This is a genomic window from Companilactobacillus kimchiensis, assembly GCF_001438805.1.
Lineage (GTDB): Bacteria > Bacillota > Bacilli > Lactobacillales > Lactobacillaceae > Companilactobacillus > Companilactobacillus kimchiensis.
The window spans coordinates 1-57,671 of record NZ_JQCF01000008.1; the positions used below are offsets into that span (position 1 = coordinate 1).

At 36.1% G+C, this 57,671-nt stretch carries 56 protein-coding genes and 1 pseudogene (1 of these 57 running past the window's edge); 48 read left to right on the plus strand and 9 right to left on the minus strand.

The annotated features are described in order from the left end of the window. Positions 1 to 430: 430 nt before the first annotated feature. The 3 genes from IV57_RS13145 to IV57_RS05615 are packed head-to-tail and all read left to right on the plus strand — an operon-like array spanning position 431 to position 3,141. The gene (locus IV57_RS13145) at positions 431 to 574 is read left to right on the plus strand and encodes a hypothetical protein (protein WP_157051913.1); all 144 of its coding nucleotides are present in this window, start codon (positions 431 to 433) and stop codon (positions 572 to 574) included. A gap of 1 nt (position 575) precedes the next feature. Next, entirely contained in the window at positions 576 to 926 is a 351-nt protein-coding gene (locus tag IV57_RS05610) for a hypothetical protein (RefSeq protein WP_057880527.1), read from the plus strand. Positions 927 to 954: 28 nt separating this feature from the next. Next, entirely contained in the window at positions 955 to 3,141 is a 2,187-nt protein-coding gene (locus IV57_RS05615) for a hypothetical protein (RefSeq protein ID WP_057880528.1), read from the plus strand. Between the two features lie 159 nt (positions 3,142 to 3,300). On the opposite strand, the pseudogene IV57_RS12970 reads toward IV57_RS05615, so the two are convergent. After that, positions 3,301 to 4,562: pseudogene (locus IV57_RS12970) on the minus strand (IS4 family transposase). Positions 4,563 to 4,931: 369 nt separating this feature from the next. Between IV57_RS12970 and IV57_RS13365 the strand changes: the two are divergent. Beyond that, positions 4,932 to 5,150, plus strand: coding sequence for a group II intron maturase-specific domain-containing protein (locus IV57_RS13365; protein ID WP_420806319.1), 219 nt, complete (start codon positions 4,932 to 4,934; stop codon positions 5,148 to 5,150). A 38-nt stretch (positions 5,151 to 5,188) separates the two neighbouring features. On the opposite strand, the gene IV57_RS05630 is transcribed toward IV57_RS13365, so the two are convergent. Beyond that, positions 5,189 to 6,181: a sensor histidine kinase gene (locus IV57_RS05630; protein ID WP_057880529.1), complete on the minus strand. Its 993-nt coding sequence runs from the start codon at positions 6,179 to 6,181 to the stop codon at positions 5,189 to 5,191. Positions 6,182 to 6,192: 11 nt separating this feature from the next. Then, positions 6,193 to 6,867 (minus strand): response regulator transcription factor, encoded by a 675-nt coding sequence (locus tag IV57_RS05635; RefSeq protein WP_057880530.1) that lies wholly within the window; start codon positions 6,865 to 6,867, stop codon positions 6,193 to 6,195. Positions 6,868 to 6,945: 78 nt separating this feature from the next. Between IV57_RS05635 and IV57_RS05640 the strand changes: the two genes are divergently transcribed. Beyond that, entirely contained in the window at positions 6,946 to 7,716 is a 771-nt protein-coding gene (locus IV57_RS05640) for an ABC transporter ATP-binding protein (RefSeq protein ID WP_083488906.1), read from the plus strand. Next, positions 7,697 to 9,697 (plus strand): ABC transporter permease, encoded by a 2,001-nt coding sequence (locus tag IV57_RS05645; protein WP_057880532.1) that lies wholly within the window; start codon positions 7,697 to 7,699, stop codon positions 9,695 to 9,697. The genes IV57_RS05640 and IV57_RS05645 overlap by 20 nt, the downstream gene beginning before the upstream one ends. Here IV57_RS05645 and IV57_RS05650 read toward each other — a convergent pair. After that, positions 9,687 to 10,139: a hypothetical protein gene (locus IV57_RS05650; RefSeq protein WP_057880533.1), complete on the minus strand. Its 453-nt coding sequence runs from the start codon at positions 10,137 to 10,139 to the stop codon at positions 9,687 to 9,689. The two genes, IV57_RS05645 and IV57_RS05650, sit on opposite strands and share 11 nt — an antisense overlap. 44 nt (positions 10,140 to 10,183) lie before the next feature. Between IV57_RS05650 and IV57_RS05655 the strand changes: the two genes are divergently transcribed. From IV57_RS05655 to IV57_RS05675, 5 genes are all read left to right on the plus strand, one after another. Continuing rightward, positions 10,184 to 10,909, plus strand: coding sequence for an MBL fold metallo-hydrolase (locus IV57_RS05655; protein WP_057880534.1), 726 nt, complete (start codon positions 10,184 to 10,186; stop codon positions 10,907 to 10,909). Positions 10,910 to 11,166: 257 nt separating this feature from the next. Next, positions 11,167 to 11,565, plus strand: coding sequence for a transcriptional regulator SpxA (spxA, locus tag IV57_RS05660; protein WP_057880535.1), 399 nt, complete (start codon positions 11,167 to 11,169; stop codon positions 11,563 to 11,565). Between the two features lie 188 nt (positions 11,566 to 11,753). Then, on the plus strand, positions 11,754 to 14,390 hold the full coding sequence (locus IV57_RS05665) for a BspA family leucine-rich repeat surface protein (protein ID WP_057880536.1): 2,637 nt from the start codon (positions 11,754 to 11,756) through the stop codon (positions 14,388 to 14,390). Positions 14,391 to 14,522: 132 nt separating this feature from the next. Further along, the gene (locus tag IV57_RS05670) at positions 14,523 to 15,203 is read left to right on the plus strand and encodes an adaptor protein MecA (RefSeq protein ID WP_057880537.1); all 681 of its coding nucleotides are present in this window, start codon (positions 14,523 to 14,525) and stop codon (positions 15,201 to 15,203) included. A gap of 311 nt (positions 15,204 to 15,514) precedes the next feature. Continuing rightward, positions 15,515 to 16,393 (plus strand): competence protein CoiA, encoded by an 879-nt coding sequence (locus IV57_RS05675; protein WP_057880538.1) that lies wholly within the window; start codon positions 15,515 to 15,517, stop codon positions 16,391 to 16,393. A gap of 42 nt (positions 16,394 to 16,435) precedes the next feature. On the opposite strand, the gene IV57_RS05680 is transcribed toward IV57_RS05675, so the two are convergent. Continuing rightward, positions 16,436 to 17,083 carry a DsbA family protein gene (locus tag IV57_RS05680; RefSeq protein WP_057880539.1) on the minus strand — a complete coding sequence of 216 codons (648 nt, stop codon included), beginning with the start codon at positions 17,081 to 17,083 and terminating at the stop codon, positions 16,436 to 16,438. Between the two features lie 146 nt (positions 17,084 to 17,229). On the opposite strand from IV57_RS05680, the gene yjbM reads away from it, so the two are divergent. From yjbM to mgtE, 4 genes are read left to right on the plus strand one after another with little or no spacing between them, the layout of a single operon-like run. Continuing rightward, a complete protein-coding gene (gene yjbM / locus IV57_RS05685; protein ID WP_057880540.1) occupies positions 17,230 to 17,883 on the plus strand; it encodes a GTP diphosphokinase in 654 nt (217 codons plus the stop codon). Next, the gene (locus IV57_RS05690) at positions 17,883 to 18,695 is read left to right on the plus strand and encodes an NAD kinase (protein ID WP_057880541.1); all 813 of its coding nucleotides are present in this window, start codon (positions 17,883 to 17,885) and stop codon (positions 18,693 to 18,695) included. Before yjbM ends, IV57_RS05690 begins: the two co-directional genes overlap by 1 nt. After that, a complete protein-coding gene (locus IV57_RS05695) occupies positions 18,682 to 19,608 on the plus strand; it encodes an RluA family pseudouridine synthase (RefSeq protein ID WP_057880542.1) in 927 nt (308 codons plus the stop codon). Before IV57_RS05690 ends, IV57_RS05695 begins: the two co-directional genes overlap by 14 nt. Then, a complete protein-coding gene (gene mgtE / locus IV57_RS05700) occupies positions 19,595 to 20,968 on the plus strand; it encodes a magnesium transporter (protein WP_057880543.1) in 1,374 nt (457 codons plus the stop codon). Before IV57_RS05695 ends, mgtE begins: the two co-directional genes overlap by 14 nt. A 284-nt stretch (positions 20,969 to 21,252) precedes the next feature. Here mgtE and IV57_RS05705 read toward each other — a convergent pair whose 3' ends face one another. The 3 genes from IV57_RS05705 to IV57_RS05715 all read right to left on the minus strand — a co-directional run bounded on the left by IV57_RS05705 (position 21,253) and on the right by IV57_RS05715 (position 23,862). Further along, on the minus strand, positions 21,253 to 21,897 hold the full coding sequence (locus IV57_RS05705; RefSeq protein WP_057880605.1) for a copper homeostasis protein CutC: 645 nt from the start codon (positions 21,895 to 21,897) through the stop codon (positions 21,253 to 21,255). Positions 21,898 to 21,969: 72 nt separating this feature from the next. Next, complete coding sequence (locus tag IV57_RS05710; RefSeq protein WP_057880544.1) at positions 21,970 to 22,809, minus strand: undecaprenyl-diphosphate phosphatase; 840 nt, start codon at positions 22,807 to 22,809, stop codon at positions 21,970 to 21,972. 33 nt (positions 22,810 to 22,842) lie between these two features. After that, entirely contained in the window at positions 22,843 to 23,862 is a 1,020-nt protein-coding gene (locus tag IV57_RS05715) for a lactonase family protein (protein ID WP_057880545.1), read from the minus strand. A gap of 76 nt (positions 23,863 to 23,938) precedes the next feature. Between IV57_RS05715 and IV57_RS05720 the strand changes: the two genes are divergently transcribed. The 14 genes from IV57_RS05720 to IV57_RS05785 all read left to right on the plus strand — a co-directional run bounded on the left by IV57_RS05720 (position 23,939) and on the right by IV57_RS05785 (position 39,242). Further along, on the plus strand, positions 23,939 to 25,150 hold the full coding sequence (locus tag IV57_RS05720; RefSeq protein ID WP_057880546.1) for an AI-2E family transporter: 1,212 nt from the start codon (positions 23,939 to 23,941) through the stop codon (positions 25,148 to 25,150). Between the two features lie 188 nt (positions 25,151 to 25,338). Then, positions 25,339 to 25,848: a tRNA (uridine(34)/cytosine(34)/5-carboxymethylaminomethyluridine(34)-2'-O)-methyltransferase TrmL gene (trmL, locus tag IV57_RS05725; RefSeq protein WP_057880547.1), complete on the plus strand. Its 510-nt coding sequence runs from the start codon at positions 25,339 to 25,341 to the stop codon at positions 25,846 to 25,848. 11 nt (positions 25,849 to 25,859) lie between these two features. Beyond that, positions 25,860 to 26,303 carry a DUF1149 family protein gene (locus IV57_RS05730; protein WP_057880548.1) on the plus strand — a complete coding sequence of 148 codons (444 nt, stop codon included), beginning with the start codon at positions 25,860 to 25,862 and terminating at the stop codon, positions 26,301 to 26,303. 135 nt (positions 26,304 to 26,438) lie between these two features. After that, positions 26,439 to 28,829: a DNA translocase FtsK gene (locus IV57_RS05735; protein ID WP_057880549.1), complete on the plus strand. Its 2,391-nt coding sequence runs from the start codon at positions 26,439 to 26,441 to the stop codon at positions 28,827 to 28,829. Further along, positions 28,826 to 30,100, plus strand: coding sequence for an EF-P 5-aminopentanol modification-associated protein YfmF (gene yfmF, locus IV57_RS05740; RefSeq protein WP_057880550.1), 1,275 nt, complete (start codon positions 28,826 to 28,828; stop codon positions 30,098 to 30,100). The genes IV57_RS05735 and yfmF overlap by 4 nt, the downstream gene beginning before the upstream one ends. 1 nt (position 30,101) lies before the next feature. After that, the gene (gene yfmH, locus IV57_RS05745) at positions 30,102 to 31,340 is read left to right on the plus strand and encodes an EF-P 5-aminopentanol modification-associated protein YfmH (RefSeq protein WP_057880551.1); all 1,239 of its coding nucleotides are present in this window, start codon (positions 30,102 to 30,104) and stop codon (positions 31,338 to 31,340) included. A 3-nt stretch (positions 31,341 to 31,343) separates the two neighbouring features. After that, the gene (gene ymfI / locus IV57_RS05750; RefSeq protein WP_057880552.1) at positions 31,344 to 32,066 is read left to right on the plus strand and encodes an elongation factor P 5-aminopentanone reductase; all 723 of its coding nucleotides are present in this window, start codon (positions 31,344 to 31,346) and stop codon (positions 32,064 to 32,066) included. A gap of 65 nt (positions 32,067 to 32,131) precedes the next feature. Then, positions 32,132 to 32,980 (plus strand): helix-turn-helix domain-containing protein, encoded by an 849-nt coding sequence (locus IV57_RS05755; protein ID WP_057880553.1) that lies wholly within the window; start codon positions 32,132 to 32,134, stop codon positions 32,978 to 32,980. 79 nt (positions 32,981 to 33,059) lie between these two features. After that, on the plus strand, positions 33,060 to 33,644 hold the full coding sequence (gene pgsA, locus IV57_RS05760; RefSeq protein ID WP_057880554.1) for a CDP-diacylglycerol--glycerol-3-phosphate 3-phosphatidyltransferase: 585 nt from the start codon (positions 33,060 to 33,062) through the stop codon (positions 33,642 to 33,644). Positions 33,645 to 33,668: 24 nt separating this feature from the next. Next, positions 33,669 to 34,211, plus strand: coding sequence for a nicotinamide-nucleotide amidohydrolase family protein (locus tag IV57_RS05765; RefSeq protein ID WP_057880555.1), 543 nt, complete (start codon positions 33,669 to 33,671; stop codon positions 34,209 to 34,211). A gap of 88 nt (positions 34,212 to 34,299) precedes the next feature. Continuing rightward, complete coding sequence (gene recA / locus IV57_RS05770) at positions 34,300 to 35,430, plus strand: recombinase RecA (RefSeq protein ID WP_057880556.1); 1,131 nt, start codon at positions 34,300 to 34,302, stop codon at positions 35,428 to 35,430. Positions 35,431 to 35,558: 128 nt separating this feature from the next. Continuing rightward, positions 35,559 to 37,124 (plus strand): ribonuclease Y, encoded by a 1,566-nt coding sequence (gene rny / locus IV57_RS05775; protein ID WP_057880557.1) that lies wholly within the window; start codon positions 35,559 to 35,561, stop codon positions 37,122 to 37,124. 118 nt (positions 37,125 to 37,242) lie between these two features. Then, the gene (locus IV57_RS05780) at positions 37,243 to 38,328 is read left to right on the plus strand and encodes a glycosyltransferase family 4 protein (protein ID WP_057880606.1); all 1,086 of its coding nucleotides are present in this window, start codon (positions 37,243 to 37,245) and stop codon (positions 38,326 to 38,328) included. Positions 38,329 to 38,468: 140 nt separating this feature from the next. Then, positions 38,469 to 39,242 (plus strand): helix-turn-helix domain-containing protein, encoded by a 774-nt coding sequence (locus IV57_RS05785; protein WP_083488908.1) that lies wholly within the window; start codon positions 38,469 to 38,471, stop codon positions 39,240 to 39,242. A gap of 45 nt (positions 39,243 to 39,287) precedes the next feature. Here the strand turns inward: IV57_RS05785 and IV57_RS05790 are convergent, their stop codons facing one another. Beyond that, positions 39,288 to 39,926, minus strand: coding sequence for a YigZ family protein (locus IV57_RS05790; protein ID WP_057880558.1), 639 nt, complete (start codon positions 39,924 to 39,926; stop codon positions 39,288 to 39,290). Positions 39,927 to 39,955: 29 nt separating this feature from the next. On the opposite strand from IV57_RS05790, the gene IV57_RS05795 reads away from it, so the two are divergent. The 19 genes from IV57_RS05795 to IV57_RS05880 form a co-directional block, all read left to right on the plus strand. After that, a complete protein-coding gene (locus tag IV57_RS05795) occupies positions 39,956 to 41,266 on the plus strand; it encodes a DEAD/DEAH box helicase family protein (RefSeq protein ID WP_162261214.1) in 1,311 nt (436 codons plus the stop codon). A 293-nt stretch (positions 41,267 to 41,559) separates the two neighbouring features. Then, positions 41,560 to 41,943 carry a ComF family protein gene (locus tag IV57_RS13370; RefSeq protein ID WP_236704323.1) on the plus strand — a complete coding sequence of 128 codons (384 nt, stop codon included), beginning with the start codon at positions 41,560 to 41,562 and terminating at the stop codon, positions 41,941 to 41,943. Between the two features lie 96 nt (positions 41,944 to 42,039). Beyond that, positions 42,040 to 42,588 (plus strand): ribosome hibernation-promoting factor, HPF/YfiA family, encoded by a 549-nt coding sequence (gene hpf / locus IV57_RS05805; protein ID WP_057880561.1) that lies wholly within the window; start codon positions 42,040 to 42,042, stop codon positions 42,586 to 42,588. 207 nt (positions 42,589 to 42,795) lie between these two features. After that, positions 42,796 to 45,156, plus strand: a complete 2,361-nt coding sequence (gene secA / locus IV57_RS05810; protein ID WP_057880562.1) for a preprotein translocase subunit SecA — start codon at positions 42,796 to 42,798, stop codon at positions 45,154 to 45,156. A 41-nt stretch (positions 45,157 to 45,197) separates the two neighbouring features. Beyond that, a protein-coding gene (prfB, locus tag IV57_RS05815; protein ID WP_157051914.1) for a peptide chain release factor 2 occupies positions 45,198 to 46,311 on the plus strand; the annotation gives its coding sequence in 2 pieces (ribosomal slippage) (positions 45,198 to 45,269 and positions 45,271 to 46,311; 1,113 coding nt in all). After that, entirely contained in the window at positions 46,308 to 46,973 is a 666-nt protein-coding gene (locus tag IV57_RS05820; protein WP_057880564.1) for a response regulator transcription factor, read from the plus strand. Before prfB ends, IV57_RS05820 begins: the two co-directional genes overlap by 4 nt. A 2-nt stretch (positions 46,974 to 46,975) precedes the next feature. Next, positions 46,976 to 48,625 carry a sensor histidine kinase gene (locus IV57_RS05825; protein WP_057880565.1) on the plus strand — a complete coding sequence of 550 codons (1,650 nt, stop codon included), beginning with the start codon at positions 46,976 to 46,978 and terminating at the stop codon, positions 48,623 to 48,625. A 131-nt stretch (positions 48,626 to 48,756) separates the two neighbouring features. Beyond that, the gene (locus IV57_RS05830) at positions 48,757 to 49,599 is read left to right on the plus strand and encodes a phosphate ABC transporter substrate-binding protein (RefSeq protein ID WP_057880607.1); all 843 of its coding nucleotides are present in this window, start codon (positions 48,757 to 48,759) and stop codon (positions 49,597 to 49,599) included. 1 nt (position 49,600) lies between these two features. After that, a complete protein-coding gene (gene pstC, locus IV57_RS05835) occupies positions 49,601 to 50,521 on the plus strand; it encodes a phosphate ABC transporter permease subunit PstC (protein ID WP_057880566.1) in 921 nt (306 codons plus the stop codon). Continuing rightward, positions 50,521 to 51,408 (plus strand): phosphate ABC transporter permease PstA, encoded by an 888-nt coding sequence (gene pstA / locus IV57_RS05840; RefSeq protein WP_157051916.1) that lies wholly within the window; start codon positions 50,521 to 50,523, stop codon positions 51,406 to 51,408. The genes pstC and pstA overlap by 1 nt, the downstream gene beginning before the upstream one ends. 3 nt (positions 51,409 to 51,411) lie before the next feature. After that, on the plus strand, positions 51,412 to 52,218 hold the full coding sequence (gene pstB, locus IV57_RS05845) for a phosphate ABC transporter ATP-binding protein PstB (RefSeq protein WP_057880567.1): 807 nt from the start codon (positions 51,412 to 51,414) through the stop codon (positions 52,216 to 52,218). Positions 52,219 to 52,229: 11 nt separating this feature from the next. Next, a complete protein-coding gene (pstB, locus tag IV57_RS05850; protein ID WP_057880568.1) occupies positions 52,230 to 52,988 on the plus strand; it encodes a phosphate ABC transporter ATP-binding protein PstB in 759 nt (252 codons plus the stop codon). Between the two features lie 10 nt (positions 52,989 to 52,998). Beyond that, the gene (gene phoU / locus IV57_RS05855) at positions 52,999 to 53,691 is read left to right on the plus strand and encodes a phosphate signaling complex protein PhoU (protein WP_057880569.1); all 693 of its coding nucleotides are present in this window, start codon (positions 52,999 to 53,001) and stop codon (positions 53,689 to 53,691) included. Positions 53,692 to 53,742: 51 nt separating this feature from the next. Beyond that, the gene (locus IV57_RS12975; RefSeq protein ID WP_083488911.1) at positions 53,743 to 53,991 is read left to right on the plus strand and encodes a PspC domain-containing protein; all 249 of its coding nucleotides are present in this window, start codon (positions 53,743 to 53,745) and stop codon (positions 53,989 to 53,991) included. A gap of 29 nt (positions 53,992 to 54,020) precedes the next feature. Then, a complete protein-coding gene (locus IV57_RS05860; RefSeq protein WP_057880570.1) occupies positions 54,021 to 54,389 on the plus strand; it encodes a phage holin family protein in 369 nt (122 codons plus the stop codon). Between the two features lie 65 nt (positions 54,390 to 54,454). Beyond that, on the plus strand, positions 54,455 to 55,414 hold the full coding sequence (gene hprK / locus IV57_RS05865) for an HPr(Ser) kinase/phosphatase (RefSeq protein WP_057880571.1): 960 nt from the start codon (positions 54,455 to 54,457) through the stop codon (positions 55,412 to 55,414). Next, positions 55,414 to 56,229: a prolipoprotein diacylglyceryl transferase gene (gene lgt, locus IV57_RS05870; protein WP_057880572.1), complete on the plus strand. Its 816-nt coding sequence runs from the start codon at positions 55,414 to 55,416 to the stop codon at positions 56,227 to 56,229. The genes hprK and lgt overlap by 1 nt, the downstream gene beginning before the upstream one ends. 64 nt (positions 56,230 to 56,293) lie before the next feature. Continuing rightward, entirely contained in the window at positions 56,294 to 57,235 is a 942-nt protein-coding gene (trxB, locus tag IV57_RS05875; RefSeq protein ID WP_057880573.1) for a thioredoxin-disulfide reductase, read from the plus strand. A 185-nt stretch (positions 57,236 to 57,420) separates the two neighbouring features. Next, positions 57,421 to 57,671: the 5' portion of a helix-turn-helix domain-containing protein gene (locus IV57_RS05880; protein ID WP_057880574.1), read on the plus strand. It continues 1 nt past the right edge of the window; only the first 251 of its 252 coding nucleotides appear in the window; its start codon is at positions 57,421 to 57,423; its stop codon straddles the right edge of the window (only 2 of its three bases are visible, at positions 57,670 to 57,671).

Here is a 57,671-nt window from a genome sequence, read left to right on the forward strand (position 1 = left end):
TCGGTAATTAAAAATTACCTCCTACTCGATTTTTTCCATAATAATAACTGATCCGTGAATGCTCAATTTATATCAAAGATGATCATTATCACAGATAAAATAAAGCACCATGAGAATTAAAACGGTGATACGTTGTTGATATAGAAAAAGTCGTTTTTCTTATATTTTTTCTGTATTAATAACAAAAAAGCCAATAAATTATAACTTATGTCTGATTTCAGACTAAAACCAACAAATATATTCCTAAACAATTATCAAAAAAAAAATTTCCTTAACCATTGATATGGCAACTAATAATCACAATATGCAAAATTTATTTATATAACTTGAAATTGATAATGTTTAAAAAAATTGCATAATATTTGTGAAAGATATCGCTTACATAACATCTTTTTTAAAATAATATAATTTATAAGGGGCGTATATAGTTATGAAAAAGAATAAAGCCATTAAATTAGGGTTTGTAACTCTGTTCTCATCGATGGCGCTTGGTACTGCAATCGTCTACAGTCCTTCTATTGCTGATGCGGCTGATTTAGGAACACCTTTGCAGGCGACCCGGAACATTCCATAACATGGATACTTCCTTTATAGTTGGTACAACCTATATTGAAGTCGGCGGTGGAATATCCGATCAGACCGTTCAACCTGGACAAGCGGCTACTTTCGATTTAAAAGGTGACACAAGCACATTAACAGGGCTTATTAATCAAGGGCAAGCCAAAGTTCAATGGTATAAGAAGGCTCCCGGTACAACAAAAGAACAATACTTGGGACAATACTATACTGATTCTTACACAACAGATGCTACTGACGTAGCAGATAATGGCACACAATATCGTGCAAAAATAACTTTGAAAGATGGGTCTAACAGTAAAATGGTTTATACTAATTGGTCTACTTTATATGTTACTTATAGTAACTAAATAGGATTAACAAGGGAGGAGAAATAAAATGAAAGCGAGGAAAAATTTATCTAAAATAATTTGTATAATTATATTAATGATGAGTTTGATTGTTTCCCTTTCTCCGACCACCATTCAGGCTGCTGTTGATTCCAATTCAAAAGTGGAATCATCGAATAATGCGGTAAATCAAATAGTTCAAGCCTCTGCTCAAGCAAGTTACGAACGTGCTACCGATGTTTCGGACTTGACCTCGGTCTTCAATAAAACTGATGTCAGTCAGCCAGACAAGACTTCATTATTAAATGCTTTAACATCTCCTATAGTGATTATTACCAAATCAGATCCATCTGCTAGTGGAGTTACGAATGGACCCCCGTCATCTACCGGTGACGTTTATCTACAAGCTAATGTCTCTTATTTGGTCAGATCCTTTACGCAGGATACTAATGCTAATGCAGCTACCACGACAACAATTACATTACGTCGTACAAGTGACAATGGGGTAGCTAACGCAACAATCAATTCCTTTACAATTTATGATGGCGCAGATCATACTGGACCGACCGTTGCCAACATTGGTAAATCGAAAACTAATAAATGGGGCGATAAGGTCACGGTTCCAAACGATGATTCTAGAACTGCCATCGTAACTTCTAATATTAAGGGTGGAAGTAATCCTTATGCTTCCCGTGTGAACGGGGGAAGTATTGCATTGCAGGTAAACTTTAATAGTGCTAGCGGTGTTGGAGGTGCTACAGCTAACATTACAATTTTAGCTGCAAATGTTAAAGCAAATAATAACAATAGTGTAATTTTCAACGATACCATGATTCATTTTTGGATTGATGACACTTTACGTAAAAAGCTTATTACCGATACCATCGCCAAGGCTCAGGCTGAAGCTGGATCGTATACCCCAACCGTTACAGTTACTTGGCATGTTGTAAAGACGGATGGTCAAGATGATGGTGGCGACGATAGTACTAAAAGCACAATTGCTTCAACTATTGACACGACCGACCCAGATCAACTGGATTTGAATCCCGATGCTTTTGATTTTGATTATTCCTTCTATAGAGATGAACCAGGTAAGGATGGTACAGGGCCGCTCTATGTTTATGCGGATATTAGTATGAACTATATGACGAAGAAAAGTGGCGACATATTTGCAAAAAAACCGACACCAAAAGTTTATCACACCTTTATTGATAGTAACCCATATGCTGCAGCATCTGGTCCGAGTTCCCAAGAAGATGTTCCTGAAGTTTCAATGACAAATACAGTTAATAATAAAACAACTCCAGGAAATGACAGCACCACTCATGAAACCAATGATACGGTCGACCATACTATGGCTAACGACGCTATCTTATTCACATCTAATTTGACGGTTAAATTTGGTGATTACTCTTCTGGAGCCATTGTCGATGGAGTGTATAAAACCGAGATTCCTAAAGGTATGACAATTTCCGACGTTTCAATTGTGTCAGCGAATAACTCAACAACAACAAATCCGCAACCAATTCCGGATGATGATATTACGGTAGAAGACGATCCTAGCGACTCAAATAAGTCAATTTTAACGGCGAAAGAGATTTCATTACCAGAGACTAATAATAGTTCTGCTTCTCAGACAAACTATACTCTCACGTTCCATGGTCAAGCGCCAGCAGATTATGATAATTCGATAGCTTTCACTCCAACTTTTGATGGTAGTGGAGGTAATGACCATAGTGGTAATTCATTTCCAATTGATCAAGCTGTTGGTACGACAAACTTCATTAACTTCGATAAATCTGAGACAGGTGAACTGAAAATGGTACCGCAAGATATCGATTTCGGAACAATTAATTCACTAGTTGGAAAAGATACTCTTAAAAAACGTGTTACACCAAGTTCAAGTGAGAACGTTTTGGATGTCAGTGATAATCGTGCAGTCAAAAATGGTCAGACTGTAAGTATTTCAGCAACGGGTTTAGTCTTGGAGACAGACGGCTCAGTCAAGTTCCCAGGTAGTCTGGTTTTCCGTGATAAAGATGGTAACGACCAAACAGTTGATGATAATGGAAATGTTCCTATCAATATGACTCAAGATGGAGAAGCAGTTCCGTCAGTTCGCTGGTCGCCCAACGAAGGATTATTGCTAAAGATTCAAGGCAATAAGGTAATTCCACACGGAAAATATACGACAAAACTTAGTTGGAGTATAACTGATTCGGTGCCAAATATCTAAGGGTAGATATAACTGTAATTGATACCTGAATTCAGGAGAGAATACTAAACCTTCATTGAAGTAAACCTATTGGATAAATATCTAAAGGTTGAAAGTATAAAAATACTCTTCAATCATTGATCCTGTTGAAGTAAGATAATAAAATATAGATTTTTCATATCATGAAGCATTATCCAGAAGCCTGACAAGGCGATTGGGTAATGCTTTTATAAATTCGTCGAAAATCTTATCCAAAATAGATGAATCCATGCTTAATTTAGTGGTTAGACTATTTATTGTTTGAATCAACCAATTTAAGGCATCTGTAATATCAATATCAGGTAGATTTCTCCTATATATATATCCAAGCGTTCGCTCGTCGATATTCTCCCACTGGTTTAATGCTAGGATGTCATATCCTAGTGCAACCATAGCCATGTGTCCGCATAATCCGTCATAGTTCTGAATTTGAGTCTTATCAAATTGAAGATATTGTTTAGCCACTTTAAAGTAGTCTTCAATCTGCCAACGTCTATCGTACATTTGAATGATCTCGTCATAAACTTGTTTTAGTAGTACACAATACCAGATGGTTATTTTTATTTCCATGATTAGTTACAAAAACCAACTTAACAGGCATCGCTTGATCATCGACAGTAAAAGTAACCATTGAACTATATAGATACTTTTCTTTTGTGTACCATTTAGTACGACAAAGCGTTTCATAAAGTGTCTTCACATCCATTTGACGACCGCGATAGTGGAAGTATACTTTCTTAGTTCTCTTTAACATTCCTACACTAAATAATCCACGTTTTAATAATTTGTGAAACCTATGTGGAGAGCTGTACCAGCTATCGAACAAGACATACTTTGCCCTTATACTATTTTTTAAAACAGAATCTATTAACTCCAAAGCAACATCATTCATCTTTCGCTTAGCCTGTGTACGTCTTTGATACCCCAAAGAACGTTTATCAAAGTGTTTGAATACTCCAAGTTGGTTTTCTTTTTTTTGAAGATGACATTAATGCAAAATTTACAGGCAAAAAGGTATTTCCATCGCTCCAACCTATGGTTAAAGCATGGAACCCTTTAAAGTACATCTGTTTATCATGGTCAAAAACACGAGCCAACAGCTCGGTATTTTTAGAAAACTCACGTTTGAATAAAGAATCATCTACTATAAGTGCTTGACGTCTTCGCGGATCATTTAGACAATTTCTAACTGTCTTTTTAGAGAAGAGCTCACTTTCGTTAGCTCTAAATAATGAATATCTATTAAGAAGCGCATTCAATAGCCACTCCAAAAGAATAGTAACCTTTATTCCTTTGGATTTCTGTATATTTGAGGATCTTAAAACTTCGGACAAGCGTACCAATTTAGAAAAACGACCAAAAGAATGATGAATTGAAGTGGTTGAGTGTTGTAAAATAGACATGGATATGAATACTCCTTTGTATGTTTGGTTTCGACGCCTTAATTATACAAATGTGAATGAATTCATGTCTATTTTTGTACAATAAAACCCCGGCATGCCGGGGGTATTATGTAATATTCAACTTTCAACCTTTAGATTATCAACTAGGATAGCAACATCTTTAGTAGTGGTGCCGGAAGTCCGGCCTTTAGTTTTAATGTAGTTCTTTTCAATTCTGATATCTTTATCCGAAAAGTTATAAGAAAGCCCTTCTCGATGAATACCGTTGAGACAATCCCAAAACAGTCCGTAAAAATGTCATAGTACCAGAGTATTTGGTGATTCTAGGTAAGAAAAATTAATTTCTCAGCTATATTAACGGAAGTCTCGATGTTCTCCTTAAAGAAATCAATCAAAGAATGGGTGGAACTCAACTACTACGGAATTGGAAAGATGAAAATATTCATCTACAAGTTGGGTGAATGGCTTCGTTGTAGAATCAGGCAGTATATCTGGAAATCATGGAAGAAATCCAAAGCTAGAATCAAGAATTTGATAAAAATAGGTATGACAGGGGGATCAAGTAAGTATTTTCGCCAATACTCGTAAGGAATATTGGTGGACCACCGTATACGGGACCAAAGTAACTACTTATAATATGGCAGATCCAAAAAGGTAATAATAGTCTCAGTTCCTTGATCAGGCTGTGATCTAACTTGTACCGCATGACCTAATTTATCACTCATTTTTTTAACTAAGTAAAGGCCCATCCCAGTAGATTTACTACCTGATTTTCGACCATTGGAACCAGTGAACCCTTTATTAAAGATACGGCTGATATCCTGATTAGCAATCCCGATACCATTATCTTTGATATGTAACTGAATATTATTATCGGAGGTGGTGGTGAAAATATCAATTTTACCACCTTGATCAGTGTATTTTAAACTGTTAGAAATAACCTGATTAATAATAAAGCTTAACCATTTTTCATCGGTCAAAATTTTCTTTTCAGTCACATCAATGCTGATGCCGATTCGTTTACTGATGAAAAGACGTTTGTTAGTTCGGATGCAGGCTTTAACGATATCATTTAGATCTTGTTCTTGAATCAAATAATCGTTCGAGAAATTATTTAAACGAGCAAAGTACAAGGCTTGGTCAACTAGGTAATCGATTTGGTCAAGTTCTTCAGCAATTAGTTTGGGATCAAGATCATCATCTTGAGATAACTTTAATGCCGCTAGGGGAACCTTGATATCATGGACCCAAGACTCGGTGTATTCACGCTGATCTTTTTGATTCTGATATAATTCAGTCAGTTCATTACGATATTCTAAAGAGATATTATTGATTTTAGTCTGAATAAATTTTTGCTCGTTATTGCGAGCCCCAAAAAGTTCCTTGGAGAGGTCTTCTTGATAACTTTCCAGTTGATTGTACCAATTTCTCTTATGATTATAGGAAACGATTAAATTGGCAATTAGAAAAATCATCGCTAGGACCCAGGTATAAACGAGGGTCCCAGCATGGAAATGAACCCGTGGATCTAAAAAGAGCACCAGTTCAACAAAGGTCATCCCAACTAAGACGATTAAAATGGAGTAGATATGATCACGTAAGTATTTAAAAAATGTCATTTTTTACCTCGTTAGGGAATAATATATCCTTGACCTACTTTAGTTACAATATAATTTTTAAGGCCATATTTTTCAATTTTGCCACGAAGACGATTGATATTGACGGTTAAAGTATTATCGTCAACAAATCGTTCGTCATCCCACATGAAATTTAAAAGTTGTTCCCTAGTGACGATTTTACCTTGATCTTTTAACAAACGTTGTAATAATTTATATTCGTTTTTAGACAGGTCGATTTTATTGTCATCAATTTCAACGGTTCCACTGGAAAGATTTAATTTGAGTCCGTTGTGTTCGATCGTATCACTAGCGCTCTTAGTGAAATCGTAAGTGCGACGTAAAAGTGCATTGATCTTAGCTATCAAAATATCGATTGAGAAGGGTTTTTCGACGAAGTCATCGGCACCCATATTCATTGACATAATTTGATCCATATTTGAATTACGTGATGAAATAATAATAATTGGTGTTTTGGAGATCTTACGAATCTCTTGATTCCAATAATAACCGTCATAAACAGGTAGATTGATATCAAGTAAAACCAGATCAGGTTTATAATCGTTAAATTGTTTAATGATGTCATTGAAGTCCTCAGTGATATAAGAACTCATTTGCCACTTTTCAAGATTCTCGCTGATTAACTTAGAGATTGATGGATCATCTTCAATAATCATAATTTTAGCCATGATAAAATTCCCTCCGTGCTAGAATAAAGACACTATATAATATGATAACAATAATTAATTAACTATGGAGAAATTACTGTGCAAATTGCTGTAAAGAATATTTCGAAAGATTTTGGAAAAAAGAAAACGGCAGTCCATGCCATCAAAGATATTAGTCTAGAGGTTGAACAAGGCGAGTTCCTAGGAATCATGGGCCCTTCAGGTGCTGGGAAAACCACCTTGCTGAATATGATTTCAACCAATGCTCGCCCAGATCACGGTCAAATAATTATCGATGGTTTGGATCTGACCCAGTTCCATGATCGAGATCAGGCTAAATATCGCCGTAATAAAATGGGCTTTATTTATCAAAGCTTTGAATTGCTTGATTCTTTGAATGTGAAAGAAAACGTTATTTTACCACTTGCTTTAAATCGTTCCAATAAAAAACTGATCGAGGAACGCTTTACTTATATGATGAATCTTTTAAATATTGAAGAATTATCTGGTAGAGCAATTGATGAATTGTCATTAGGTCAAAGGCAAATTGTCGCGGCTGCGAGGGCATTGATCAATAATCCAGAGATTCTGTTTGCTGATGAACCGACGGGAAGTTTGGACTCAAAATCCGCAACGATCCTATTAAATTATATGCAAATGATCAATCAAAAAGAACGGACGACTATTTTGATGGCGACACACGATGCTTTTACGGCTAGTTATTGTAGTCGAGTGATTTTTGTTAAAGATGGGGTTGTTTTCTCAGAGATTGTTAATCCTGGTCAACGGGATAAATTCTTTGAACAGATCATCAATATGCAACGGACTATTGGGGGAGGTGACTACTTTAATGTATCGCAAAATTATTAGACGTAGCCTTTCCAATATGCGAGATAGCTATTTGATCTATATTCTTGCTTGTAGCTTTGCCATTGGCGTTTTTGGAATTCTGATCTCAATGGGGGACAATCCTTCGTTGAGAAATGCTTTGCGTTTGTGGGATACCTTTATTTATGACATTACCGTGACCATGAGTGGCCTGTTTGCCTTTTGTGCTTTTGTCTATATGATCTATGTTGGTGGTTTTTTTATCAAGCAGCAGCGTAATGAATTTTTGACCTTTGAAAAATTAGGAATGCCAAGATGGATCTTAGTTGCGATTGGCTTTTTTCAAACTGCAATTGTTCAAGCACTGGCTTGGTTGATTGGAATAGGTTTGACGCTGATATTTCAAAAATTTATGGGTATGATGTTGTTTTATTTGATGGGAGTTCGTTTTAACTTTGCCATGCATATCAGTTTGAATGATTTATGGTTATTGTTGGAGATCTTTGTTTTCTCAACTTTGGTCTTGAGTATCATCAATGCTATTAAAACAATGCGAATCTTACAAAAGAAACAACGCAAGGTCATCATCAAAACTCGTTGGTGGCTACGTATTCCAGCAGGAGCCTTTGGAATTTTATTGTTGTTTAGTGCCCAGATATGTACGTTCTATTTGTTTAAAGATATGCGGATGATCAGTTATTCATCCAAACCGTTGATTGAGATTGTTTATATCATGGGAGCCGATATTTTTGGGACTTATTTAGTTTATTTCGGATTTTTACCGACAATTCTCAATGTGATGCAAAAGATTCATTCGGTAGCTTATTCTGGGGTCAATATTTTTTCATTCAAATATATGAAGGAACGACTTTTTCAAAATATTTCGATCCTGTGGTTTGTAACGGAATTATCAGCTTTGGCTCTGGCTTTACTGACCTTTTGTTATTTTGGTTACCAAGCAGTACATCAAAATTATAACAGTGCCTATCCGTTTGAACTGGCAGCTAATAAGGATACGGTTAAGGTTATTCGTGAAGAATTGCAAAAAAATAACGCCAAGATCAAAGGGCGTTATAAGACGGAAGTCAAAATTAATTTGGTTTCTTATTATAGTAAATCGAATGAATCATATGTCCGTCAACCGATGACTTTTATGTCATATTCAGCCTATAAATCATTGCCTAAACGGATGCGCAAAGGCAATAGTAAAATTAATAGTCATCAATTTTTGAAGATTGATTATAATTCATCCTTGATGTATAACAATCCCACCAGTGAGCATAATATTGAAGTCAAGAATGCCCCGATGATTCAAGATGCCAAGATGGGATATTCTTTTCCATATGGTAGCTCAATGCATTTTGGACCCATGATGATCGTTCCTAACAAGTATTACCAAAAGATGCCCGCTGAGGTGAAAGATACTTTTTATGGTTGGGATTTCAAAAAAGGGGATCGACTTAGCCATGATCAATTGGAACGTTTAGGTGGTTATCGGGATGCCTATTATATGAAGGTTGATTTCAAATCATCACTAGAAAAATCCAATATTGAAGTTATGAAAAAGGAACCTAATAAGTATGAGGCTGCTACGTATACTCAGGCAGGTTTTTTACGCCAAGGTAATCTTAAGAAACGGTTTAACCAAGGTGGAGGCTTTTACCTCTTTATTGTCGCCCTGTTCAGTGTGGCGCTCTTGGTTGCTTTAGGCAGTGTTTTGACTTTGCGGGTACTCTTACGGGATGACTATCAATCCAGACAATTGCGGACACTCCAAAAAATTGGGGTCGAGGAGAGTGAGATCAAAGGAATTGTTCGTCGGGAAAATACCCTGACCTTCTTAATTCCGATAATCTTTGCCTTGATCCAATCATATACGTCCATTGCGATGTTTGATTTTGGTCATCATATGTCGAAAAATATTATCTTGATCTATGGTGGTTACGTAGTGTTGTATAGTCTATTTGGAGTTATTAGTTATCAAGTTTCATGGCGAGGTGTTAAACAGAAATTTAATCTATGACTGAATAAGCCTTGGAGAAAAAGCCAAAATCCTCTTCAGTGCTACCTTGGATTTGAGTTTGAATTTCGTCTTGGAGCATCTTTTGCCAAGCTTTGATTTGGCCAGTTTCAGTAAAAGTTTTAATAATTAAATATTCTCGTGGACTTTCCCTTTTTTGAAGGACGGCAGTTGATGTAGAATTAAAAGAGTATTGACGGGTACCGAAGAGTTTATCCTCGAATAACTTGGCCTGATCGGCGTTGAGTTTCAAATAGGTTAAAGAAAATAGATTCTTATTACGGTCGTAAACCCCGGTGATACTACGATATTGTGCAAATGTTGATAAATCTTTTATTAAAAGATGGTCTGCATTAGCATGAAATAAGGGTTTTAATAAAGTATCAGCAGAAGTTAGCTGACTCTTTAAAAAATTATATGTGCCTAGCTTTAATGTTATGTTCATAATTATTGAAATCCTTTCAACTTAAAAATTTTTGGAGGTTTTCTATGTTACTTACAGTATTGGGTTTTTATGGTGGTTACCCTCACAACGGGATCGGAACATCCGGCTATCTTTTACAAAATGACGACAAGAATTTGTTGATTGACTGCGGTAGTGGCGTACTGAATGCTTTAGCTAACTACATGCAACCAACAGAGCTTGATGCCGTTATTTTATCCCACTATCACCATGATCATACAGCAGATGTGGGTGTCTTGCAGTATGAATGGCTTGCTGCCAAAAAGAATCACCTACTACCTATTTATGGTCATACTCAAGATTTTGTCAACTATGCGCAACTGACAGTTGAGAATGCAACACAGGGAATCGCTTATAATGACTTCGAATCAAGTGATATCGAAGGCTTGAAGTTTGAATTTCTAAGAACAGTTCATCCTGTTCCAGCTTATGCAATGCGTATCACCGCCAAAGACGGTAAAGTTATCGTTTATACGGCAGATACAACATACTTTGATGGATTAGTTGATTTTGCAAAAGATGCAGATCTATTGATTGCTGATACTAATTTCCCTGAGGATGTAACAGGACGCAAGGCACATCTTAACACTAAAGAAGCAGGGACCCTAGCTAAACAAGCCAATGTAAAACGCTTGCTGATCAGTCATCTTCCACAAACAGTTGATGCTGAGACTATGTTAAGTCAGTCACAGAAGTATGCTGGTGATATTCCAGTTGTTCACGCATTCCAGGGACTCGAACTTAACGTCTAAGTGGAGATTGACCGTTAAGTTTTACATTGAAAGTGGTATAAATTATAACTTATGCAATAAATAAACTTATATTTATGTAATTTGTGAAAAAGTTACATAGATGGCTATTTGTCGGGTACGTGATTTCACAATTAACTAAATGTAGAACAAACATTCGTAACTTTTTATTGAAAAAGTATAGATTTTATAATTATAGTAAGTTACAATGTTCTTGTGTTTAAAATGTTTGATACTACACAGGAAAGGAGAGATTATATATGGTAACCATTTATACATCTCCAAGTTGCACATCATGTCGTAAAGCCAAGGCTTGGCTCGAGGATCATGACATTCCTTACAAAGAAAGAAACATTTATTCCGAACCTTTAAACAAGCAAGAAATTAAACAAGTTCTTCAAATGACTGAAAACGGAACAGAGGAAATTATCTCTACACGTTCAAAGGCATTCCAAAACCTTAAGGTTAATTTAGATGATCTAACAATTGATCAATTATTAGACTTAGTTCAATCAAACCCAGGTTTGTTGAAGCGTCCAATTATCATGGATGACAAACGTCTCCAAGTTGGCTTCAATGAAGACGAAATTAGAAGATTCTTGCCAAGAAGTGTCAGAACTATGGAACTTCAAAAGGCTCAACTAATGGCTGGCTTATAAAATTTACCAGATCACTTTCCATATGGAAGTGATCTTTTTTTGTCGTCATTTTATATTTTAAAATCGTTATAAATTATCAATAGATTATGTCAATTATAAACAAAAATATTTATAAATTATGATTCTGAATTTTGCTTATATAAATATATACTTACCCTACATAACTATACATTTTTGGGGGAATTATTATGTTGAGGATAAGTAGGAGAACTGATTTATCTAGCTTAGCTTTTCATGGTATCTTTTTGACATGTAATTTTATTTTAGGATTAAGTATAGTTTTCTCTGGTGGTAAGACCATCAGTGCAGCTGTAACTAATGATGCTCAAGAAATGTTGAATCAGAATGCATCGGTATCTATAAACAATGAGTTAGCTTCTCAAGTAAATAACATCATGCCATTAGCAGTCACAGCAGCAGAAATAACTCACAGCGGTACCAGTGGTACGGCTAATTGGGATATTGATAGTAATGGTAAATTGACTATTCATGCAGGGCAGTTGGCCTATGGAAAAGGTAGCTGGAGCCCTTATGCCAGTAATATTAAGAGTGTTTATGTGGATACTGGAGTTAGTCCAGCTCTCGATATATTGACGGCAGACGCTAATAATTCTGTTTTTTCAGAGTTGCCAAATGTGATTACGATTGATGTTACAAATTTAGATGTTTCTAAGACACATACCTTTGGTCGAATGTTCGCAGAGGATCCGAAGTTAACTAATATTATTGGACTCGATACGTGGGATACTTCAAGTACGCAGTGGATGAACAATATGTTTAACAAGGACTCCTCTTTGACAAGTATTGATCTATCTAGCTTTAATACCTCTAAGGTTACTTGGCTTATAGGAATGTTTAATGACTGTACTGCTCTTGAATCATTGGATGTTTCTAATTTTGATACAAGTAGTGTGACTGATCTCAGTAACACTTTTCAGAATGTACCTGGAAAAATTATTGGTTTAGAGAAATTTGATACAAGTAAAGTGTTAAAGATGAGTGGAACCTTTAGGGGTGTTGATTTTACTAAGACTGATGCTAATGATATTAAGGACTGGGATGTTTCGGCAGTTACTGATATGTCTTATTTGTTTCAAAAGTCTAAATTTGATTCTTTAGATCTTAGTAGTTGGAATATTGGAAACGTAGCTAATATGGCATATATGTTTGCTAACGATAGTAATGTTAATAAGGTAAAAAATCTTGCAAATTGGGATACTAAAAATGTAACCAATATGTTGGGAATGTTTCAAGCAGTTTCTGATACAGATTTATCCTTTGTGGAAAACTGGGATGTCAGTAATGTTACAAATGCAGGTTACATGTTTGACTCATGCCCTAACTTGACATCACTAGATCTATCAAAGTGGCATACGGATAGTCTTGTTAGTACAGCTTCAATGTTTAATGGCGATAAATTATTAAATGAAAATACTCTCCAAGGTTATCAAACGTTAGTTATCGACAAAAATACAAGTGTAGCAAGTATGTTTAATGGAACCAGTTTTCAAGTAATAGATTTATCAAAGTATGATACTTCTAATGTTACTGATTTTACTAGATTTCTTAGTGGGACATCAAAGCTAGAGAAAATAATTGGTAATTTTGATATGCATTCTGCTAAGAATCTTAGCTATATGTTTTTTAATTCACATATAACTGATTTTGGTGGTCTCAATATTGCCGATTGGGACATGTCCAATGCAACTAATTTACAAAATATTTTTGATGGATTAAAAATGGAGGATTTCAGTTTTATAAAGGATTGGAATGTATCCTCAGTGACTACAATGAGTGGAATGTTTGCTAATAACTCTGTAGTTAAGTATTTACCTGTTGAAAAGTGGGATGTTTCCAAAGTTAATTCTCTTTACAGTTTTGTTTATAATGATACAAATTTAGTAGATTTACCGGTGGAAAATTGGAATGTATCTAAGGTAACTAGTTTTAGTCAAATGTTTTTTGAAGCGTCAGCCATAAAATCTCTAGATCTATCAAAATGGGATACTTCAAGCGGTACTAATTTCTATGCAATGTTCAACACTATGACTAATCTTGAAATTCTGGACATTTCTAGCTTTGATACAACCAAAGCAACGAATATTAATTATATGTTGGGTGGAGGTAACCGAAATCTTTGGAAGATTACTTTGGGCCCGAAGACTGTTTTGATTGATCCCAAGGCCAAACCAACTGATATGGGAGCTAGACTGTTAAGCCCAACTCCAGGTACTCTGATCAAAGACAACTCCACAACAACTCAATATTCAGCCATCAGTGATAGATGGCAAGAAGTTAATGAAGTAAATGGCGGGACGAATCATTCTCCAGTAGGTGATTTAGTTTCAGGTGATGATATTATGAATAAATTTGCAACGACTGATAACCCAGTGACAACTTATGTTTGGCAACAGCAGACTAAACAAGATTTATCAATGGAAGTTCCGGACTTAGACTTTGGAACTGTTTCTGGAGTATCAGGTCTGGTTCATCGTAAGACTAAGGATTTTGGAGTTACCGTGAATAATAATAATTATCCAAATAATTCTTTTGATACTGATTTGACAGTGTCTATGGACAAACCTTTAACAGCTTCAGATAATCAAACAATGGATGATGTTTTAGTTTATCGTGATGAGAATAATGTCAATAGAATCCTTTCCGATTCACCCATGGTTGTTTATGATGGCAAGATCGATGGTGGTAAAAATAATATCAATTGGGATGATAGCCATGGCTTATTACTCGATATGAATAATGATAAATATGCCAAGAATGGTAATTATTCAACAACTTTAACGTGGAATCTGACGAATAGTTTGTAGAAAAAAGGGGTTATTTTTGACTAGTATAGTTAGATTTAGTATATTAGTTAATTGACTCGTATCATCAGGATATGATAGTTGAAATAGTTTTTGAGACTGTTAAACTGTAGATACAGAATTGAGGTGACTATGATGGAAATGGATCGACTTAATGATAATACAATCAGAGTCATTCTTAGTACAGAAGATTTACAAGAGCGTGGGGTTACTGTTTTGGATTTGCTCGGCAATAAGAAGCAGATTGAATCGTTCTTCTATAGTATTTTGGATGAAGTTGATAAGGATCATGTCTTTACAAATAAAGAACCTGTAACTTTCCAAATAATGCCGAACAAAGAAGGTTTGGAATTATTGATTAGCAAGAGTGATGATTCTGAGGGTACAGGTTCATTGCCATTAGATGGGCTACAAAATTCAGTCGGTAACGATGATAATAACGATGATATTGATGACAACAAAGTAGGTACTGAAGAATATGACAGTGATACAGCGCCATATTTGAATGACCCAGATACACCTACCAAGACAATTATTGTTGAATTTAAAGACTTTGAAGATTATGTCCAATTGGCTAATTTACTACACTTAGAAAGTGGCATCTCTAATCTTTGGGAATATGATAAGAAGTATTATTTACAATTGATTTTATTTACAGATGAAATGCACGAAATGACTTACAGTGATGTTGTAGCATTACTCAGCGAGTATAGCTTTAAGACCAAGGTTACAGCGGCCGTCTTATCAGAATATGGTAAGGAAATCATGACTAAGACTGCATTAGAATTAACTAGATATTATTTTGGTAAGCAATAAGTTGACTAGAACTAAAGGATGTTTTGACTAAAAACTCTTTATTTCAAATCAAAAGCCAGTATTAACTGATTATTTCAGTTAATAAATGGGATACATTTTCAAATAAATAAATCACATTATATTATTTATGAATTCTCAATTAAGAGATTCACAATAATATGGTGTGATTTTTATTTTAAATTAATAACAATCAACCAGCCAAATCGGCTTTGTTGTGGAANATAATAAAAACTTTGTTGATTCTTGCTCAAATGAAAATAATTTTAGTTATCACACTAACTTTTTCGTATTTTTAGTTAGAGGTGATGAAAATGTATGCAGCTTTGGATAAAAAGGGAACATTAACTTATGCACAGGATGCAGTGGAAAAAGAAAACTATTTTTGTAGCCACTGTTCACAACCAGTTAAATTAATTGTTAATGAAACTAGCTGTTTTTTTAGACATATTAGTCGGGAGCATAATACGGTCAATGAACGTCTGATTCATCAACAGGGTAAGGTGTTAATTGCCACTGTTTTAGAGAAATATTTATCAGCTAAAATTGAGGTTGAATATTTTTTGCCGCAAATCCAACAACGACCTGATATTTTTATTAACAGACATCTAGCAATTGAATACCAGTGTGCCAAAATTGATGTTAAAACATTATCAGATCGTGTTGCTGGCTATTGGCAGGAGAGAATTAAAAACGTTTGGATCTTAGGTGGCAATTACCTGGATATTAAAGTTAGGCGAGAGCATCTGAAGTTTATTAGTTATAGTCAGGAATTAGGTTATTATTTATTGATGTTGGATTCCCAACAACGACGCTTTATTATCTATTATCAAATTAAGTTGGTCGGTCCTTTCAGCAAAATTATTTCACAACGACAGGTTTTTAACTATCATGAATTAGGAAAAATATTTACGTTTCAGCCGCAAATAAATCCAGTCAAGTCAGTCATGATGAATAATTTTTTGATTCAAAAAATTCGCAGACAAAATGATTCCAAATCGCAACAAGTAAAAATGGATTTTTATAGTCAGCATCAGATGACGGTGGAGCAGTATTTGGCTGAGCGAATCTTCAAACCGCAACCACCGATTTATCAGCATCCTCTCTGGCAGATAGCTTGTGGACAAACTCGGACTTTACTCAAGCAACCGTTATTAAATCAACGACCACTCAAAAAACCTCCACAAAAGTGAAGGCTTTTTCTTATGTTTTGTTAGAGAGTTTTGCAAGCAAAGTTATCTTCTGAATTTATCAAGGCTGATAACAGTATTAGAATTGATGCATTCATCTGCTTGTGGAAGTTCACATTTTAATTGTGAATTGACAGCAGCATTGATACTTTCTTGAGATGTTGAAATGCCGAAATCATTAATCATAACGCCTGGTTTAGCCTCTTCGTCACAATCAAAAATAACTGCGGTTGGGGCTTTTTGAATATTCATTTCCATTGATAGTTGTTGATCACGTTTTAAACCTTGAACAACACATTGGCTTTCTTTATCGACCATAATTGCCTTATAGTCGAGCCCACTATTGTTAATCGTACGTTTGATAGTGGTATCATCAAAGGGATTGTTTAGAACGTTTACTTGTTCTTGAAGATTCATCAAAAAGTTACGAGCTTTCTTATTACCTTGGCATGAGGCGGCTTTGTATAGTTTGGCAGCTTCAACAACTTCTTGTGAGGCAGTTGTTCGCTCATTAATATCAGTGATTTTAAAACCCTTTAATTGCATGTAATCATTTATTGTTGCCATATTATAGTTCGTTACGAAATGATACTGAGTATCAATCTCATGCTTTCTAGTGAAATCGATCATTGCTTGCTCCACTTTTAAACAGTACGAACATAAGGGATTAATATATAAGAATACTTCCCACATTATGTTTCCCTCCATCTCTCTATTGCATTGTCATTCTACCAACTTTTATGGAAAAGGTAAAATTATAAACTCACGGACATAATATTCAGAATTGGATGAATCTTTCACAAATATACGATATATTAAATAAGTAAAGCGAGGTCATTATGGCAGAAATTAAATGGAATGAATTTTTGATACCATATTCACAGGCGGTTGATGAATTAAAAATTAAATTCAGAAATCTCCGCAAAGAATTTCTAGAGAAAAATGAACACTCACCAATTGAATTTGTAACAGGACGTGTTAAAACGGTTGATAGCATTCGTGAAAAAATGCGTCGTCGTTTTATCACTGAAGAGTTACTAGAACAAGATATGCAAGATATTGCCGGGATCAGAATTCAATGTCAATTCGTTGAGGATATTTACGACGTCGCTAAACTCCTACATATCAGAGAAGATATGCGGGTGATTGAGGAACGTGATTATATTGCCAACAGTAAGCCCAGTGGTTATCGCTCTTACCATGTTGTGATAGAGTATCCCATTCAAACGGCTCATGGTCAAATAAACATACTCGCCGAAATTCAAATTAGAACTTTGGCAATGAACTTTTGGTCCACAATTGAGCATTCACTAAACTATAAGTACAAGGGTGATTTCCCTGATGAAATTAACGAAAGATTGAAACGTGCTGCGGAAGCTTCATTTATGTTGGATGAGGAAATGTCCAAGATTCGAGAAGAAATCCAAGATGCTCAACAATACTTCACTGATCGAAAACGAGATTTAAATAACCCGACGGAGCGCAAAAAATAATGAAATTATGGATTAATAATAATAGTAAAGAAAAATCAGTTATTGCTGCCAATACCTTGCGGAGTAAATTGCTGGATGCTGGTCTGATTCTTGATCGTCGTGACCCAGAATTGGTTATTAGTGTTGGTGGTGATGGAACTCTCTTGAGTACTTTCCACGCCTATGCAGCCCATTTAGATAAAGTGAAATTTTTGGCCTTGCATACTGGACACTTGGGCTTTTATTCTGATTGGACCGATACTGAGATCGATGATCTGGCTAAACGAATTATTGAATGTAAAGATAATATTCCTTCCACAAGTTATCCACTGTTGGATGTTATGGTTGAAAATAAAGAAGGTTCCTTGTTCCACGGAATTGCCATCAATGAAACGGTCGTCCGTCGTCTTTCTTCATTAACTATGAAAACTCGGGTTGATTTGGATAAAGAATTTTTTGAAAGTTTTCGTGGGGATGGACTATGCTTCTCAACACCAACGGGTTCAACAGCTTATTCGAAGTCAGTCGGTGGCGCTTTGATTCATCCTAAAATCAGTGTTTTCCAAATGATTGAGATTGCTTCAATTAATAACCGAGTTTACCGGACAATTTCTTCGCCAATTATCATTCCCCACAATCAACAAGTTGATCTTTATCCACAGACCGCTGACGATTATGTCATCAGTTGTGACGGAATCACGACTAAATTGAAGAATGTCCGTAAGATCACCATTAAGCTTAATTATGAACGGGCCCAGTTTGCTCAATATCGTCACCGCCATTTCTGGACTAGAGTAGAAACAGCCTTTTTGGCACAAGATGAACAAAAGTAGTCGCTTTCTAAAGTTCACAATTGATAATGATGATAAGAAAACTATTCGTAAATTTTTAGTCCAACATAAGTTTTCCTCTAGTCAATTACATAATATAAAAAATAAAGGCGGACTAATCTTTGTTAATCATAAGCAACGGCATTTCGATTTCAAAATAAAAACTGGCGATCAGATACTGGTTGTGATGAGTGTCGATGAACCTTCTGATCTGATTGTTCCGATGAAGGGTGCGGTTGATATAATTTATGAGGATAGTTATTTATTAGTTGTGAACAAGCCCCCAGGGATTGCTAGTTTACCGGCCAAGGCAATGGACAGTAAGACGATGGCCAATGTGGTCAAGTCTTATTTGATCGACAAAAAAGAGAACAGTTCGATCCATTTAGTAACCAGACTTGATCGAAATACGTCCGGATTAATGGTCTTTGCTAAAACGTCGTATGCACATTCGTTATTAGATCAAATTTTACATACAGAAGATTTTCAAAAGTTTTATTTAGCCATGGTCTATGGACAGCTTCAACCAGCTGAAGGTATGATCGATTTACCAATTGGGATTGATCCGCAGGCCTTTTATATGCGCAATATTGATTATCAGACTGGGAAAGAATCACGAACGGTTTATAAAACTGTGGAAAAGTACGCCAATGCAAGTCTTTTGAAATTAAAGTTATTAACTGGACGGACTCATCAGATCCGGGTTCATTTAACAGCGGTTGGTCATCCCATTATAGGGGATGACATGTACAGTAAAAAAATCGATCCACGAATGAAGCGGCAAGCATTGCACTGTTACCGTTTGAATATCATTCATCCTGTTACAAAGGAATTATTGAAATTAAAGGCACCATTACCGAAAGATATGGTAATGTTAAAAAGTGTGCTAAGGGGTGAGAGGAATGGACGAGAATGAGAAGAGACTGCAAGACAAGTTTACACAATTAAAAAGTTATCTTGATAATAATGATAAGAAGCGTTTCCGGAAGACCTATTTGGATATGCACTTTTATGATCAAAGTACTTTTTATCTCACATTAAATAAAGAAGAACGAATGACTCTTTATTCAATTTTGGAACCAGATGAAATGGGTGACATGTTCGATACGATCGAAGATGAAACGCCTGAAATTCCAATGTTATTAAAGGAAATGGATTTAAAATACGCCGCTAAAATGTTGAACGACATGTACGATGATAATGCTGCCGATGTTTTGGAACATTTGGACAAGGCCGATGTTGATCGGTTCTTAGAAGAAATGCCAAAGAACGACGCTAATAATCTACGTGGTTTATTACATTATGATACGGAAACGGCCGGTGGTATTATGACGACCGACTACGTGAAGTTTCATGAAGAAGATACCGCGGCACAAGCAATCAAGGATTTGAAACAATTTGCTAAGACTGCTGAAACGATTTATTATTTGTACGTTCTAGATAATCATGATGATTTAGTAGGAATTATGTCCTTGCGTGATTTGATTTTACTAGATGATAACGACACCTTAGGCGAAAAAATGAATAGCGATATTATTACCGTTAATGTTGATGCCGAACAGGCTGAAGTTGCCCAAGTATTTAGAGATTACGAGTTCTTGGCCGTTCCAGTTGTCAATCACTCGAATAAAATGGTCGGAATCATTACTGTTGATGATGTTATTGAAGTTATTGATGATGAAGCTCAACAAGATTATTCAGGTTTGGCCGGTGTTAGTATGGACGAAACTAATAACGATGGTCCTCTAAAGGCCGCCTCCAAGCGGTTGCCATGGTTGATCACCTTGTTATTATTGAGTATGATCACGGCTACTCTGATTAATCATTATGAAGGCTTATTAGCCGAAGCCAGTATTTTAGCGGTCTTTATTTCAACGATTACCGGTACTGCTGGTAATGCCGGAACTCAAAGTTTGGCCGTAGCGGTCAGACGATTAGCGGTTGAAGAGATAGATCGCCATGATTTTTTGAAGTTATTAGGTAAAGAATTTGTGACCGGTTTTGTGACCGGATTAGTAACCGGAGTATCCGTCTTTTTCTTAGTCGGAATCTGGAAACATAATTTTGTTTTGGGAATGGTTATTGGACTAGCCATGTGTGCTGCTATAACCGTAGCTAATTTAGCCGGAAGTTTCATTCCAATGTTGATGTCCAGTTTAGGCTTTGATCCAGCCGTAGCCAGTGGACCATTCATTTCAACCTTGAGTGATTTGACCAGTGTTTTGATTTATTTTAGTATTGCTGGAATGTTCTTGCAGTACTTCGTCAAAGCGTGAGGGTGGAGAACAACGTTCAGATTCCGAGGATTTGCACGACTTTACTAATTACACGCCGTACTTTGCGTGCAATTAGTAAAGTCAGGCAAACCGGAAGAATTTGTTGTTCGGAGCCCGTTAGTGCGGCATAATTCAACAACAAGTCACTTGTGGGATAATCCCCCCGGTTTAAAAAACCTCAGTATGATTTTCGATTTAAAATATACAGATTAACAAAAAACAACAAAAAAACGTTCCGACTAATTAGATTTTTACCTAACTAGCCAGAGCGTTTTTAATTTGTCTTAATTATTAACATCATCAATAATTTTAGTACCATGTAGTTCTTTAACCCCAAGTTTTTCTGCAATAGCATCGCAGTTTTTATAATTAACACCACCACCAGGAAGAATGGTAATACGATCATTAGCGTAATCGATGTATTTTTTGATATTATCCAAAGTTTGATCGATTGGGGTAGTTAATGGTCCACCGTGAGTCAAAATCCGATCAACATCGTGGTCAACCAACCAGTCGATAGCATTTTTCTTATTGTCTTCAGCCAAAGCATCAAAGGCCATGTGGAACACAATTTGCATACCAGCAGAGGCGGCAATCAATTGTTCCATTGTATCAACATCCAAGTCACCATCAGCGGTCAAAGCGCCAAAAGCCACACCATCAACGCCCAATTTTTGAGCTTCGAATAAGTCGGCCTCCATCATTTTGATTTCTAGGTCGTTATAGACGAAATCACCACCACGGGGACGGATCATTTCAACTAGGGGAACTGATTTTTCTTGGAGATATTTTGTGGCTTCTTGCAGAACTCCGTGACTAGGAGTAGTTCCGCCAACGGCTAGATTGTCATTTAGTTCGATTCGATTAGCACCTTTCAAAACAGCGGTGGGAATCTTGGTAAAGTTTTCTAAAGCTACTTCTTTATAAATAATGATCAACCTCTCTTTGTTTGATGAATATAGTGTAACAAAAAAAGAACGTCCACAGACGTTCTTTAACGATTATGCTAGAACAGTTTTTAGACCAAAGTAAGCAACAACGATGATGGCAAGAATAATTCTGTACCAACCGAAGGCTTTGAAATCGTTACGTTTGATGTAATCAAGCAAGAACTTGATTGAAGCATAGGCAACGATAAATGAAACAAAAGTACCAATGAAAAGAATTAATAATTGACTGCCAGTAAAACTATTACCATGCATAAAGTATTTACCAATCTTCAAAAGACTAGCTCCAAACATAGTTGGAATAGCCAAGAAGAAAGAAAATTCAGTGGCAACGAATCTTGATGTACCAACGGTCATACCACCCAAGATTGTAGCTCCAGAACGTGAAGTTCCGGGAACTAAGGAAAGCACTTGGAAAAGACCTATTTGAAGAGCTGTCTTGTAAGACAAATCCTCTAAGCTATCGGTTTGTGGTCGTTTGTTTTTGAGCCAATTTTCCACGATGATGAAAAGTACACCATAGATGAATAGGGTGGCTGAAATAACTTGCCAGCTAGTCAGATGGGCGTCCATCCAATCGTTTAATGGCAAACCAATAATTACTGAAGGTAAAATAGCGACGATAACTTTGAACCAGATACTCCAAGTTTGGCTCTTCTCACGATGATTTTTCTTAGGTGAGAAAGGGTTTAACTTGTGAAAGTAAATGAGGATAACAGCTAAAATCGCTCCGAATTGAATAACTACCATGAACATATTGATAAAAGCTTTTGATTCGTTTAGTTTAATAAACTCATCAGCTAGATATAAATGTCCGGTCGAACTAATAGGTAGAAATTCTGTAAAACCTTCAATGATACCAAGAACAATGGTTTTAATAATTTCAATGAACATGATTAATAAGTATTCTCCTGATTAAATTTGAAGCTAGATAAAGTGTACACAAGTACACTCAGGAATGGAAATATTATTTCCCAATTTAGTCAAGATACCTTTGTTGACATTACGCTTAAAAATAGCCATATCATTTGAATCTTGGTTAGCAGCAATTAAATATTTATCGGAAGGGTCGATGTCAAAATCTCTTGGACCATTACCCTTAGTTGAAGCAGTATCTAATTTCTTGAGACGGTCACCGTTTGGATCAACTGTGAAGGCGGCAATTGTGTCAGCGCCACGGGTTGAAGCGTAAAGGAACTTGCCATCTTTACTAATTCTAATAGCGGCAGTAGTATTTTTTTGTTCATCCTTAGCAGCGGAAACTTCGTCAACTAAAGTCAAACCGGCAGTTTCACCATCATACTTCATGACAAGGACTTTTGATGATAATTCACAGGCCACATAAACATAAGATTTGGTTGGATTAAAGACTAAATGTCTAGGAGCATAACCAGATGGGGCGATGTAATTGTTCATTAATTTAGGTTGTTTAGGATCGTCGAGACTGTAAATGTAAATACGGTCAGCGCCGTAATCACAAATAATCAATTTACCATCAGGTGTCAAAGCACTGAAATGGGGTTTCGATTGATCTTGTTCAACCCGAGGACCGTGACCTTCAAATTTAACCTCTGAATAATGTTCGATCTTACCATCAGCAGTTAAATGGTCGATCTTAACTTTACTCAAGTGGAAGTAGGCACTGAAAATCAAATTACGACTGGCATCAAATTTAACGTATGAAGGTGAAGTTTCCTCAGAGAAATCTTCATCCAACATTTTTAGTGTATCAGTACTGATATCGTAAACAACGATTCCACCACGATCGCCTTTTTTAGCTAAAGCAATTAATTTCATATCATTAGTAACATCGATGTAAGTTGGACCATCTAATTCGACCAATGGTTTGGGTGTTGTTAATTCACCATTATCAGAATTTAATTGCGCTGAGTAAACACCCTTACCAGCATTTTTTGTGTAACCACTAAAGAGAACCCTTTCAAGCATTACTAATTCCTCCAAACAATGTATAGTATTATAATATACAGTATAATCTTTGTAGAAAATTTGTGGGGAGCAGTTTATGAAAGAAACACCGGAGAGAAAGAGAAGTTGGTTTTACAAATGGTTCTTAAATAACCAATTGACGGTGATTCTGGTCAACGTATTTTTGGTATTTTTGATCATATTTTTATTTTCAAAGATAAGTTTTGTTTTTCAACCCTTGGGTCAGATTTTGGGAATTACGATGCCGCCGGTTATTTTAGCGTTGGTATTGTATTATCTGATCAACCCTTTGATCAACGTCCTAGAAAATAAATTTCATGTTAATCGGATCATTTCTATTACTTTTGTATTTATTATTATTTTGGCACTATTGATTTGGGGTGTGATGTCCTTAATTCCATTCGTTCAGAGTCAAGTTGATTCATTGATTAAAAATTGGCCTCAGTATTGGAATTCTTTGAATAATAGTTTACAAGATATGTTTTCCGATCCGAAATTACATTTGGTGAAGAAACGTCTAGTCGAGACAAATACTAGTGTTACTAAGAGCTTTGAGAAGTCGATGGATCAGATTTTGCCACAGACAATGAACAATATTAGTTCAGCGGTCAGTGTTTTAACTAATGTGATCGTTATTCTGATGACAGCACCATTTATTCTTTTTTTCATGCTAAAGGATGATAAAAAATTTAAAGAATCCATCATTAAGTTCATGCCTGATCGGGTTAAAAAGTCTGTTGGAGATATGATCTCAGAAATCAGTCAATCATTGAGCTCATATATTACTGGTCAATTAACAGTTGCCTTCTGGGTAGCGGTAATGTTCTTTGTTGGTTATTTAATTATCGGACAACGTTATGCGTTAATCTTAGGTATTGTGGCAGGAGTCTTGAATCTAATTCCTTACATTGGTTCGACTCTAGCTTTGATTCCATCATTGGTAATTGCAGCCTTTATTGCACCGTCGATGGTTTTGAAAGTTCTTTTGGTCTTTGTAATTGAGCAAACAGTTGAAACACGTGTAATCTCGCCAATTATTGTAGGTAACAAGATGCAGATGCATCCAGTAACAACGATTCTGGTTTTATTAATTTCTGCCGGAATGTACGGTTTGGTAGGGATGATTGCTGGTATTCCAATCTTTGCCATCTTGAAGATCATCTGTGCGAGATTCTTTAATTGGTTCAAGCGTAATTCGACTTGGTACAGTGAAGAGGAATTGATTGAAGATCGAGAAGAACCAGCTGAACCTGAGGACACAGATAGTTCTAAGAAAGTTCATAAATAATTCAAAAACATGTTGTCTATACCGGACATATCGTATATAATATCTAGTGAGTTTTGCGTGTTATTTGTTTTTCTCAGAAGTGATTTTGACAAAAGCATGTAAACAAGAGGCTATACTAGCGCATGTCCTTGCCGTGGTTTTCACCGAGGAGATGCGCTTTTTTTGTAAAAAGGAGAATAAACTAAATAATGACTAATCATATTGCACTTTATGAACCATTAATGCCAGCTAATACTGGTAATATTGCCAGAACTTGTGCTGGTACTAATACCAAACTACATCTTATTCGTCCGTTGGGTTTTAGTACTGATGATGCCCATATGAAACGTGCTGGTTTGGATTATTGGGAGAAAGTTGATATTACTTATCATGATAGTTTAGATGATTTTATCGAATCTGTTCCCGATAAGAAATACTTATACTTGATTACCAAATTTTCTGATAAAATTTATAGTGACCAAGATTTAAGTGACACTTCAGTTGATCATTATTTCTTATTTGGTAAAGAAACAACTGGTTTGCCAGAGGATTTCATGCGCAATAATCCCGAAAAGTGTTTGCGTATTCCAATGAGTGATAATATTCGCGCTTTGAATTTATCTAACAGTGCTGCTTTAGTAATCTATGAAGCTGTTCGTCAACAACATTTTGCAGGACTAGAATTAAGTCATCACTATGATCACGATAAATTAGACTAAGGAGATAGATTATGAAAATCAATAAAGGTGTAGTTACAGTTCAATCATTTCATTACGATATCGAGGCACCAACTGCTGATGTGAAAACTAATTTGAATATCAACATTGAAAAACCTGATCTTAAAGGTGAGGATGGCCAACCAATCAATGAGGATGAAGGAAAGATTTTACAAGTAGTTGTTCCTTTTGAAATTCATACTGAAAATGCTCCCTTTAAAGTTTCTGGTTTGATTGGACAAGTTGTTCAACCAGTTGGCTTCCAAGGTGAGATTCAAGACCTTGATGCTAAACAAGTTCAACAATTGTCCCGTCCAGTGGTTGAATATATTGAAACCTTAACGTATCAAGTAACTAGTGTTACTTTGAATCACGGTGTATCATTGAACTTTAACAATGATCCTGAAATTAAACCTAATGATGCTATGAAAGATTTAAAGAACAAAGAAAAGAAGTAAAGAATTCTTTTAAGAATGCCATCTTCCACAAAATATAGAAAAAACCTAAATAAACAGTCCAGTGGGGCTGTTTTTTTTAGGTCTTAAAAAAGGTATACTTTTAGATGATTGATTTTAAATTAATGTGAGGTACTTATGATAAAAAAAAGGGCCAGTTCAAAGCCTAGAAAGAGAAAAAACACGGTCAATAATTCACGACTGATTAGATCAGTAGTCAGTCTGTTATGGATCATTTTATCGATTTTGGGACTTTTCAAGTTTGGTATCGTCGGTAAAACGTTTGATAATATCTATCGAATTTTCGTCGGTGACAGTTATCCAGTATTATTGATTATTAGTATTTTTGTTGGGGCAGTCATTATTGCCACGGGTCGAATTCCCGTTATGACGCCTAAAAGAAATTTTGGATTACTTTTCGTATATTTAGGAACATTAATTATTTTACATAGTATCTTTTTCTCCAGTATGTCGCTGTACCACAATTACAACTTAGTGACGTGGAATACTTTAGCAGCCGATATGACCCAGGTTTCAGTTGAAGGTTCTGTCGGTGGGGGAATGATTGGATCGTATCTGTACAGTTTCTTCATGCCGATGTTTTCGAGTTTGGGAACATATTTTGTTACAGCTTTAATAATTTTTATCGGGATTTTAATGTTATTTAACGTAACCATGAAACAAGTGTCGATCGTAACGACTGATGTCTTGGTTTATTTCAAACATGGAGCAATTAAATTCAAAGATGTCATATCGGGGCACTATAACAATTATGTTGATCAAAGGGCATCTGATAAGAGCAAGCCGGATAAAAAGGTTCGCAAAACACCTGAACCGGTGGTCGAACGAGACAATGATAAGTTCAAAGATGTGAATAGTTTTGCACATAAACAAACGGAGCCAGCTGAAAAAGAGGATTCGGATTTCCATATAGATATGCCTACTCCGGCTACGACTTCAGAACCACAGACTGGTCAAGCTGAAATTGTATCAAAACCTTATGGAATCGATGGTACTAAAGATAAGAATCTACCAGATCCAGTCAGTTTTAAAACTGGTGAAGTAACTGATGATAGTGATTATCAACTACCAAGTTCAGATCTTTTGAAACAAGTGCCACAAACTGATCAGACAGCTGAAGTAAAGCTGATTGATGAGAATAAAGATAAACTCCGTCAAACTTTCAAAAGTTTTGGTGTTGACGTTGATGTCAAGAAGGCTAGTTTAGGACCAACGATTACCAAATATGAGGTTCAACCAGCTGTTGGGGTCAAGGTAAGTAAAATCGTCAATTTAGCTGATGATTTGGCTTTAGCCTTGGCAGCCAAGGATATTCGTATTGAAGCTCCAATTCCTGGTAAAGCTTTTGTCGGGATCGAAGTTCCTAATAAGACCATTTCTAGTGTTTCTTTTAGGGAAATCACTGAAAATCAAAAAGATAAGACACATCCACTGATCGTACCTTTGGGGAAAGATGTTTCCGGAAATATTATTGAAGCTGACATTACCAAGATGCCCCATTTACTAATTGCTGGTTCAACTGGTAGTGGTAAATCAGTTGCTATCAATACGATTATTACTGGTATTCTGATGAAATCGAAACCTAGTGAAGTAAAATTGATTTTGATCGATCCGAAAATGGTTGAACTGAATGTTTATAACGGTGTGCCACAATTATTGATTCCTGTAGTTACTGATGCCAGGCGCGCTGCTGGAGCATTGCAAAAAGCAGTTAAAGAAATGGAGCGCCGTTATAAATTATTTGCCGAAACTAGTCATCGTAATATTGGTGAATACAATGACGATGTTGATAAATTTAATGAGACTGCTGAAGATGATAAAAAGATGGAACGTTTACCTTATATCGTCGTTATAGTTGATGAGTTATCCGATTTGATGATGGTTGCTGGTCATGAAGTTGAAGCAGCAATTGTTCGATTGGCACAGATGGCTCGTGCAGCGGGATTGCATATTATTATTGCTACTCAACGTCCCTCAGTAGATGTTATTACTGGTTTGATCAAAGCCAACATTCCATCACGGATTGCTTTTGCGGTTTCTAGTGGGATTGATTCGAGAACTATTTTGGACTCTGTCGGAGCTGAAAAATTGCTTGGCCGAGGAGATATGTTATTCCAACCAATTGGTAAGAGTAAACCGGTCAGATTGCAAGGAGCTTATATTTCTGAATCAGAAGTTGAGAATGTTGTTAAATTCGTAAGTAATCAACAAGAGGCGGATTATGACGAGGATATGATTCCAACCGATGTGGATGATGGCAGTTCCAGTGATGATAAACCTGATGATGAATATTGGGATGATGCGGTGGAGATGATTGTTGAAAAGCAGTCAGCCAGTGTATCGATGCTTCAAAGAAGATTCAGTATTGGTTATAATCGTGCTGCCAGAATGGTTGACGAAATGGAAAATAAGGGTATCGTTGGGGCCTCAGAAGGTAGTAAACCGCGTAAAGTCCTAATTACGCCCGAACAACTCGAAACAATTAGAAAAAATCAGGTGAAAAATTGAGAAAAACACTAGCAAAGAATATTTTCTTAAATATTAATCCAATTAAAAAATTTCGAACAATTAAAATTCAAATGGATTTTTTGCGACCATTAGATAAAGAAGAAACCACTAGTCGTCGACTTTTGGCAAATGTAATGTCTAATTCGACTGAAGATTATCCTAGCTTTCAAGCGATAAATGATCGTGAAATGGAGCTATATGGATCAGAGATAAATGTTTTTACGCGTAATTTGTTGAATTTTAATGATTTAGCTTTCAGTGTAGAATTTGCTGACCCTAGTTTCTTGATCGATGGACAGACTCAAGTTAAAGATAATTTGGATCTGTTGGGTGAAATTATTTTTAAACCTAATTTGGCTGATAATAAATTTGACGTCACAGCTTTTGATACGGAAAAAAGAAACTTAATGTCTAACTTGGTTTCAATTCAGGATAATCAAGATTTAGTTAGTTCCCTAGGTCTGGCTAAATTGATTTATCAAAATAATCCTAATCGTCAGGTACCAATCTTTGGTAGTATCGAACAATTAAATAATTTAACGAATGAAAAATTATTAGCAGCATATCGTGACGTCATCAAAAATGATACCGTTGTGATCAATGTGGTTGGGAATGTTGATGAAACGGAATTTCTCAAACAATTGACTGACAGTGACTTTTATCAACAAATGAATAATAACCGGAATGATTTGCAGATAGAATTCGAAAAATTTGATGAATTGGTTAAAAAACCAGCTACTAAAATTGAACACAAACACTTAAATCAAAGCCGAATTTCTTTAGCATATGCGACTGAAAATCTGGCAAAAGATTATAGTCGTTTAGCACCCCAGATCATGAATCTTATTCTAGGTGGCGATGATCAATCGCAACTCTTTCAACAAGTTCGAGAAAAAAATAGTTTAGCTTACTCGGTTTCGAGTACTTATCAACCAATTAGTCATTTGGTAACGATCCAAGCTGGTCTGGATTCTGATTCGATCGATAAGGCTATGGCTCTGATCAATCAACAGATTGAATTTATTAAACAAGGTAAATTTACTGATGCTCAAGTGCAACATGCCCAAAAGGTAATGGTGACACGTCGAAAAATCTCAACTGATTCGATCCAATATTACATAATGCGTAGTATCTGGGAAACAGTTTATCCCAAGACTTTAATGACTGAGCAACAATTCCAAAGTGAATTAGAAAGTCTTGATAAGAAACACATTGCAAGTGTTGCAGAAAATATGCATACCATTGCTCAATATCAGTTGATTGGAGATTAGGATGACGGAAAAATTAGAGAAACAAACTAAGAAGTTAGATAATGGTTTGCAGATCAGCGTAGTGCCGATGGCTGGTTTTAACCAAGTCTATGGATTAGCAATGACTAACTTTGGTTCAGTCGATACAGGAACAGAGAACGGGGTTTTACCATCTGGTGTAGCTCATTTCCTTGAACATAAACTGTTTGCCAAACCAGGGTACGATGTTTCAGAGAAATTCGCTGAATATGGTGCCAACTCTAATGCTTATACGAGTTATACCAAGACAGCTTATTTGTTCCAAACTTTGGAAAATCCTTATGATAATTTGAGAGTTCTTTTGGATTTAGTTCAGAATCCTTATTTTACTGAGAAAAATGTGGCATCTGAACGTGGTATTATTGACCAAGAGATTCAAATGTACTTAGATATGCCAGAATGGGTCTTAGAGCAAAGAATTTTAGGACAGCTGTATCCGAATGACCCAATTGCTGAAGACATTGCAGGGTCCAGCAAATCGCTTCAGGAGATAAATCAAGTCAATCTATTGGAAACTTATCAACAGAATTATCGTCCAGATAATATGAACTTAGTTTTGGTTGGAGATGTTGATTTTGAAAAGGTTGAAAATATTGTAGAAAATTCTAATTTCCACACCTTGGAAACTCCCTTGAAAAAAACTTTCAATAAATTTGCACCGATTGGTGCTGGTGGTCAAGAAACAATGGACATCAGTCAAGCTCGTTCATCATATGGAATCAGAATTGACACTGAAATGACCGGCTATGATTTGGTTAGAAAACAATTTGAGTTGAACATGATCATGGAAACTTTAATCGGTGAATCTTCTGGCAATTATCAAGAAATGAGTAAATTAAATCTAATTGATGATAGTTTTTCTTATAATGTGGTTGCAGAAAACAACTATTGTTTTATCATTATTAGTGGGTCAACTAATAATCCAGAACAATTTCAAGAATATTTAAGAAAACATCTTTCTTATGAAGCATTGAAGGAAGTTTTGACTGATGCAAAATTTGAGCGCATTCAACGGGATGCCATTGGAGCATACTTATTTGCTCAAAATTCCCCTGAAGCAATTGCTAATCAAATGGCTGAGTTATATTTCTACGATGTTGATTATTTACAATTGGTTCAAATGATCGATTCAATTGACAAAGATGACGTGTTAAATATCGCTGAGAAATTCTTGAAAGATAATAATTGTACCTACTACAATCTTTTACCAAGTGGGAAGTAAGTTATGTATGCATTAGTTATGGGCAGTTCTGGAGATATTGGAACCAGTAGTGCCAAAAAGTTAGCCGAAAAAGGTTGGTCACTTTATCTACATTACAATCGCAATCGTGATCGGATCGAGAAGTTACGCACCGAGCTTGTGGAAAAGTATCCTAAGCAAGATTTTATTCCCATTAAGTTTGATATGGAGAACGATGCTGTAACGGACTTAACGCAACAGATTTATTCATTGGATGCGGTTGTTTTTGCTCAAGGAAATACATATTACAAATTATTAGTGGATATTTCAGAAGAAGAAATCGATTCATTATGGAAGATTCACGTGAAACTACCAATCCTAATCTTGAAACAATTACAAGATAAGTTGGCAGGGACACATCATGGACGAGTGGTCTTTATTGGATCGATTTACGGAAAAATTGGTTCGGCCATGGAAGTGGTCTACAGTACTGTTAAGGGTGCAATGTCATCGTTTGCTGATGCTTATGCAAAAGAAGTTGCATCCTTGGGGATGTCAGTCAACGTCGTGGCACCAGGAGCTGTAAACACTAAAATGAATACCCAAGAATTCTCTAGTGAGGATCTTGAAAGTGTTAAGGATGAAATACCGGCCGATAGGTTGGCAAATCCAGATGAAATAGCTGATTTAGTCAGTTATATTGTTAATATGGAATCAAATTATTTAACTGGACAAACGATATATTTTGCCGGCGGCTGGTTGCTTTGAGGTCGTTAGTAGTTGGATAATAATTTATGTTATACTTAGAAAAATTAGTTAATCGGTGGTAAATAATGGACGAAATTGGCCAAAAGTTAAGAAATGCTCGTATCAAAAAGGGTTATACAATTGATGATTTACAACAAATCACCAAGATTCAAAAAAGATATTTAATCGCTATCGAAGAAGGTCAATTTGATCACCTTCCTGGTGACTTTTATGTCAGAGCTTTCATCAAACAATATTCCGATGCAGTTGGAATTTCGAGTGATGACTTGTTGGAAGAATATAAGGCAGAGATTCCTAATTCTCAACCAACTCAAGAAAAATCAGCTCCTGAAGAAACAAAAACTCGTACTATTAAAGAAGAGTCAAATTCATTTTTCTCTAATTTAGGTAACTTCATTCCTCAAATCGTTGTTGGTATCGTGGTACTAGTTATTATCGGAGTAATTGCATTTGGTATGATTCATCGGAATCAAAACGCCTCAGACGTTACGATTCCTAAGGATAATACAGCACAAACTACTAAGACAAAAAAGACGGCTAAGAAATCAGCTAAGAGTACAACTCCTAAAAAAGCTGCTACTAAAGTTACTGGTGCCACAGTTAAGGAATCAGCTACGGCTGGTACTTACACTATTACAAATGCTCCAGCAGATGGCTTAAAGGTTGTTGTTGAAGGTAGTGGTGGTCAAGCTTGGATTCAATTCGGCGAAGGGAGTGCCACAACTTGGCAACAAGCTTTAGCTGCTGATGAAAAGAAATCAACAACTGTGGCTAGTGATACAACAACATTTACTGTACAAACAGGTAATGTTAATAACACTAAGGTCACAATTGATGGTAAAGCAGTAGATTTATCTAAGTCTCAAAGCGGCAGTACGATCGTTAAGACTTTGACATTTAACATTGAAAAATAAAATAATGGTGTCTAATCTTTTAAGGGTAGACACCATTATTTTATTGAAAATTAATGATTCAAATTTGGAGGATATTTAAATGGTTTGGAATGTACCTAACAAGTTAACCATGCTTCGTATTATTTTGATTCCGGTCTTTATTATTTTATTGGCATTCAATTGGACTGATTTGGGAGATATTTATGTTGCTAATGATTTGATACCAATGAATCATGTATTGGCTACAATTGTTTTCATTATTGCATCGTTAACAGATTTACTTGATGGAAAAATTGCCCGTAAGTACCATTTAGTTTCCAATTTCGGTAAATTTGCTGATACCTTAGCTGATAAGATGTTAGTTATGACTGCTTTTATTTTTTTAGTAAGCTTCAAAATGGCTCCAGCTTGGGTAGTAGCAATTATTGTTTGTCGTGAACTAGCTGTTACTGGTTTGAGAACAATCGTCCTTGAAGTAGGTGGGACTGTTATGGCAGCTCAAATGCCTGGCAAGATTAAAACTACAACACAAATGTTAGCAATTATTTTCTTATTGATGCATGACATTTTCTTCTCTGCTATTGGTTTTCCTATCGGAGAAATTTTCTTATATATCTGCTTAATTTTCACTATTTACTCTGGAGCTGATTACTTTATCCAAAGTAGAGATGTTTTTAAATCATAATTACGTATTTTGAAAGAGAGAGCAATGAATAATAGAGTAGCTGAAATTTTTAAAATGGTTGAACAAGCTGATTTTGAAAAAGGATTGCCTGCTGAATTTGTTGATTATCCCCAACAGACAGTGGATTTGTTAAAAGAAAAGCATCTGAAAATTACGGCGGCTGAGAGTTTGACTGCGGGAATGTTTCAAGCAACTATTGCTTCTATTCCTGGGGCCTCTAATATTTTCGCTGGTGGTTTTGTGACTTACGCTGATGCAGTTAAAGTTCAGTTATTGGGTATGGATCCACAATTGATCGAACAATATACTGTTGTCAGTGCGCCAGTAGCTCAAGCAATGGCCCAATTGTCTGCTCACAAATTGATGGCTGATATTGGAGTTGGATTTACTGGTGTTGCTGGTCCAGATCCATTGGAGGGGAATCCAGTAGGAACCGTCTTTATTGGGGCTTCCAATAATAAAAATAACGAAGAGATCGTCAAAGAATTTCATTTTTCAGGTTCCAGACAAGCAATCCGCGTAAAATCAGTACTTTGTGGATTTGCTCTCGTTCAAGAAATAATATAACGGACAAACATTTGTTCGCTTTTTTCTTGCTTTTTTGGTATATTACTAATAATATATCTAGTGATGAATGCATTAGGAGGACAGCAATTTGGCTAAAGATGAACGACAAAAGGCTTTGGATGTAGCCTTAAAAAAGATTGAAAAAGATTTTGGTAAAGGTGCCATTATGAGAATGGGTGACGATGTTAATACTCAGATCTCAACAATTTCTACCGGTTCATTAGCCCTTGATAATGCTTTGGGTGTCGGTGGTTTTCCACGTGGTAGAATCGTTGAGATTTATGGACCTGAAAGTTCTGGTAAAACTACAGTAGCTTTACATGCTGTTGCTGAAGTACAAAAGCAAGGTGGAACTGCTGCCTATATTGATGCAGAAAATGCGATGGATCCTGCATATGCAACTGCTTTGGGTGTAAATATCGATGACTTATTGTTATCACAACCTGATACTGGTGAACAGGGTCTAGAAATTGCTGATGCTTTGGTATCTAGTGGTGCAGTTGATATCGTTGTTGTTGATTCCGTTGCAGCTTTGGTTCCACGTGCAGAAATTGAAGGGGACATGGGTGATGCTCACGTTGGTCTACAAGCTAGATTGATGTCACAAGCTTTGCGTAAGCTTTCTGGCTCAATTAATAAGACCAAGACTATCGCTTTGTTCATTAACCAAATTCGTGAAAAAGTTGGTATCATGTTTGGTAATCCAGAAACTACTCCTGGTGGTCGTGCTTTGAAGTTTTATGCCACGATTAGACTTGAAGTTCGTCGTGCTGAACAGATCAAAGATGGTACAGATGTAATTGGTAACCGTACTAAGATTAAAGTTGTTAAGAACAAGGTTGCACCACCATTTAAAGTTGCCCTTGTTGACATTATGTATGGTCATGGTATTTCTCAAACTGGTGAATTGGTAGATATGGCTGTCGATAAAGATATTATCGATAAAAGTGGTTCATGGTATTCATACGGTGATGAAAGAATTGGTCAAGGTCGAGAAAATGCTAAGACTTACTTGGCAGAGAATCCTGAAAAAATGGACGAGATCAAAACTAAAGTTCGTGATGCATATGGTATGGATGGCAAACCAGAAGAACCAGAAGATCCAGCTGAAGTTAATAATGAGAAGCCAGATAAGACTGAAAAATCAGACAAAAAAGACAAACCAGATGATGGAAGTATTGATTTAATTCCCGATTCAGATAAAAAAGAGACTAAATAGGTCTCTTTTTTTCTTTTTATTTGGTTGACAGGTCGTATTTATCCTATAATATTAAGTTGTATGTAAATATTCTGTAACATATGTGTTTTACAAACAAACTTTTTAATAGAAAACATGGAGGTGATGGCATGTATCCTGCTATCATAACCTTCTCTTTCGCTCTAGTAACATTAATCGTAGGTATCCTCTTCGGATATGCTCTCTGTAAGGACTCTTACGAGAAAAAACTTTCACAAGCAAAACAAACTGCTGACGATATCGTTGCGGACGCAAAAAAGGCTTCTAAATCCTTGAAAAAGGAAACTTTACTTGAAGCTAAGGATGAGATTCATCATTATCGTGAGAAACAAGAAGATGAATTGAAAGAACGTCGTAAGGATATTCAGAAACAAGAGAATAGAGTTCTCGAACGACAAGACATTTTGGATAAAAAGGACCAATCGCTTGAAAAGCGTGAGGAAAATATCGAAAATAACGAGAATAATATTTCAGCACGACAACATAAACTTGATGAAAAAGACAAACAATTGACTGATACTCTTAGTGAACAGCAAGCGGAGCTGGTAAGAGTAAGTAACTTAACTCGTGAACAAGGAAGAAAGATCATTTTGGATAAGCTTAATGGGGAATTAACCCATGAACGTGCCAAGATGATTCAGGATAGTGACGAACAAGCTAAGCAAAACGCCGAAAAAGACGCTAAAGCTTTGATTGTAGCCGCTCTTCAAAGAAGTGCAGCTGATACTGTTTCAGAATCAACTGTTACTACTGTTACCTTGCCTAATGAAGACATGAAAGGTAGGATCATTGGTCGTGAGGGTAGAAATATCCGGACCATTGAGGCACTTACTGGTGTTGATTTAATTATTGATGACACTCCAGAAGCTGTTTCTTTGAGTGCTTATGATCCTGTGAGAAGAGAAATCGCTCGCATGGCTTTAGAGAAATTGATCGAAGATGGTCGTATTCATCCTGCACGTATTGAGGAAATGGTTGATAAAGCCAGAAAAGAAATGGACGATCATATTCGTGAAGTTGGTGAACAAACTATTTATGGTTTGGGAATCAGTTCAATCAATCCTGATCTGATTAAGATCATTGGACGTATGGAATATCGTACGAGTTACGGTCAAAATGTTTTGAATCACTCTATCGAAGTAGCTAAACTAGCCGCTGTAATGGCTGCTGAAATGGGTGAAGATGTTATGTTAGCAAAACGAGCAGGTTTATTGCACGATATCGGTAAAGCTATCGATCGTGAAGTTGACGGATCCCACGTAGAAATAGGTGTGGATATCGCAACTAAGTATAAAGAACCAGAAGTAGTTATTAATACAATTGCTTCGCATCATGGGGATGTAGAACCAACATCATTTATCGCAACAATTGTTGCAACAGCTGATGCAATTTCAGCATCACGTCCTGGTGCTAGATCAGAATCAATGGAAAACTATATTCATCGTCTTGAAAAGTTGGAGGAAATTGCCGACAAACATGAGGGCGTTGATCATAGTTATGCCATTCAAGCTGGTCATGAAATTCGTGTCATGGTTAAACCTGAGGAGATCTCTGATGACCAAGCTGCAATTCTAGCTCGTGATATGAAGAGCGAAATTGAAGAAAATCTTGAATATCCAGGCCATATTAAGGTCACGGTTGTTCGTGAAATCAGAAAAGTTGAATTAGCGAAATAATTATTGAGGGGTGTATCGATTGGTACACTTCTTTTTTTTAATTTCTTTTTGGAATGGGCACGTGGTATTGTATAATTGTTTTATTAATGGAAAGTGAGTTTTTCTAAAAATGTCGGGTATGTTTAGTGTAGTAGTAAAATTATTTGTAACGATGATAATATCGGCTGCGATAACTCCTTTCGTAGTGAAATTAGCTTATATTTTAGGGGCCGTAGATAAACCAAATGCTCGTCGGGTCAATATCAAACCAATGCCTACGATGGGTGGATTAGCAATTTTTATTGCGTTTAATTTCTCAACGTTTGTGTTATTGCGGGAGCAATTTCCAACCCATGAGTTGTTCAGTGTCTTTCTAGCTGAATGTATCATTATCCTAACTGGAATTATTGATGATATTCGTGAGTTGTCACCCAAAGCAAAATTGTCGGGGATTTTAGCAGCAGCGTTAGTCATTTATTTCTTAGCCGGAATCAGAATGAATGAAGTGACTTTGCCATTCTTTGGGTCATTCCAATTAGGCTGGTGGAGTTTGCCAATTACCATTATCTGGATCATTGCCATTACTAATGCAGTCAACTTGATTGATGGGTTAGATGGATTAGCGACTGGGGTTTCAATCATCGCGTTGTTCACCATGGGTATTATGGCGTACTTCTTCTTGAATATGACCAATGTATATGTGGCGATTTGGATTTTTGCGATGGTAGCAGCCTTGATCGGTTTCTTACCACATAACTTTCATCCAGCTAGTATTTTCTTAGGGGATACTGGTTCACTGTTCATTGGATTTATGATGGCAGTCTTTTCACTTAAAGGGTTGAAGAATGTAACTTTTGTGACTTTGTTAATGCCAGTGGTAATTATGGGTGTGCCAATTACCGATACGGTTTATGCTATTTTAAGAAGATTATTGAATAAAAAACCAATTATGCAAGCTGATAAACATCATTTGCACCATAGATTGATGCAATTAGGCTTGTCACATCGACAAACAGTTTTAGTTATTTATGGTTTGTCATTAGTTTTTGCTTTTATCTCCCTGCTTTACCCATTATCAACTTTGTGGGGTAGCGTCTTGTTAACCGTTGGAGTTTTGATTGGTTTGGAGTTATTCATCGAATCGATCGGATTACTTGGTGATAACCGTCAGCCATTACTAAAAGCAATTCAAAGATTTGTTAAACGATTAGAAAAGAAAGATTAGCAAGCGCGTTATAGCGCCTGCTTTTTTTGTCCCTAGAGTCAGTTCTACAAAGACTAGACTAAGCATCTCTTGAGTTCTGGGTTGTGTAGGTAGTATATATATTGCAAGACCTTTTAAATTGAATTCGAGGAGAAATAAAAATGGAACTGAATGAACAACTCAGGAAATATCGTAAACAAGAAAGTTTGACTCAAAAGCAATTAGCTCAGAAATTGAACGTTTCAGATAAAACAGTTTCTAGTTGGGAAACCGGGCGAACTTATCCAGATATTTCTTTATTGATCAACCTTGGTTCTATTTTGAATATTTCCTTAGATGAATTTTTAAAAGGAGATAGTGAGACCGTGGAAAAAATTGACAAGGATTTAAAATTAACTAAGGTTTATAAACACTGGCTCGTAGCAATATTACTGGTATTGATATTAATTGGAGGGGGTTATCTTTTTCTTTCAAACTACAAATATCAGAATGAAATGGTCGATCGGTTTAATCCATTGATACCAACTCAAATTGGTTATGCGGCCTTACCAACTGAGAAGACGGCGGTGGCTGGGGATTATGTGACGGTTTCAAATGAAAAGCATAGAAAAACCAGAGGATTGGGAGTACCTTTCAAGCATATGGTGGTGACTGATGATGCTTGGGGAAATTCTTCTTTTCTAACTTTTGAAGGTGGTTTACCTCCAGAGAATAAACCGTATGCGATGGTTGAACATCGAGGAACTTATGTTTCCAGAATAAATTTTGTTAGTTGGGATGCGATCCCTAGCTCAATTAGGAATAATATGTATAAAGATTACTCAGATTATCGTGGGATGTATGAGGACTGGAGTAAAGATATGAAGACTTTCAAAGGACCCAAAGGACAAATGGATCTAAAGAAGCCTTTTATGATGCGAACTGGTAAATATTAAAAAAAGAAGTGCAACACGAATTTCAAATTCGGTTGGCACTTCTTTTTAATTTGCTTCTATAGGAACTTGTTTATAAGTCTGTTCAGTTTCTTTTAAAATAATTTGATTTTGAAAGAGATCCTTGATGTTTTGCACAGCCTTATCGACGATATCTAAATCCAAAAAGATCTGACATTTTACATCGGCAGCAAATTGTTTATCTTCCAAAGTGATTTTTTCCTTTTGTGCATAATTATCGAATTTATCAAACATGTGATAGGGGATAGTTAACTCAAAACCTTGTTGGATACGATTTTCAACTAAACCGATCTCTTTAACTGCTTCGGCGGTTGTTGATGAATAAGCTCTGATTAAACCACCAGCACCTAATTTGATACCACCGAAATAACGAGTCACAACTGCAGTGACGTTTTGGAGATCTTGTTGCTGTAAAACATTTAGAATTGGTGATCCAGCAGTACCGCTTGGTTCACCATCATCAGACATTCGTTCGATCTTAACGTTTGCTAGAACAATGAAGGCTGTGCAATTGTGAGTTGCTCCAGATTCTTGTTCACGGATCTGTTTGATAAAATCGTTGGCTTCTTCTTCAGAGAAAGTTTGAGCAATGTGGGCGATGAAGCGAGATTTTTTAATGATTTTTTCGTGACTGCCCGTTTGGGCAATGGTTTTATAATTTTGCAAAAGTTTAGCTCCTTTACGTAATGTTAAGTATGAAGAATATAAATGAATTTTTGGGTGGTAGGATTTTTAACCTAGCCGAATTGGAACAATCTGAATTAGAAGATTTGATCAGTTTAGGTAGTCAAATAGTTTCGGCTACATTTAAGAAAAATAATAAACTATTTTGCCGGCGTTGCCTAATGGAGATCAGAAAGTTACCAATAGAATTTCAGTATTGTCGTAATTGTATCAATCTGGGTAAAATCAAAGTTAATGATCGATTGGTTATTACCCCCACAGACGTCAAATATCCGATCCAGTCTAATTATCTAGTTTGGGATGGCCAATTAACCACTAATCAGCAGAAAGGGGTTAGAGAGCTTCTGAGAGCTTTTGATAAAAAACAAGATCATTTAGTGTGGGCGGTAACTGGAGCCGGTAAAACTGAAATGATTTTTCCACTGATTGAACAGGCGTTATTTAAGCAACAGCGGGTCGCAATTTGTTCGCCACGAGTGGATGTTTGTATTGAATTGTTCCCGCGAATCCAACAAGTGTTTCCAAATACCAGTGTGGGGTTGTTTCATGGTAAGAGTGAAGAGAATTATCATCTGACACAAATTATGCTGGCAACAGTGCATCAACTGATCCGATTTGAACAGGCCTTTGATGTTTTAATAATTGACGAAGTTGATTCATATCCATTAGCGGGAAATAAGATGTTACATCAGGCTATTACGAAAGCTAAAGACAATCAAGGGATGATCGTTTACTTGTCAGCGACTCCGCCTAAGGAATTATTGATTGCTGTTAGTAAGCACCAAGTGACTTTAACTAAATTGTATCAGAGATTCCACGGCCACCCATTACCAGAGCCACGATGTCATTTGTTGTTGAAGCAGCTAGAATTTTTAGGGATAAATCCTCGATTAAGATCAAAACTTACACAATTGATTAAGAATGGGCAACGATTCATGCTGTTCTTCCCTCAAATTCCTATAATGAAATCATTTGCCGAGAAATTACATAAATTATATCCATTATTAAATTTTGTTACTGTTAGCTCGAAAGATCAACATCGTCTGGAGAAAGTTCAGCAATTTCGTGAACAAAAGGTTCAAGCAATTTTAACAACTACTATTTTGGAACGAGGTGTGACCTTTAAGAAAATCACCGTCATTGTCTTAGCTGCTCAAGCTAAAGAATTTTCGAAGACCAGTTTGATTCAGATTGCTGGTCGAGCAGGTCGTGGAAAGGATTCTTATGATGACGAAGTTCATTTTTATTATCAGTATTATAATGATCAGATTCGATTGGCGTGTGCAGAAATCGATTATTTGAATCGGCAAGCTAAATCATGAAATGTCTTAATTGTGGTAATCAAATAACAAATAATTTAAAAATTAAAGAAATATTTTTATTTAAAGAAATCATTCCTGATTATATTTGCAATTTATGCCGTAGCCAGTTGGCGCCGTTGTCAGGACGAAATAATTGTCCCCGATGTTTTAAAGCTAATGCAAATGGAATTTGTTCAGATTGTCGGATGTGGGAGGAAAAATACCAGGTAATCAATTGCCATCAAGCTTTGTTTGAGTATAATCAGTTCATACACAGCTACTTCAAGCTGTATAAGCGATATGGAGATGTCTTGATGGCTAAGTTATTTTTTCAAGATATAAAGAGCTGGTCTCAAAGAAATCACTTTGATGTAGTTACATATATTCCAGCCAGTAAAAGTCATCTTCAGGCACGTGGATTTGATCCAGTCTATGAATTGTATGCAGATATTTTTGATTTGAAGCAACTTTTGACAAAGGTTGATGCTGATAAACCACAGGCTCAGAAGAATCGTTTGGAGCGATTATCGACTCCCCAAACTTTTTGTGCCTTGCCAGAGCTAAATCAGATTCAAAAAAATCAAAGTATTTTAATACTAGATGACATTTATACAACCGGTCGAACCTTAATGCATGCTCATGATATATTTTTTAGAGCTAATTTTAAAAAAATTTACACATTTTCATTATCTAGGTAATGGAAACGTTGTCATATTGGCACAAAAATATTATAATTGCATTAAAGAGATGCAAGACACTCTTTAATTTCCTACTCGTCGGAAGGAGAGATTATTATGTTAACTATTAATGTACGTGGTGAGAATATCGAGGTAACTTCATCAATTCGCGAATATGTCGAAAAAAGAATTTCTAAGATGGAGAAATACTTTAGCGATGAAAGCAGTCCAATTGCTCATGTAAACTTGAAAACATACCCTTCAAAAGGTACAAAGGTTGAAGTAACAATTCCACTACCATCAATCACTCTAAGAGCCGAAGAGGTTAATGATGACTTATATGCCGGAATTGATCTTGTTATCGACAAACTTGAGAGACAAATCAAGAAGTTCAAGACTCGTGTAAATCGCAAGAGTCGTGAAAAGGGTGGTATAAAGGATATTCCTTTGGATGATGTTACACCTGATGAAACTGAAGAAGATAAATCACAAATCGTTAGAACAAAGCGTCTATCATTGAAACCAATGAACGCTGAAGAAGCTGTTCTACAAATGGAAATGCTTGGACATGAATTCTTCATTTTTGAAGATTCAGAAACAAACGGAGCCAGCATCGTTTATAAACGTAACGATGGTAGATATGGTTTGATTGAAACTAACGAATAAAATAAAATTTAAGCTGAGGTGTTTTGACGCCTCAGCTTTTTTTGTACGCTATTTAGGCATTTGTAAAGCATTCTTAATACAAAGAAATGAAAAATGGTGTATCATTGTAACTCTGAAAGTCTATTTAATCGATATAAAGTTTAAAAGCATAAAAAAAAATGCTACTATTAAGAGTATGTTTATAACACTTAGGAGAGATATATTAATATGGCAAATCCACTAAGAAGATGGGTCGAAAGCGATAAAAGAGAAGTTAAACGTATGGGCAAGATTGCCGATAAGGTTGAAAGTTACGCTGATGCTTACAGCAAACTTTCTGATGAACAACTTCAAGCTAAGACACCTGAATTTAAAGAAAGACTAGCAAAAGGTGAAACTTTAGATGATATTTTACCTGAAGCATTTGCTACAGCCCGTGAGGGTGCTAAAAGAGTTCTCGGACTATTTCCATTTAGAGTACAAATAATTGGTGGTATTACCTTACATGAAGGTAATATTGCTGAAATGAAAACTGGTGAAGGTAAAACTTTAACTGCTACACTACCAGTTTATCTGAATGCTTTAGACCGAAAAGGTGTTCACGTTGTTACAGTTAATGAATACCTATCAGGCCGTGATGCTAAACAAATGGGTGAACTATACAATTGGCTGGGTCTATCCGTAGGTCTTAATGTTAATAGTATGGATTCTGAAGAAAAACGTGATGCTTACAATTGTGACATTACTTATTCAACGAATAGTGAATTAGGATTTGATTACTTGCGTGACAACATGGTTGTTTACAAGGAACAAATGGTACAACGTCCACTTCACTATGCGATTGTCGATGAAGTTGATTCCATTTTGATTGATGAAGCTAGAACTCCATTGATCATTTCTGGAGCAGCTGAAAAATCTACTGCAATGTATGTTCGTGCTGACCGTTTTTCTAAGACTCTTGAAAAAGATGATTACAAAATTGATTGGCCTACAAAGTCAATCAGTTTAACAGAAACTGGTATCAGAAAAGCTGAAGATTACTTTGGCCTTGATAATCTTTACGATATTGATAATACTGTCTTGAATCACCATTTGGATCAAGCACTTCGTGCCAACTTCATCATGAGTTTAAATATTGACTATGTGGTTCAAGAAGGCGAAGTTAAGATTGTTGATCAATTTACTGGTCGTGTAATGGATGGTCGTCGTTATTCTGATGGACTTCACCAAGCTATTGAAGCTAAAGAAGCTGTTGAAATTCAAGATGAAACTAAGACTATGGCTAATATCACTTACCAAAACTTCTTCCGTATGTACGACAAGTTGTCAGGTATGACTGGTACTGCTAAAACTGAAGCTGAAGAATTTAGAGAAATCTATAACATGGAAGTTATTTCAATTCCTACTAATAAACCCGTTATTCGTAATGATAAGGATGATGTTCTCTATCCAACTTTGAAGAGTAAATTTGATGCCGTTGTTAAGGATATTGAAGCTCGTCATGCTAAAGGCCAACCTTTACTAGTTGGTACCGTTGCGGTTGAATCCTCAGAATATCTATCTAAATTGTTAGATAACGCAGGAATTCCTCATGCAGTCTTGAATGCTAAGAACCATGCTAAAGAAGCTGAAATTATCATGAACGCTGGTCAACGTGGTGCTGTTACTATCGCTACTAATATGGCTGGTCGTGGTACTGATATTAAACTTGGACCTGGTGTAGTTGAATTAGGTGGTTTATGTGTTCTAGGTACTGAACGTCATGAATCACGTCGTATTGATAATCAACTTCGTGGACGTTCAGGTCGTCAAGGTGATCCTGGTGAAACACAATTCTACATGTCACTTGAAGATGATTTGATGAAGCGTTTTGGTTCAGAACGTATCAAGCGTGTGCTTAAATCATTGAGAATTGAAGATGACGATGCAGTTATTCAAAGTAAGATGATGACCCGTCAAGTTGAATCCGCTCAAAAACGTGTTGAAGGTAATAACTACGATACTCGTAAGAATACTCTTCAATATGATGATGTTATGCGTGAACAACGTGAAGTTATTTATAAAGAAAGAATGGAAGTTATCAATGAAGACAAAGATCTCGATGTTGTCTTGCTTCCAATGCTAAAACGTACGATTGAAGCACAAGTAGCCGTTCATACTCAAGGCAAAAAAGAAGATTGGGAGCTAGATGCTATTGTTGACTTTGCTAAAGCAGCACTAGTTAATGATAATCAAATCAGTGTTGTTGACTTACAACTCAAGAGCTCTGATGATATTGTTAAGTTCTTGATGGACTTCGTTAATAAGAATTATGAAGACAAAAAAGAACAATTAGGCGACCCTTCACAAATGCTAGAATTTGAAAAGGTTGTTATACTTAGAGTTGTTGATGAACATTGGACTGATCATATTGATGCAATGGATCAATTACGTCAATCAATCGGACTACGTGGTTATGGACAATTGAATCCTTTAGTTGAGTACCAAGAAGAAGGATATCGTATGTTTGAAGAAATGGTTTCTGATATTGAATATGATGTTACAAGATTATTCATGAAGGCCGAAATTAGACAAAATATGGAAAGATAAAAAGCGGGCCTTGTGCCTGCTTTTTTTATAAGGGTGATTTTATGGAATTCGGTGAGATTAAAAATAAAATATCCGAGATGGAAAACAAAATAACTCAATTTAGGGGGTCTCTTTGACTTAGAAAGTCTTGAAGAAGGGATTGCTGAAAACGAAGGTAAAATGACTGAGAACGGTTTTTGGGATAATCACGAAACGGCCCAAAAATTAATCGATGCTACCAATGATATGAAGGATCAATACGATAACTTTAAGCAATTGAGTGCTGATTTAGAGAACATTCAAGTTTTGGCTGAGCTTTATCAAGAAGATCCTGAAACTGAATTGATGCAACAGTTGGAAGATGATTCAGCTCAATTGGCTGATAAATTACGTTCTTATGAATTAATGATGTTGTTGTCTGAACCATATGATTCACACAACGCCATCATTGAAATTCATCCTGGTGCTGGTGGAACTGAATCACAAGATTGGGGTGCCATGCTTTTACGAATGTATCAAAGATGGGCTGATCAACATAAGTTCTCGGTCGAAATCGAGGATTATCAACCGGGTGATGAGGCTGGAATCAAAAGTGTTACTATGATGATCCGTGGAAAAAATGTTTATGGGTTATTGCGTTCGGAGCGTGGTGTACACCGTTTGGTCAGAATTTCACCATTTGATTCAGCCGGTCGACGTCATACATCATTTGCCTCAATTGATGTGATGCCTGAACTAGATGATAGTATTCATGTAGATATTAATGATGACGACTTACGAGTCGATGTCTTTCGCTCTTCTGGTGCGGGGGGTCAACATATTAATAAGACTTCATCAGCGGTTAGAATTACACATTTACCAACTGGAATTGTAGTCAGCTCACAGGCACAACGTTCACAGCTTCAAAATAGAGAAACTGCTATGGGGATGTTGAAAGCTAAACTTTTCCAAAGAGGACAAGAGGAACAAGCTAAGAAGCATGCTGAGATTCAGGGTGAACAATTGGATATTGGTTGGGGTTCACAGATTAGATCATATGTATTCCATCCTTATACAATGGTTAAGGATCATCGTTCAAATTATTCGACTAGCAATGGTCAAGCAGTGATGGATGGGGATTTAGATCCATTTATATATGCTTATCTGCAATGGAAACTACAAGGAGTCAAACAATGAAAAAGAAAATCTTAGTTGTTGATGATGAACCTACGATTCTAGAGTTGATTGAATATAATTTAGAAGATAGTGATTATCAAGTATCCACAGCAGTTGATGGGCAAATGGCTTTTGATAAAGTTACTGCCGATAATTATGATTTGATGTTGTTGGATCAGATGCTACCCAAAATGAGTGGGATTGAAGTTCTTAAAAAAATGCGTAAGTCTGGTAATTTAACTCCAGTTATATTTTTAACAGCGGTAGATTCTGAGGATAACAAGATTGAGGGTTTGATCAGTGGGGCAGACGATTATATAACTAAGCCATTCAGTATCAAAGAACTCTTAGCACGAATCGAGGTTGTTTTACGAAGAACCTCAAATCAGGATAAAGAAAAGAGTTTTCAACTTAATACCGATGTTAAAAGTTTGATTATTGACGGTACAGAGATTAGTTTAACTAAAAAGGAATACGAATTACTGGAGTTTTTGATTAGAAACAAAGGAATCGTGGTTTCTCGAGAACAAATTTTTGATAATGTTTGGGGAATAAATTCTAATTCACAAATGCGTATGGTTGATATCCAAATCAGCCACCTCCGTGATAAAATTGAACAGGATACAAAGAATCCACAAATAATAAAAACCGTGCACGGATTCGGTTATATTTTAGAGGTATGACGATGAAAAGAAAAATAGGACCTGTAATTGCTATTTTAATTTCTATAGCTATCTTTATCATTTTGATATTGTTTTCTGATAATATTTTGGGAAATTCTCAAAATGATATGTTTACCGAAGAGACAATTTCTTATCAGGAATTGAAGAAAAACCATGATCCAGCGGAAGCCGCTAAAATTGCTGGTTTAATTTATGTTGACAGTAGTAAAGAGGATACTGTCATGCAAAAGAAAGCCTATGATATGTTCCATCGAGGTCGAATTGCACCTGGTAAAAATTATGTGACTGATTCAACGTTTAATACACGAATTATGTATTATATGTCTGGTTCTAGTCGTCATGTTGTGGCTAAAAAGTATGATCGCCTGTGGAGTCAAAGTCCTATGACTTTCGTATTAGTAGCGTTAATGTACTTCTTGATTACTGATTCGGTTGTTTTATTCTATTACCGTAAACGTCAGTTGTTGAGTAAAGATATTAAGAGCGTTACTGAGAATCTTCGTCGAGTTCGGAAAAACAAAGAGATGGCCTCTTTGATCTTGGCACCCGATGATGAGCTTTATGGTTTAGTAGAACAGACGAACAAGATCAGTATGGATATTAATGATCTTCGTGACGATGTTAGATTACGTGAGAGACGTTTCAAGGGGTTGGTAGGCCATTTACCAATTGGGGTCATGTTGTTAAACTCGCAAGGGGATGTTTTGATGCATAACCAAGCGATGGCTAGTTTATTGGACGCGAATATCTCTAATGATATTCATCCGTTTATCGAGGATATTAAGACTTATAGTTTGAGTCGGATGATTGAGCATACTTTGAGAAAGAATAAAAATCATCACCGAGAAATTCAACTGGTTGGTAATTCGCAGAAATATGTTGATGCCAATGTAATCCGCCTGATCCATTCACGGGAAGATTTTGATCAACAAGTATTGGTCATTCTGTATGATTTGACTGAAAGTCGTCAATTTGAAAAGATTCAAGTTGATTTTGTTAATAATGTCAGTCATGAATTAAAGACTCCAGTAACTTCTATTGAAGGATTTTCTGAGACGTTATTGAATGGTGCTAAAAATGATCCGAAGAAATTAGATCATTTCTTGGATATTATTCACAGTGAAAGTGTTCGTTTATCAGAATTAATTCAGGATATTTTATCATTATCTAAAGTTAGAAAAGATACTGCTAAGACGGATATGGTCAACTTACGTGATGATATTGAACATATTCTGGAGCAACAATCTTTGGCAATCAAGAAACATAATTTAACCGTTAAACAGGATTATGTTGGTAATCCTGAGGTAACGGCTAATAAAGAAAAAATCAATTTGGTTTTCCGTAATTTAATTAAGAATGCTATTTCATATAATAAGGAAAATGGTGAAATCAAGCTTGAAGTTCACCATGATGAAATTGAGAATCGAATTAAATTTATTATTCAAGATACTGGTTTAGGAATTTCTGAAGCCGATCAGGGTAGAATCTTCGAAAGATTTTATCGGGTCGATCGGTCAAGAAGTTTGGAAACTGGTGGAACTGGTTTGGGTCTGGCTATCGTTAAAGAGACTCTTGATACATTAGACGGTGATATTAGAATCGAATCTAATTTAGGATTGGGAACGAAGTTTATCGTCGACATACCATTATAAAAAAATTGTCGCAACAAAATATTTTATTTTGTTGTGGCTTTTTTTTATACAAAAAATATACAAAGTTGTAATATCCTAAGTGGATAGAGGTGAGAACATTGAAAAGAAGACTTGTCGCATTATTTGCAATTATGATACCCATGATTTTTATATTGAGTGGTTGCAAAGGTGGCGGAAGCCAAGAAACTATTACGGCAGTTGGTTCATCAGCTGCTCAACCATTAGTGGAACTTGCCGGGGAAGAATTTACTAAAAATAACCCGAATGAATATGTTAACGTCCAAGGTGGTGGAACTGGTACCGGACTCAGCCAGATTCAACAAGGTGCTGTTAATATCGGTAACTCTGATCTTTACGCAGAGCAGAAGAAGGATATTAATGCCAGTAAGCTTGTTGATCATCGAATCGCTGCAGTCGGAATGATTCCAGTCGTCAACAAAGACGTTAAAGTAAAGTCTCTGACAATTAAACAATTAAGACAAATTTTTTCCGGCCAAATAATAAACTGGAAACAAGTCGGTGGACAAGATTTACCGATAACTATCATTAATCGTGCTGACGGTAGTGGTACTCGTGCATCATTTGAAAGTGATGTTATGAATGGCACACCTTTTGTTCGCTCTCAAGAACAGGACTCCAGTGGGATGGTTCGACAAATTGTTTACAATACCGATGGTGCAATTAGCTATTTGGCAATGCCATATTTAAATAGTACGGTTAAGACGATCAATGTTAATGGAATAGCACCAACCATCGAAAACATTGAGAATAATGAATGGAAAATCTGGTCATATGAACATTTGTATACAAATGGACAACCAACGGGGATGACTAAGAAATTCCTTGATTTTATCATGACTGATAATGTTCAAAAAAATGTTGTGAGAAAAATGAATTATGTTCCCGTTAAGGAAATGAAGTATCAAAAAGATTATAAGGGCAACGTTACACCAGTCTCGAAGGGGGTAAAATAATTTGAAAGATCCGATTAGAGAAAGTTTAACTAAAAAATCTGTTTCAGCTAAGCGTGAAACTCGCGGTAAGATTATATCTTTCAGTTTTACTGCCGTTATCGTGTTATTAGTGATCACTATTATTGGCTTTATTGCATCACGTGGTTTGATTATTTTTATTAAAGATGGGGTTAATCCCATTGATTTTTTGACTCATTCAGTTTGGTCACCAAATAAATTAGATAGTGCTGGACACCCAATTGTAGGTGCTGCGCCAATGATTGTTGGTTCGTTTTCAGTAACCTTGATTGCAGCTTTGATTGGAACACCATTTGCGATTGCAGCAGCCATTTTTATGACTGAGATCTCACCTAAATGGGGACGCAAAGTTTTACAACCAGTTATTGAATTATTGGTCGGTATTCCATCAGTTGTTTATGGATTTATCGGTTTAACGATCGTTGTTCCATTCGTCAGAAAAATTGCCGGTGGTAGTGGTTTTGGTATTTTAGCAGGTTCATTTGTATTATTTGTTATGATCTTGCCTACTATCACTTCCATGTCAGTTGATGCCTTAAAGGCAGTGCCTAGATATTATCGTGAAGCTTCATTGGCTTTAGGAGCAACTAGATGGCAAACTATTTCTAAAGTTATTTTACGTTCCGCTACACCAGGATTGTTAACGGCTGTTGTTTTTGGTATGGCTCGCGCCTTTGGTGAAGCTTTGGCAGTTCAAATGGTTATTGGTAATGCGATGTTATTGCCACAAAACTTAGTATCACCATCATCAACTCTAACCAGTGTTCTAACAATGAATATGGGTAATACCATCATGGGTTCAACTTCCAATAATGCACTTTGGTCATTGGCTCTATTACTATTGTTAATGTCACTCTTATTCAATTTTGTTATCAGATCAATTGCTAAGCGAGGTGAATTCTAGTGTTTAATGAAAAAGTTAAAGACAAGATTGCCACCGCGATTATCTATACTATGTCAGGGATTATTGTACTTATTCTTGCAGGGTTATTGATCTATATTTTAGGAAGTGGTTTACGTTATGTTAACTGGCATTTCCTAACGTCAGGTTCAAAGGCCTTTCAGGCCGGAAGTGGTGTGGGGATACAATTATTCAATTCGTTTTTCCTCCTATTTCTTTCAATGTTGATTTCAATTCCAATTTCAATTTGTGCCGGAATTTATCTTTCAGAATATGCCGGTAAAAATAAATTCGTAGAATTAATCCGGATTTCGATTGAAGTTTTGAGTTCTCTACCATCAATCGTAGTTGGTTTGTTTGGATTTTTGGTCTTCGTTATTAGTTTCAAGTTTGGCTTTTCAATTCTTTCTGGTGCATTGACTTTGACAGTTTTCAATTTGCCGATTTTGACCAGAAATGTTGAGGATTCATTAAGATCAGTTTCACAGTCACAGCGTGAGGCCGGACTTGCTTTGGGACTTTCAAAGTGGGAAACAGTTATTCATGTTATTATTCCGGATGGTCTACCAGGGATTATCACAGGGATGATCATTGGGGCTGGTAGAGTTTTTGGTGAAGCTGCTGCCTTAATTTATACAGCTGGGCAAAGTGCTCCGCCATTAGACTTTACCAATTTTAATATTTTCAGTATTACGAGTCCGTTAAACTTAATGCGACCTGCTGAAACTCTAGCTGTACATATTTGGAAAGTTAATTCTGAAGGTTTGATTCCAGATGCCGTTCAAGTTTCCGCTGGGGCATCTGCAGTTTTGATCATTGCGGTATTGATTTTTAATTTATTAGCAAGATATATTGGCAATTTAGTTTATAAAAAGATGACGGGTGAGTAATATATGGATGAACAAAATGACCAACAATACATCCTTCATTTAGACGAGGATGAACATGAAATTGCCATGGAAACTAAAGACTTACAGGTATTCTATGGCGAAAAAGAAGCGATGCATAAAGCATCACTTCAATTTGAGAGATATAAGATAACTTCTTTGATAGGAGCCTCTGGTTCTGGTAAATCGACTTATCTTCGGTCTTTAAACCGAATGAATGATAATGTTCCGGGAGCTTCTGTCAAAGGTCAGATTATGTATCGTGGTTTGGATATTAATAAAGATAATGTTGATATTTATGAAGTTAGAAAACATATCGGGATGGTTTTTCAACGGCCCAATCCGTTTTCTAAATCAATTTATGACAATATTACTTTTGCTTTAAAACGTCATGGTTTGCATGACAAGAAACAGTTAGATGAAATCGTTGAGACAACTTTAAAACAGGCCTCCTTGTGGGACCAAGTTAAGGATGATCTTGGCAAAAGTGCTTTAGCGCTCTCTGGGGGTCAACAACAAAGACTGTGTATTGCTCGAGCAATTGCGATGAAACCGGATATTCTCTTGATGGATGAACCTGCAAGTGCTTTGGATCCAATATCAACGTCAAATGTTGAAGAAACAATGTTGAGTTTGAAGGATAAATTTACCATTATTATCGTTACACACAACATGCAACAAGCAGCTAGAATCAGTGATTACACAGCATTTTTCCATATGGGACATGCTGTTGAATTTAACGAAACTAGAAAAATCTTCACACGTCCTAAGATTAAGACGACTGAAGATTATGTTTCTGGACACTTTGGATAGGAGCGCTAAACTTGGCAGAAAAAATTTTAACATCTTCTGATGTACATTTATTTTATGGTAAAAAAGAGGCACTGAAAGGCATTAATCTTGATTTCAATAAGAATGAAATCACGGCTTTGATCGGACCATCTGGATGTGGTAAATCAACTTATCTAAGATGCTTGAATCGAATGAATGATTTGATTCCTAATGTTACGATTACTGGGACAATTTCATTAAATGGACAAAATATTTATGCACCCAGCGTCGATACAGTTGAATTAAGAAAACAGGTCGGAATGGTTTTTCAACAACCTAATCCGTTTCCTTTCTCAATTTATGATAATGTAGTATATGGATTAAGATTAGCTGGTGTTAAGGATAAAGCTACATTAGATGAAGCTGTTGAGACCAGCTTACAAAATGCTGCTGTCTGGGATGATGTCAAAGACAAATTGCATCAAAGTGCCTTATCTTTATCAGGTGGTCAGCAACAAAGAGTTTGTATTGCTAGAGTTTTAGCAGTTAAACCTGATATTTTATTGATGGATGAACCAACCTCTGCCTTGGATCCAATTTCGTCAGCTAAGGTAGAAAATACAATGATGGCGTTACGTGAGGATTACACGATAATTACTGTTACACATAATATGCAACAGGCATCGAGAATATCTGATCAGACCGCCTTCTTCCTAAATGGAGAATTAATTGAGGCGGATAAAACAAAAAATATTTTCTTAAATCCAAAAGAAAAACAAACTGAAGATTATATTTCAGGAAAATTCGGTTAGGAGAAAAACGATGCGAACTACTTTTGAAGAACAACTAAATAATTTACATTTACGGTTCTCAGAAATGGGCATGATGGCTAGTGAAGCCATTATGAAATCGGTTAAGGCTTATGTCCAACATGACAAGGCTTTGGCTAATGAAGTTATTAAAAATGATCACATTATTAATAAACGAGAAATGGACCTAGAAAAAGAATCATTTGAAATGATTGCTTTGCAACAACCAGTTACATCTGATCTGAGAATGATCGTGACGGTTTTGAAGGCTAGTTCTGATTTGGAAAGAATGGGTGATCATGCGGTCAGTATCGCTCAAGAAACAATTAGAGTTAAGGGTGAAACCAGAATTCCTGAAATTGAAAAACTAATTGCAGAAATGGGTGATATGACAACTAGTATCGTTGAGGACGCACTAGAAGCTTATCTAAAACGTGATAGCAAGATGGCTGAAGAAGTTGCCAATCGTGATGTTAAAGTTCACTATATAAGTGCGAAGATCAATGAAATGTGTATCGAAAATATGCAAAAGTCTACTGAAAATGTTTTAAGTGGGACATCATATATGTTAGTTGCCAGTTATTTGGAACGTGCCGGTGATTATGCAACTAATATTTGTGAATGGGTTGTTTACTTGAACACTGGACATGTGGTAGAACTGAATCAGAAGCATGTGGCAGATTCCGATTATGACGAGAATAATTGATAAATTTGTTGATATGTAGTATATTTTCTGAACAAGTTGAGGTGAAATTTTATGAAAAATAGAATTACTAGATCTAGTACAAATCGGATGCTCGCAGGTGTTTGTGGGGGATTGGGTGAGTACTTTGGGATTGACTCGACTTGGATTCGGTTGGCCTTCATATTTTTAACACCGCTAACATATTTCTTAACCATTTTAGTTTATGTGATTTGTGTGTTTTCATTTCCTGAGAAGCGAAACATTCAAGAAACTGGTGTTAGGAGAAGACGTGGGCCTCGATCATCAAAGAAATATTACTGATTCAGAAGAGAGTTAAATGAGGGTATAAAATGAAGTTCTTAATCAAAATGGTTGTACAAACACTGTTGTTTCTAGCAATAGCGCGAGTCTTGCCAGCGGGTATGTTCTATATTGATGGAGTCGTTACTGCAATTTTGGCTAGTTTTGTTCTGATAATTTTGAATTGGACGATCAAACCAATATTACATATCATTTCTTTACCGATCACCTTTATTACATTTGGATTATTTTCTTTTGTAATAAATGCGATAACTTTGGAATTGACTTCTACATTAATGGGAGCCAAGAGCTTTGGCTTTAGTAGCTTTGGTTCAGCTTTACTTGTTGCAGTTATTTTAGCAATCTGTAATTCAATTATTAATAACTATACAATGGATAATTTTCAAAGACGCGTCTAGAACGCGTTTTTTTTGTTCTATTAATGATAAAATTATTATAAAAATAGAATTAGTGAGGGATGGCTATGACAAATTTTGTTACTGTATCGCAAATGGTAAAAGATAATGAATTAAAAGTTTATAACGGAGAAGACTTACTGGAAAAAAAGAAGGTTACAACGAGTGATATTTCTCGTCCAGGAATCGAATTAACTGGTTATTTTGATTATTATCCAAGTGAACGGATTCAATTATTTGGACAAACTGAGTCAGCATATTCCCGTTCAATGACGGCTAACAATCGGTATAAGGTCATGTTGGAATTGTGTCGTGAAGATACTCCAGCACTACTGATTTCGAGAAATATTCAACCTAGTAAAGAATTATTGAAAGCTGCCAATGAACACGATGTGCCCGTAATTGGTTCAGAATTGCCAACGACAAGACTTTCTAGTATGATTACCGAATACTTAGATGAAAAGTTAGCACCTAGAGAATCAATTCATGGTGTTTTAGTTGATGTTTATGGTATTGGGATTCTTTTGACTGGTCATTCCGGTATTGGTAAAAGTGAAACTGCTTTGGAACTTGTTAAACGTGGTCACCGTTTGATTGCTGATGATCGTGTTGATGTTTATCAACGTGATGAGAAAACAATTGTTGGTGAGGCACCTAAGATTTTGAATCATTTACTGGAAATCCGTGGTATCGGTATTATTGACGTGATGAATCTCTTTGGTGCTGGGGCAGTTCGTTCACAAAGTGAAATTCAATTGATTATTAATTTGGAGAACTGGTCAGCTGATAAGAATTATGACCGGATTGGAACTTTGGAAGATAAAAGAACCTTCTTTGATGTAGATGTTCCTCAAATTACTGTTCCCGTAAAAGTTGGTCGTAATATTTCTATTATTATTGAAGTTGCTGCTATGAACTATCGTGCTAAAAAGATGGGTTATGATGCAACAAAGAAGTTTGAAGATAATTTAGGACTATTGATCAAAGAAAATGAAGCAAAAACTAAGAATGATGAAGAAGGTAAGTAATGAGTCTTGATTTGTTAGCGTTAAATCCGATTGCCATTGACTTGGGTGGATTACAGATTCATTGGTATGGAATCATTATTGCTATGGGTGCCTTGATCGGAGTAGTTATGGCAATGCGTGAGGCTAAACGTAGACATATGGATCCCGATAATATCTTAGATCTGGTTTTATATGGTGTACCGATTGCTTTAGTTGGAGCCCGTATCTATTATGTGATTTTTGAACTCCCTTTTTATCTAGCCAATCCTGGTGAGATCATTAAGATCTGGCATGGAGGAATCGCCATTTATGGTGGTTTGATTGCAGCTTTTATTGTTTTAATGGTGCTTTGTCGAAAGCGTAAAATTTCGCCTTGGTTAATGCTTGATATTGTAGCTCCATCAGTTCTGTTAGGCCAAATTGTTGGTCGGTGGGGTAATTTCATGAACCAAGAAGCTTTTGGTGCTAAGACGACGTTGAGCTTTTTACAGTCATTACATATGCCACATTTCATTATTGAACAGATGTATATTAATGGGGCTTATCGACAACCAACTTTCTTATATGAATCAGTTGGTAATTTGATTGGTTTGATTTTAATTTTAGTTTTGAGAAATAGAAAACATTTACTCAAACGTGGAGAGGTATTTTTGACTTATCTGATTTGGTATCCAGCCGTGAGATTTTTCGTTGAAGGGATGCGGACTGATAGTCTTTATATTTTGCCAGGCATTAGAGTTTCCCAAGTATTATCATTGGTATTATTTGTAGTTGCGATTGTTTTGTTGGTCTATCGTCGACGGAAACAAACGGAACCTTGGTATAATGAATTGTGAGCAACTTAATTGCTAAGTTGAAAAAAAATGGTAATATTTGTTGAGTAATAGGAGGTAATCGACGATGAAAACATATGATGTAGTAGTTATTGGAGCAGGTCCTGGTGGTTTAACTGCCGCTCTTTATGCTTCACGTGCTAACTTGTCAGTAATGATTCTTGATCGTGGTATCTACGGTGGGCAAATGAATAACACCGCTGCGATTGAAAACTATCCTGGTTTTGATTCAATTTTAGGACCAGATTTGAGTGAAAAGATGTATAAATCTTCAACTCAATTTGGGGCTGATTTTGGTTATGGTGCAGTTGAGTCAGTTGAGGATAAGGGAAACGTCAAAATCATCCATACTGATGATGGCGACTATGAAACAAAAGCTTTAGTCATTGCAACTGGTTCACAATATAAGAAGATTGGTGTTCCTGGCGAAGATGAATTATCAGGACGTGGTGTTTCTTACTGTGCTGTTTGTGATGGTGCATTCTTTAAGGGACAAGACGTTGCCGTTATTGGTGGTGGTGACTCTGCCGTTGAAGAAGGTATTTACTTAACTCAATTAGCTAAGTCTGTAACAATTATTCACCGTCGTGATCAACTACGTGCTCAAAAGATTTTACAAGATCGTGCATTTAAGAATGATAAGATTAAGTTTGTCTGGAATGCTGATGTTAAAGAGATCATGAGCGAAGATCAAAAGGTTGCCGGTGTAAGATATGTTGATAAAGAAACTGGTGAAGAGCATGTTGTTCCTGCTAAAGGTGCCTTTATCTATGTTGGTATTCAACCAATGACATCTGCTTTTAAGGATCTTGGGGTTCTTGATGAGGATGGTTGGATTAATACCAATGACCATATGGAAACTAAAGTTCCTGGAATTTTTGCAGTTGGTGATGTCAGAAAGAAAGATCTACGTCAAATAGCAACTGCTGTCGGTGAGGGTGGTATTGCTGGTCAACAAGTTTTCAGTTACCTTCAAGAACTAGCCGATGATAAAGTTTCTGCTAAATAAATAACTACTAATAAAATTGAATTGAGGATTATGTGAGGGCATATTTTGCCGTTAACATAATCCTTTTTTTGTACCATGTTTTAGTAGTGAATGTTTAAATATTGAAAATTATATTGTCTTAAATTGGTTCCACAATGTACATGTTTAAACATATAATGAAATTAAAAAGTTAGGAAGTGATTCTTATGCGTGAAGTAGTAGATAAAAACTTGAACCAATTAATGCACGAATCGGGTTTTAATATAGCGAAAAATTTGAAACTTCTTAGAAGAGAAAAAGATGTCACCCAAAAAGAAGTTGCCCAACATCTAAATATTGATGTCACAACCTTATCCCACTATGAAACAGGTATTCGAATGCCAGATATTGATACTTTAATTGCTTTAGCAAAATATTATGATACGGATATCAACAGAATCATTAGTAGTAAATTTTA

Coding starts and splice junctions, on each gene's coding strand:
- IV57_RS05650 (WP_057880533.1), bottom strand. CDS start 10,139: ATGAACATAACATTAAAGCTAGGCACATATAATTTTTTAAAGAGTCAG.
- IV57_RS05785 (WP_083488908.1), top strand. CDS start 38,469: ATGGAACTGAATGAACAACTCAGGAAATATCGTAAACAAGAAAGTTTG.
- IV57_RS05695 (WP_057880542.1), top strand. CDS start 18,682: ATGAACAAAAGTAGTCGCTTTCTAAAGTTCACAATTGATAATGATGAT.
- IV57_RS05690 (WP_057880541.1), top strand. CDS start 17,883: ATGAAATTATGGATTAATAATAATAGTAAAGAAAAATCAGTTATTGCT.
- IV57_RS05665 (WP_057880536.1), top strand. CDS start 11,754: ATGTTGAGGATAAGTAGGAGAACTGATTTATCTAGCTTAGCTTTTCAT.
- IV57_RS05860 (WP_057880570.1), top strand. CDS start 54,021: ATGAAGTTCTTAATCAAAATGGTTGTACAAACACTGTTGTTTCTAGCA.
- IV57_RS12975 (WP_083488911.1), top strand. CDS start 53,743: ATGAAAAATAGAATTACTAGATCTAGTACAAATCGGATGCTCGCAGGT.
- phoU (WP_057880569.1), top strand. CDS start 52,999: ATGCGAACTACTTTTGAAGAACAACTAAATAATTTACATTTACGGTTC.
- IV57_RS05670 (WP_057880537.1), top strand. CDS start 14,523: ATGGAAATGGATCGACTTAATGATAATACAATCAGAGTCATTCTTAGT.
- IV57_RS05645 (WP_057880532.1), top strand. CDS start 7,697: ATGTATCGCAAAATTATTAGACGTAGCCTTTCCAATATGCGAGATAGC.
- mgtE (WP_057880543.1), top strand. CDS start 19,595: ATGGACGAGAATGAGAAGAGACTGCAAGACAAGTTTACACAATTAAAA.
- IV57_RS13370 (WP_236704323.1), top strand. CDS start 41,560: ATGGCTAAGTTATTTTTTCAAGATATAAAGAGCTGGTCTCAAAGAAAT.
- trxB (WP_057880573.1), top strand. CDS start 56,294: ATGAAAACATATGATGTAGTAGTTATTGGAGCAGGTCCTGGTGGTTTA.
- ymfI (WP_057880552.1), top strand. CDS start 31,344: ATGTATGCATTAGTTATGGGCAGTTCTGGAGATATTGGAACCAGTAGT.
- IV57_RS05715 (WP_057880545.1), bottom strand. CDS start 23,862: ATGCTTGAAAGGGTTCTCTTTAGTGGTTACACAAAAAATGCTGGTAAG.
- yfmH (WP_057880551.1), top strand. CDS start 30,102: ATGACGGAAAAATTAGAGAAACAAACTAAGAAGTTAGATAATGGTTTG.
- IV57_RS05830 (WP_057880607.1), top strand. CDS start 48,757: ATGATACCCATGATTTTTATATTGAGTGGTTGCAAAGGTGGCGGAAGC.
- IV57_RS05675 (WP_057880538.1), top strand. CDS start 15,515: ATGTATGCAGCTTTGGATAAAAAGGGAACATTAACTTATGCACAGGAT.
- yjbM (WP_057880540.1), top strand. CDS start 17,230: ATGGCAGAAATTAAATGGAATGAATTTTTGATACCATATTCACAGGCG.
- IV57_RS05765 (WP_057880555.1), top strand. CDS start 33,669: ATGAATAATAGAGTAGCTGAAATTTTTAAAATGGTTGAACAAGCTGAT.
- IV57_RS05630 (WP_057880529.1), bottom strand. CDS start 6,181: ATGACATTTTTTAAATACTTACGTGATCATATCTACTCCATTTTAATC.
- trmL (WP_057880547.1), top strand. CDS start 25,339: ATGACTAATCATATTGCACTTTATGAACCATTAATGCCAGCTAATACT.
- IV57_RS05780 (WP_057880606.1), top strand. CDS start 37,243: ATGTTTAGTGTAGTAGTAAAATTATTTGTAACGATGATAATATCGGCT.
- lgt (WP_057880572.1), top strand. CDS start 55,414: ATGAGTCTTGATTTGTTAGCGTTAAATCCGATTGCCATTGACTTGGGT.
- IV57_RS05755 (WP_057880553.1), top strand. CDS start 32,132: ATGGACGAAATTGGCCAAAAGTTAAGAAATGCTCGTATCAAAAAGGGT.
- pstB (WP_057880567.1), top strand. CDS start 51,412: ATGGATGAACAAAATGACCAACAATACATCCTTCATTTAGACGAGGAT.
- IV57_RS05820 (WP_057880564.1), top strand. CDS start 46,308: ATGAAAAAGAAAATCTTAGTTGTTGATGATGAACCTACGATTCTAGAG.
- hprK (WP_057880571.1), top strand. CDS start 54,455: ATGACAAATTTTGTTACTGTATCGCAAATGGTAAAAGATAATGAATTA.
- IV57_RS05610 (WP_057880527.1), top strand. CDS start 576: ATGGATACTTCCTTTATAGTTGGTACAACCTATATTGAAGTCGGCGGT.
- pgsA (WP_057880554.1), top strand. CDS start 33,060: ATGGTTTGGAATGTACCTAACAAGTTAACCATGCTTCGTATTATTTTG.
- IV57_RS05825 (WP_057880565.1), top strand. CDS start 46,976: ATGAAAAGAAAAATAGGACCTGTAATTGCTATTTTAATTTCTATAGCT.
- IV57_RS05635 (WP_057880530.1), bottom strand. CDS start 6,867: ATGGCTAAAATTATGATTATTGAAGATGATCCATCAATCTCTAAGTTA.
- IV57_RS05730 (WP_057880548.1), top strand. CDS start 25,860: ATGAAAATCAATAAAGGTGTAGTTACAGTTCAATCATTTCATTACGAT.
- IV57_RS05710 (WP_057880544.1), bottom strand. CDS start 22,809: ATGTTCATTGAAATTATTAAAACCATTGTTCTTGGTATCATTGAAGGT.
- spxA (WP_057880535.1), top strand. CDS start 11,167: ATGGTAACCATTTATACATCTCCAAGTTGCACATCATGTCGTAAAGCC.
- IV57_RS05735 (WP_057880549.1), top strand. CDS start 26,439: ATGATAAAAAAAAGGGCCAGTTCAAAGCCTAGAAAGAGAAAAAACACG.
- IV57_RS05720 (WP_057880546.1), top strand. CDS start 23,939: ATGAAAGAAACACCGGAGAGAAAGAGAAGTTGGTTTTACAAATGGTTC.
- IV57_RS05680 (WP_057880539.1), bottom strand. CDS start 17,083: ATGTGGGAAGTATTCTTATATATTAATCCCTTATGTTCGTACTGTTTA.
- IV57_RS05615 (WP_057880528.1), top strand. CDS start 955: ATGAAAGCGAGGAAAAATTTATCTAAAATAATTTGTATAATTATATTA.
- secA (WP_057880562.1), top strand. CDS start 42,796: ATGGCAAATCCACTAAGAAGATGGGTCGAAAGCGATAAAAGAGAAGTT.
- rny (WP_057880557.1), top strand. CDS start 35,559: ATGTATCCTGCTATCATAACCTTCTCTTTCGCTCTAGTAACATTAATC.
- hpf (WP_057880561.1), top strand. CDS start 42,040: ATGTTAACTATTAATGTACGTGGTGAGAATATCGAGGTAACTTCATCA.
- IV57_RS13365 (WP_420806319.1), top strand. CDS start 4,932: ATGTTCTCCTTAAAGAAATCAATCAAAGAATGGGTGGAACTCAACTAC.
- IV57_RS05655 (WP_057880534.1), top strand. CDS start 10,184: ATGTTACTTACAGTATTGGGTTTTTATGGTGGTTACCCTCACAACGGG.
- IV57_RS05795 (WP_162261214.1), top strand. CDS start 39,956: ATGAAGAATATAAATGAATTTTTGGGTGGTAGGATTTTTAACCTAGCC.
- IV57_RS13145 (WP_157051913.1), top strand. CDS start 431: ATGAAAAAGAATAAAGCCATTAAATTAGGGTTTGTAACTCTGTTCTCA.